The sequence below is a fragment of the Pseudoalteromonas sp. S1727 genome, from assembly GCF_005886375.1.
Taxonomy (GTDB): domain Bacteria; phylum Pseudomonadota; class Gammaproteobacteria; order Enterobacterales; family Alteromonadaceae; genus Pseudoalteromonas; species Pseudoalteromonas haloplanktis.
This window is the reverse complement of sequence record NZ_PNDT01000007.1, coordinates 57,672-115,342: the sequence shown is the minus strand read 5'-3', so window position 1 is coordinate 115,342 and position 57,671 is coordinate 57,672. Positions and strand designations below refer to the sequence as shown.

39 protein-coding genes (2 of these 39 cut by a window edge) are annotated in these 57,671 nt (G+C 39.4%); 32 read left to right on the top strand and 7 right to left on the bottom strand.

What is annotated here, in order from left to right; genetic code table 11:
* From CWB85_RS01910 to CWB85_RS01890, 5 genes are all read left to right on the top strand, one after another.
* Positions 1 to 1,288 carry the 3' portion of an endo-acting ulvan lysase-like protein gene (locus tag CWB85_RS01910; protein ID WP_249314759.1) on the top strand. Its footprint begins 1,244 nt before the window's first position, so 1,288 of the gene's 2,532 nt are visible here — the last part of the coding sequence; its start codon lies beyond the left edge, outside the window; its stop codon occupies positions 1,286 to 1,288.
* A 165-nt stretch (positions 1,289 to 1,453) separates the two neighbouring features.
* Positions 1,454 to 3,148, top strand: a complete 1,695-nt coding sequence (locus CWB85_RS01905) for a hypothetical protein (RefSeq protein ID WP_138553956.1) — start codon at positions 1,454 to 1,456, stop codon at positions 3,146 to 3,148.
* 104 nt (positions 3,149 to 3,252) lie between these two features.
* Positions 3,253 to 4,716: a sulfatase gene (locus tag CWB85_RS01900; RefSeq protein ID WP_138553955.1), complete on the top strand. Its 1,464-nt coding sequence runs from the start codon at positions 3,253 to 3,255 to the stop codon at positions 4,714 to 4,716.
* Positions 4,717 to 4,816: 100 nt separating this feature from the next.
* A complete protein-coding gene (locus CWB85_RS01895) occupies positions 4,817 to 6,307 on the top strand; it encodes a sulfatase family protein (RefSeq protein ID WP_138553954.1) in 1,491 nt (496 codons plus the stop codon).
* A 247-nt stretch (positions 6,308 to 6,554) separates the two neighbouring features.
* The gene (locus CWB85_RS01890; protein ID WP_171038976.1) at positions 6,555 to 6,971 is read left to right on the top strand and encodes a VOC family protein; all 417 of its coding nucleotides are present in this window, start codon (positions 6,555 to 6,557) and stop codon (positions 6,969 to 6,971) included.
* A 172-nt stretch (positions 6,972 to 7,143) separates the two neighbouring features.
* On the opposite strand, the gene CWB85_RS01885 is transcribed toward CWB85_RS01890, so the two are convergent.
* Positions 7,144 to 8,385, bottom strand: coding sequence for a type II toxin-antitoxin system HipA family toxin (locus CWB85_RS01885; protein WP_138553952.1), 1,242 nt, complete (start codon positions 8,383 to 8,385; stop codon positions 7,144 to 7,146).
* Positions 8,378 to 8,653, bottom strand: coding sequence for a helix-turn-helix domain-containing protein (locus tag CWB85_RS01880; RefSeq protein ID WP_016710358.1), 276 nt, complete (start codon positions 8,651 to 8,653; stop codon positions 8,378 to 8,380). The genes CWB85_RS01885 and CWB85_RS01880 overlap by 8 nt, the downstream gene beginning before the upstream one ends.
* Positions 8,654 to 9,263: 610 nt before the next feature.
* Here CWB85_RS01880 and CWB85_RS01875 point away from each other — a divergent pair.
* The 14 genes from CWB85_RS01875 (at position 9,264) to CWB85_RS01810 (ending at position 32,213) form a co-directional block, all read left to right on the top strand.
* Positions 9,264 to 9,902, top strand: a complete 639-nt coding sequence (locus CWB85_RS01875; protein WP_138553951.1) for an RpiB/LacA/LacB family sugar-phosphate isomerase — start codon at positions 9,264 to 9,266, stop codon at positions 9,900 to 9,902.
* A gap of 434 nt (positions 9,903 to 10,336) precedes the next feature.
* Positions 10,337 to 11,269 carry a hypothetical protein gene (locus CWB85_RS01870; RefSeq protein ID WP_138553950.1) on the top strand — a complete coding sequence of 311 codons (933 nt, stop codon included), beginning with the start codon at positions 10,337 to 10,339 and terminating at the stop codon, positions 11,267 to 11,269.
* 18 nt (positions 11,270 to 11,287) lie between these two features.
* Positions 11,288 to 12,466: a hypothetical protein gene (locus CWB85_RS01865; RefSeq protein WP_138553949.1), complete on the top strand. Its 1,179-nt coding sequence runs from the start codon at positions 11,288 to 11,290 to the stop codon at positions 12,464 to 12,466.
* A 393-nt stretch (positions 12,467 to 12,859) separates the two neighbouring features.
* Complete coding sequence (locus tag CWB85_RS01860) at positions 12,860 to 14,608, top strand: sulfatase-like hydrolase/transferase (RefSeq protein ID WP_138553948.1); 1,749 nt, start codon at positions 12,860 to 12,862, stop codon at positions 14,606 to 14,608.
* A gap of 605 nt (positions 14,609 to 15,213) precedes the next feature.
* Positions 15,214 to 18,387 (top strand): BNR-4 repeat-containing protein, encoded by a 3,174-nt coding sequence (locus tag CWB85_RS01855; protein WP_138553947.1) that lies wholly within the window; start codon positions 15,214 to 15,216, stop codon positions 18,385 to 18,387.
* Between the two features lie 213 nt (positions 18,388 to 18,600).
* Complete coding sequence (locus tag CWB85_RS01850) at positions 18,601 to 19,293, top strand: 3-keto-disaccharide hydrolase (protein ID WP_138553946.1); 693 nt, start codon at positions 18,601 to 18,603, stop codon at positions 19,291 to 19,293.
* Positions 19,294 to 19,338: 45 nt separating this feature from the next.
* The gene (locus CWB85_RS01845) at positions 19,339 to 21,045 is read left to right on the top strand and encodes a GMC oxidoreductase (RefSeq protein ID WP_138553945.1); all 1,707 of its coding nucleotides are present in this window, start codon (positions 19,339 to 19,341) and stop codon (positions 21,043 to 21,045) included.
* Between the two features lie 11 nt (positions 21,046 to 21,056).
* Positions 21,057 to 21,629 (top strand): gluconate 2-dehydrogenase subunit 3 family protein, encoded by a 573-nt coding sequence (locus CWB85_RS01840; RefSeq protein WP_138553944.1) that lies wholly within the window; start codon positions 21,057 to 21,059, stop codon positions 21,627 to 21,629.
* 404 nt (positions 21,630 to 22,033) lie between these two features.
* Positions 22,034 to 25,162: a TonB-dependent receptor gene (locus CWB85_RS01835; protein ID WP_138553943.1), complete on the top strand. Its 3,129-nt coding sequence runs from the start codon at positions 22,034 to 22,036 to the stop codon at positions 25,160 to 25,162.
* 262 nt (positions 25,163 to 25,424) lie between these two features.
* Positions 25,425 to 26,552 (top strand): helix-turn-helix transcriptional regulator, encoded by a 1,128-nt coding sequence (locus CWB85_RS01830; protein ID WP_138553942.1) that lies wholly within the window; start codon positions 25,425 to 25,427, stop codon positions 26,550 to 26,552.
* A gap of 308 nt (positions 26,553 to 26,860) precedes the next feature.
* Positions 26,861 to 28,084, top strand: a complete 1,224-nt coding sequence (locus CWB85_RS01825) for a family 16 glycosylhydrolase (RefSeq protein WP_138553941.1) — start codon at positions 26,861 to 26,863, stop codon at positions 28,082 to 28,084.
* Positions 28,085 to 28,176: 92 nt separating this feature from the next.
* Positions 28,177 to 29,160: a hypothetical protein gene (locus CWB85_RS01820; protein WP_138553940.1), complete on the top strand. Its 984-nt coding sequence runs from the start codon at positions 28,177 to 28,179 to the stop codon at positions 29,158 to 29,160.
* 105 nt (positions 29,161 to 29,265) lie between these two features.
* Entirely contained in the window at positions 29,266 to 30,315 is a 1,050-nt protein-coding gene (locus CWB85_RS01815) for a family 16 glycosylhydrolase (protein ID WP_138553939.1), read from the top strand.
* Positions 30,312 to 32,213, top strand: a complete 1,902-nt coding sequence (locus CWB85_RS01810; RefSeq protein WP_138553938.1) for a CRTAC1 family protein — start codon at positions 30,312 to 30,314, stop codon at positions 32,211 to 32,213. Before CWB85_RS01815 ends, CWB85_RS01810 begins: the two co-directional genes overlap by 4 nt.
* A gap of 357 nt (positions 32,214 to 32,570) precedes the next feature.
* Here CWB85_RS01810 and CWB85_RS01805 read toward each other — a convergent pair whose 3' ends face one another.
* Positions 32,571 to 35,117 (bottom strand): TonB-dependent receptor, encoded by a 2,547-nt coding sequence (locus CWB85_RS01805; protein WP_138553937.1) that lies wholly within the window; start codon positions 35,115 to 35,117, stop codon positions 32,571 to 32,573.
* Between the two features lie 410 nt (positions 35,118 to 35,527).
* On the opposite strand from CWB85_RS01805, the gene CWB85_RS01800 reads away from it, so the two are divergent.
* The 10 genes from CWB85_RS01800 (at position 35,528) to CWB85_RS01755 (ending at position 47,175) form a co-directional block, all read left to right on the top strand.
* Positions 35,528 to 36,955 carry a sulfatase gene (locus CWB85_RS01800; protein WP_138553936.1) on the top strand — a complete coding sequence of 476 codons (1,428 nt, stop codon included), beginning with the start codon at positions 35,528 to 35,530 and terminating at the stop codon, positions 36,953 to 36,955.
* Between the two features lie 16 nt (positions 36,956 to 36,971).
* Complete coding sequence (locus CWB85_RS01795) at positions 36,972 to 38,135, top strand: mandelate racemase/muconate lactonizing enzyme family protein (RefSeq protein ID WP_138553935.1); 1,164 nt, start codon at positions 36,972 to 36,974, stop codon at positions 38,133 to 38,135.
* 10 nt (positions 38,136 to 38,145) lie between these two features.
* Positions 38,146 to 39,018, top strand: coding sequence for an SMP-30/gluconolactonase/LRE family protein (locus CWB85_RS01790; RefSeq protein ID WP_171038974.1), 873 nt, complete (start codon positions 38,146 to 38,148; stop codon positions 39,016 to 39,018).
* A gap of 240 nt (positions 39,019 to 39,258) precedes the next feature.
* Positions 39,259 to 40,824 (top strand): sugar porter family MFS transporter, encoded by a 1,566-nt coding sequence (locus CWB85_RS01785; RefSeq protein WP_138553933.1) that lies wholly within the window; start codon positions 39,259 to 39,261, stop codon positions 40,822 to 40,824.
* A 12-nt stretch (positions 40,825 to 40,836) separates the two neighbouring features.
* Positions 40,837 to 41,616: a glucose 1-dehydrogenase gene (locus tag CWB85_RS01780; RefSeq protein ID WP_138553932.1), complete on the top strand. Its 780-nt coding sequence runs from the start codon at positions 40,837 to 40,839 to the stop codon at positions 41,614 to 41,616.
* Positions 41,617 to 41,623: 7 nt separating this feature from the next.
* A complete protein-coding gene (locus tag CWB85_RS01775; RefSeq protein ID WP_138553931.1) occupies positions 41,624 to 42,610 on the top strand; it encodes an aldose epimerase family protein in 987 nt (328 codons plus the stop codon).
* A gap of 313 nt (positions 42,611 to 42,923) precedes the next feature.
* On the top strand, positions 42,924 to 44,354 hold the full coding sequence (locus CWB85_RS01770; protein WP_138553930.1) for an NAD-dependent succinate-semialdehyde dehydrogenase: 1,431 nt from the start codon (positions 42,924 to 42,926) through the stop codon (positions 44,352 to 44,354).
* A gap of 11 nt (positions 44,355 to 44,365) precedes the next feature.
* Entirely contained in the window at positions 44,366 to 45,526 is a 1,161-nt protein-coding gene (locus CWB85_RS01765; protein ID WP_138553929.1) for a mandelate racemase/muconate lactonizing enzyme family protein, read from the top strand.
* Positions 45,527 to 45,559: 33 nt separating this feature from the next.
* Positions 45,560 to 46,564 carry a 2-dehydro-3-deoxygalactonokinase gene (locus CWB85_RS01760; protein ID WP_171038973.1) on the top strand — a complete coding sequence of 335 codons (1,005 nt, stop codon included), beginning with the start codon at positions 45,560 to 45,562 and terminating at the stop codon, positions 46,562 to 46,564.
* A complete protein-coding gene (locus CWB85_RS01755) occupies positions 46,561 to 47,175 on the top strand; it encodes a 2-dehydro-3-deoxy-6-phosphogalactonate aldolase (protein WP_138553927.1) in 615 nt (204 codons plus the stop codon). The genes CWB85_RS01760 and CWB85_RS01755 overlap by 4 nt, the downstream gene beginning before the upstream one ends.
* Positions 47,176 to 47,309: 134 nt before the next feature.
* On the opposite strand, the gene CWB85_RS01750 is transcribed toward CWB85_RS01755, so the two are convergent.
* The 4 genes from CWB85_RS01750 to CWB85_RS01735 all read right to left on the bottom strand — a co-directional run bounded on the left by CWB85_RS01750 (position 47,310) and on the right by CWB85_RS01735 (position 53,328).
* Positions 47,310 to 48,047, bottom strand: a complete 738-nt coding sequence (locus CWB85_RS01750) for a FadR/GntR family transcriptional regulator (RefSeq protein ID WP_171038972.1) — start codon at positions 48,045 to 48,047, stop codon at positions 47,310 to 47,312.
* Between the two features lie 69 nt (positions 48,048 to 48,116).
* A complete protein-coding gene (locus tag CWB85_RS01745; RefSeq protein ID WP_138553926.1) occupies positions 48,117 to 48,857 on the bottom strand; it encodes a FadR/GntR family transcriptional regulator in 741 nt (246 codons plus the stop codon).
* 52 nt (positions 48,858 to 48,909) lie between these two features.
* Entirely contained in the window at positions 48,910 to 50,430 is a 1,521-nt protein-coding gene (locus CWB85_RS01740) for a tryptophan halogenase family protein (protein WP_138553925.1), read from the bottom strand.
* A 60-nt stretch (positions 50,431 to 50,490) separates the two neighbouring features.
* Positions 50,491 to 53,328 (bottom strand): TonB-dependent receptor, encoded by a 2,838-nt coding sequence (locus CWB85_RS01735; RefSeq protein WP_138553924.1) that lies wholly within the window; start codon positions 53,326 to 53,328, stop codon positions 50,491 to 50,493.
* A gap of 339 nt (positions 53,329 to 53,667) precedes the next feature.
* Between CWB85_RS01735 and CWB85_RS01730 the strand changes: the two genes are divergently transcribed.
* From CWB85_RS01730 to CWB85_RS01720, 3 genes are all read left to right on the top strand, one after another.
* On the top strand, positions 53,668 to 54,432 hold the full coding sequence (locus CWB85_RS01730; RefSeq protein ID WP_138553923.1) for a 2-keto-4-pentenoate hydratase: 765 nt from the start codon (positions 53,668 to 53,670) through the stop codon (positions 54,430 to 54,432).
* A 381-nt stretch (positions 54,433 to 54,813) separates the two neighbouring features.
* Positions 54,814 to 56,331, top strand: coding sequence for a sulfatase-like hydrolase/transferase (locus tag CWB85_RS01725; RefSeq protein WP_138553922.1), 1,518 nt, complete (start codon positions 54,814 to 54,816; stop codon positions 56,329 to 56,331).
* A gap of 80 nt (positions 56,332 to 56,411) precedes the next feature.
* Positions 56,412 to 57,671, top strand: partial view of a sulfatase family protein gene (locus tag CWB85_RS01720; protein WP_171038971.1) — the 5' portion only. 189 nt of this gene lie beyond the right edge of the window; the window shows 1,260 of its 1,449 coding nt (coding positions 1-1,260); its start codon is at positions 56,412 to 56,414; its stop codon lies beyond the right edge, outside the window.

The following is a 57,671-nucleotide window of genomic DNA, read 5'->3' as shown; positions in this document are numbered from 1 at the left end:
ACAGTTATTATGGTTTACCAAAGAAATACAAAGCAGCCAAGAAGTAGACGTAGCACCACCACGCCCTAGAACTAAGCGTCTAGAATATGCTGGTATGAATATTCAACGTAATATTAGTAAAATTGACCCCGTTAAAAATAGCTTGATGGCATTTGTTGCTGGTGGGTCTTATATTCATGGTCATGCCTCTGGCATGGATATGGAGCTATATGGTCAAGGTCACGTACTTGGTGTCGATGGTGGTAAAGGTACTTATAGAACACCAATTCATGAAAACTATTATAGATTGTTTGCAGCGCATAACTCTGTAATTAGTAATGGTGCATCAGCCTCTAGTGGTGATTGGATCAACTTAGGTATTAACCGTGTGACATCTATTGCTATGGAGCCTGCAGCAGGTGAAAAAGGAGTCTCAGATAAGTACTCATTTAATACTTCTTCTTTCTATGATGAGTTTAATAAAGTATCACCAGCAGACCACCAGCGTACTTTAGCTTTAATTAAGCTCTCTGACACGAAAGGGTACTACCTTGATATTTTTAGAGCTAAAAGCAGTCATCATCAAGAATTTCATGACTATGTATACCACAACATTGGTGATCACGTTTCTATCACCTCACATGCCAAAGAAGTAGGTTTACGACCAGATGCTGAGAGATATCAAGCTGCGAGTAAAACTCCTTGGGTTAAACATAAAGACTATCAACACCCAGGCTGGCATTACTTTGAAGATGTTAAAACAGCTAAAAAATCTTCACAGCAATATGAGGCAACGTTTACAGCGAGTAAATTAGGGGATAAATCAATTGCGATGCGTGCGTTGATCCCTGCAGGGCTTGATGTAGAACTTACTACTGTAAACGCACCGCAAGCTTATGGCGCGTCTGCACCATATAATAAAAAGCCATTACCAACGTTTGTAATGCGTCATCAAGGTCAAACGTGGAGTAACCCATTTACTGTTGCGTATGAATCTATCACTGAAGGGGAAGACTATGCGGTTAAGTCTGTTGAGCGTATCTTTTCTAATGGTGAATTCAAAGGTGTGAAAGTAAGTGCTCACGTCGATGGCAGATCTTTAATCCAATATATTGTTCTTCAAGAGAATAATGATGACGTGTATGAAGATGCATCATTAGGGATTCATTTTCAGGGGCAGTTTGCTGTTGTTACTTTAAATGACCAAAGTGAACTTGTTGATATGTATATTGGCAAAGGCAAAAGTTTACGATTCAAAGATCACTCACTTAGCTCGTATTTTAAAAACTCGGGTTATCTGAAAATTTAATTTTTAACGCGTGAACTTTGAAAGCGGTGGGGTGTGGTTTTTATTAATTTTAATAAAATCACGCCCGACTCAAGTGAATCAGGGCCAAGTACTACTCTTTGTTAATCACTTTTAAATCATTTCTTAGTTGATGCATCAATAAACTCAATTTTTAAGTGTCTCATTATGCAATTATCAACACGACGCCAATCGTTTACCTTTGATAGCTTTAAAAAGGTAATAGCGATAAATATCATTTTTACATCGGGAATTTTAATTTCTGCATGCTCTTCAACAACTCATACTGACGACGAGCAAGCTTTTTTAAACCAAAGAGCGGCTTTGATTGAGAAATACTCAGCAACAGATAATGTTTTTGCTGCTTTAAAAGCACAAGTTGATCCTAGCCAGCAAGAAAGTAAAGAGTATTGGCGTTGGCGGGTAGATCAGTATCTATATGGCCAATACCCAGAGTACCAGCCAATTTATGATACATATTCACAGAATAAAACTTTCCATCAAATTTACGATTTACCACCGGAGAATTTAGGACCTAAAAATACTTTACCCACATCTGTACCTGATTTGCCTGAAGGATTTTTTACCGACAACTTACAAGGAAATCCACATACTGGCTGGCATGATGTAATTGGTGACAAAGTATATATTACTTATCAAGGGCATTTAACAGACCCTTATATTGCTAGTTATGATCTTAAAACACAGCAATGGGATGGACCTTATAAAGCAGCTGAAAGTACCCTTTCAAAAGGCGATAGAAAAATTGACAGTCATGGTCGGCCAATTATTGAACAGGATAGCAAGGGGCACTTTCATATTATTTATGGGGGACATGGCGGTGAAAGGGAGGACGGGTTAAATCCGTTGTCAATTGATACGCCTCATGCTGGCGGTAGGATGCTGCATGTAATGTCAGAAAAACCAAATGATATCAGTAAGTTTGTATACGTGAATGACATCACACCGTTCGCTTCATATACCGCGAGCGAAAAAATGGCTAATGGTGATATTTATCTATTTACTCGAGCGGGCACGCATAAATCGCCATGGGTATATTACAAAATGAAAAATGGGGAGCAAACTTTTGAGCCTCCCGTCGTTATCACTATACCAACCCCGCAGGTAGAAAACCCTATTAATGTAGACACCTTTTATATTAATCCCATGAAAGTGTCGGATACGGAAATAGTGATCAGTTCTTTATGGCATGAATGCAACTTCTTAGAGGTGCATGACAAGTCAACGTATAGTCGTATTAACGCTTATTATATGAAGCTGGATACTACAACTGACACATTCTATAACGCCGAAAACGAAAAGTTAACGTTACCAATTACGTTAGAAGTCGCAAATCAAAAAACACTTGCCTTTGATTCTACGCAAAGAGAAGAAACTCCCTTTACTACAGCCCCTCTTATTCTGTCTGACAAAGCTCCAGCTGTTGCTTATCAAGCGCGAACTAAAGACTACAGAGAATGGCGAATGACAGTCTTTAAAGATGGTCAATGGGAGCATAGTAAACCCATGCCTGGCACTGCTAACAGAACCTTAGTTGACAGTGAAAACAACACGATATCAAACATAGGAAAGCTAGAAATATTAACTAAAGAACCTAATCGCTATACAGCGGCTGTCACTTATAAAGACCGGCAAGGTAAAGCAGTTTTTGCTATTGCAAAAAGTGATGATGCTCAACGTTGGCGCATTGACCAAACTTACTTAAATCTAGCTAAATCAAGAATCGAAATGGAAACTGTAAAAGCCAGCAATGGTCAAGGAGTGGCTGTTTTACTCAACGTTAAAAAAGGCAGTGCACAGCGTCTGTATCTATGGCGTGATGGTCAGTTTCGTCCACGCTAATTAATACATACTCTTTATTTGCAGAGGACGTATGAGTTGTATTCATCCCCTTTGCTTATATAAGACGACAGTGTTGCAGATTAAAATATTAAAGGATAATTACTATGAAAATTATTTTTAAAAATAGCAAGCTAGTTTACAGCTTTATACTGCTTATGAGCTCGTTGTGTATAAGTTCTAAAGGCGCAGCAGCTGAGGAAGTCAAAACAACCAAAATTACAGAAAAACAAAATATTGTGATGATAGTGATTGACGACCTTAGACCGGTGCTTGGCGCATATGGAGATGAAAAAGCGTATACCCCCAATATTGATGCCTTAGCGAAAGAGGGGGTTACGTTTGACTATGCATATAGCAATGTACCGGTGTGTGGAGCATCTCGAGCAAGTATGTTGACTGGCTTAAGACCCACAAAAAACCGTTTCATCGACTATAAAGCGATGGCAGAGAAAGATGCGCCTAATGCAAAATCACTGCCGCAAGTTTTAAGAGAGTCTGGCTACCATACAATTGGTTTGGGTAAGATTTTTCATAATGCTAAAGATTTAGCAACAGTGAGCTGGAGTGAAAAAATACAGGTATCTGGTATGCCTCATGCAACAATGTTAAACCCAGATTCGAAAAACTATATTAAAGAAAATACTCACGTTGAATGGCTAAAAAATGGTCCTTGGTACGAAACCGCTGATGTGCCTGATGAAGCATACCCAGATGGCAAAGTTAAGCAAAAAGCATTACAAGCTCTAACGCGGTTATCAGCAGAACAACAACCGTTTTTTATGAGTGTGGGTTTTATCAGACCACATTTACCTTTTTATGCACCGAAAAAGTATTACGATTTGCACCCAAAAGAAAAATTCACTCCCTTTTTCTTTCGTGAGCGTCCTCATTTAGCGCCTAGTTCTTTACGTGGCTCAGGTGAGATTCACACCTATCACTTTAAAGATTATGAGTATAATAGTGATGCATTCCACCTTTCTTCAATTCAAGGCTATTATGCTTCAGTCAGTTACATTGATGCATTAGTGGGTGACATTGTTGATAAAATAGATGATCTTGGTTTACGTGATAACACAACAATCATGTTGATCAGTGATCATGGTTTTCAGCTTGGCGAGCATAATTTTTGGACTAAGCACACTTTGTTGGACACTTCATTACGTATACCTATGATTGTTTCTTCGCCACATGCAGTGAAAAATCAAAAAACTAATGCATTAGTTGAGCTCATTGATATTTTCCCTACTATCACAGAAATAGCTAATATCAATCCATCAATAAAAATTGATGGGGAAAGCTTTGTTGATGTCCTAAAACAGCCAGATCGTGTACATAAAAAACAAGTATATAGCCGCTTTAAAACAGGGGACTCTATCATCACAGATAATTATATTTTCTCGTCTTACATCACAGAAGATAACAAGATTGAGGAAATGCTATACGATCACTCAGAAGATCCTCACGAAATAAATAACGTCGTTAATGACCCGCGTTATCAAAAACAAGCTGCTGCGTTAAGAGAGCAGTTAACAGCTTGTATAACGCTACGTAATTGCAAAACTAACTAATGGCTTGATGCTACCGTTGTCTAGTGAATCTCCTAGGCAACGGTAATATAAGAGTTAAATCAAATTTTATTTCTATACCATAAAATAACTAGAGTTGAACATGAAACAATCATCAACAGTAATAAGTTTGGTTAGTTTATTAGTATTAATGCTAATAAATACAACTAAAGTACATGCGAACACTACAGTTGCTCAAAGCACTAATATCGAGAACAACAGCAAGCCAAATATCATTTTTTACTTGGCTGATGACCAAGACATTACAGATTACGGTGTATATGGTAACGAGAAAGTTCATACACCAGCCATTGATAAGTTGGCACAAGAGGGGATGCTTTTTAATCGAGCATTTACAGCACAAGCTATATGTGCGCCAAGTAGAACGCAACTTTTTACTGGTAAATATCCTTTAAAAAATGGTGCATTTGCAAACCATACTCCAACTAAGCCAGATATTTCCTCTGTTACTAAGCAAATGAGAGAGTTAGGTTACCAAGTTGTATTAGCGGGTAAAAGCCACGTAAAGCCAGCCAGTGTGTATGATTGGGACCAAGAGTGGGAACCAGTACCAAAAGAAGGTGTTCCGCGAGACTATATTCCACTTGAAAATATTGAACGCTACTTTAAATCTGCTACAAAACCATTTGTTATGTTTATTACCTCTAAGTATCCGCATGGCAAGTACTTTGATGTAAAGAACCCAGAAGTAGAAGATATTAAGTTTCATCCATTTGATAGTCACCTTAAATCAGATAAAGCCTATATTAAGAAAAGAGCAGGCTATTATCGCAGTATTGCTGAGGATAATACGCAAATCGAACACGTCTTAAAAATGGTTGATAAATACTTAACAGACAACACCTTATTTATATACAGCGCAGATCATGGGGTATCTGGTAAATTTACAGTTAAAGACATCGGTTTAAATGTACCATTTGTAGCACGATGGCCGCGGGTTATTAAACCTGGGTCTACTTCAGGGCAATTGATCCACTATACAGATGTATTGCCTACCTTTATGGATATTGCTGGTGGCAAGCAAGACTCAAGTATGGATGGGAAAAGCTTCTTACCTATTCTTGAAGGTAATGATGCTCCAATTCATCAGTATGTATACGGCATACGAACTAATCAAAATATTATCAACGCGCATATTTTTCCATCTCGTATGATCCGTGATAAACGCTATAAGTACATTCGTAATTTTAACGCACTTGAAGTTTTGGATAAAAACTTAACCGATAACCCTAATATTAATGTGTTTATTCGCCAAGGTGCTATGAAGCATAAAGATGAACCTTTTGAAGAGTTATATGATTTAGACAACGATCCATTTGAGCAAATAAACTTAATTAATGACCCTCAATTACAAAACGTAAAACAACGGCTAAAAACACAATTATTCAGCTGGATGGCAGAGCAGGGTGATATCTTGGATGAGCGACTTGGAAACCTGCCTATCATAAGTGCACCATTATTTAAGTTAGATCAAAATAGACCGCCACTGAGAACCAGTGTGAGTAAAGAGCATCAAAATATATTAAAGCCAGAGGATTACTATGTAATCGAGCATTGGGAAAATAAAAAATAAAAACAACCGAAGGGGCAAGTTGATATAGTGCTTTTATATCCTCTTTGTTGCTTGGCCCAGATTATTGGTTACTAGCGAGGCTCCTTTTGATACGGTATAAGCTAGGGTATATGGGCACCAAGCGGTAAAGTTGCGCAGTAACAACCAGCTGTTTGTGTTTCTCAACATTTAGATAAACAATTCTTAACCCTCGAATAGGGTTGCTGAAACCTGAAAAACTTAAAATTAGAATATAAGGTGAATTAAAGTGAGTAACTGCTTTCATTATGCTTTTAAAGTTAAAGATATTGCTAGTACAAAAGACTTCTACATAAAAGTATTAGGGTGTCCAGAGGGAAGGTCGACTGATAGTTGGGTTGATTTTGATTTGTATGGAAATCAATTATCTGCACATGTGGGGGTTGTAGATAAAGAGCTCGACTATTGTGGAAAAGTGGACGGAGTATCGGTGCCAATACCACATTTTGGTTGCATACTTACTTCAGCTCAATTTGATGAGCTGGCAGAAAGGCTGGAGAAAGCAAAGGTGAAATTCATTATAAAACCTCAAATTAGATATGAGGGCAAAAGCGGTCAGCAAAAAACAATGTTTGTGCTCGATTATAGTGGAAACCCTTTAGAGTTTAAGTCATTTGAGAATGATGACGAGCTATTTAAATCCTAATATCTGAGTGGTATTTTCGGACAGTTTTGTCGTGATAGTTGTTTGGAATACATATAATCACCTATATCGATGATTATAATTTTAAAGTTATTGAAGTGTAGAGATAAAATTAATCATTCCACACTGTGGAATGATTAAATGCGACTGACTCAGTTGCATAGGTCAGACAAAATTAAACTTGCAGCGCTTTATATTTTTTTACCATATCCTGATCAATCTCCTTGATTAGATTAGGTGACAAGCCTAGATGTTTGGCCTCATGACTAAACAAGCGTGTTGTTTCAAATATTTCTTCAGCCATAAGAAAAATCGCTTTTTTTGAAGATAACCCCGACTGAGCAGCTAACTGGTCAAGTGCGCTCTTGGGTGTTTGGCCATTACCACCAAATGCCGTCATATGCTCTTTGTAAGAGTTAGGGCTGTATACAATGTCGTAGAAAGGCGATAACGTCCAGTTATCGGCGTCACTGGCAAGAAAACTGAAGTTCTTGGAGTGATCATCTTGGTTAACAGTCAGGTAATTAAACAAGCAGCGCTTAATGAGCTTCTGAGACTCAGTGATACTGCACATGATGCGCGTAGCTTTAACTAAATCAATATAATCCAAAGAAGGCTGTCGAAACGGTGCATCTAACAACCCACACGCAGAAATCATATGGACTCGACCGCCTTGCTCGGTGCAATCGAATCGTTCCTGCTCTAGCCAAAATCGTCCATTACCCGTATCAATCAAATTAAAATCAGGAACCTCAATGCCGACATTACGGGCCATCTGCATGTAGCAATATTCGACTAATGATTCAGAATGCTTCAAGTCAAACTTTTCAGACGTCAGCTTAACGATAAGCTTTGTACCTGGCGCGTCATCTAATGTTGAATATTCCCCATTTGATAAACGTGTTATGTTCATTTTGGGCCTAGCACCACCCGAACCACCAGTATTCATTAAGTGCTCAAGCAGAGCTGACTCGGTGCCTTCAAACTCTTCAATCGCAGCGCGGCCAAGGGTAATGATATCAATTGACTCTTTGGACTCATCAAGTAAATCTAATTCTGGCTCATAGCTCAACGCACCCATGCATCTGTCACCTAGGTAAGCCAAACGCTCTAACGCGGTAATTTCCTTTGGGTTATGGTTGTTCTGTCTAAATACACGATCCATGAGATAAAGACCCCAACCATCGGGGAGACTATCCCCAAAAACCCCATGAATGCCGTAATGCGGCTCTCTAGGCGCAGCTTGCAGGCTTGTATCTGCCTTTAAATTAAATGGAGCTAGAGAGGTTGGGTGAGCACCTAAATAATCCTCATCAAATTGAAAAAAGCTTTGCTTTCTATTTTCAACGAGCTTGCCAACAAGTACTTTTTCACCTGTGCTAAGCGTTCGTTTTACGGTTAGTGCTGATTCAAGCATGTTTGAGCACATCCTCTATTGATTTAAATTCAGGCTCAGACGACTTTGTCAGGTTTTTCACTTTTTTCAAGTCACCGACTGTTTCATAAAGCATGAGGAACTGACGCAATGAGATGTTGCCAGATGATTCAAACTTGCGGATTGTCGCGTAAGGTACGCCAGAGAGATCAGCCAGCTTTTGAACACTGAGTTTATCCTTTTTTCGAGCTGATTTGATAAACTCTTTGAGATCCATCTGTAAGTCATAAGCGGTATAAAGGGATAACATACAGTCCTCTAAAAATTGCTATTATCTTATCGATTATAGCACAAATATTGATTTTATTGCTATCACTGTAGCAGATTGGTTTGTGGCTGGTGTTGTTTTATAGCATAAATGATAGTGCTAGCGCTATCATTTATGCTACAATGGTAGCATTTTGGAGGTATTTTCATTTTTATTTACTATCATGGTAACAGATCTAAAGGCTGATGCCTTTCTGGTATACAAGCTAGGAATCTAACATTGGGCTAAGTTGAAATGTCGGCTTAAAAAGTTCGCGGGTGTTCCTCACTTGTTATTCAATATCCGGAATTAGTTGACCACAATATTTGCATGCAACCTGAATAACAAAGTTGGTATCTTTTGGTTTGTTGAAAACACATTATTTAGATAAAAAACTATTTAAGAAGCATATTTTGAATGACATAAAAGCAAATCCTTCTTAAGTAACAAAGGCTAAGTTTTACAGACCCTCATTAATTATTGCTTAATCAGGTTTAATTAATATGGTTTAAAACAAGCTTAATGACCTTTTCTTAGGCTTTTACGTGTTAATTTTTACCTAAACAAATGATACACTGAGGTCAAATTCACTCAATAAGGTGTAAAACAAATCATGAAAATAGCGTTAATGATGGAAAATAGCCAAGCGGCTAAGAACCCAGTAATTTTAAATGAGCTTGAAGCTGTGGCTTTGCCATTAGATCACAGCGTGTTTAACGTTGGTATGAACGGTGAAAACGATCATCACTTAACTTATATTCATTTAGGTATTATGGCGGGTATTTTACTTAACGCTAAAGCGGTCGATTTTGTTTTTACTGGTTGTGGCACTGGGCAAGGGGCGATGATGTCTTCAAATGCCCATGACGGAGTGTTTTGTGGTTATTGTATCGACCCTTCTGATGCCTTTTTGTTTAATCAGGTAAATAACGGTAACGCATTAGCGCTTCCTTTTGCGAAGGGGTTCGGTTGGGGCGCTGAATTAAATGCGCGTTATATCTTTGAAAAAGCACTTACTGGTGAGCGCGGTGCTGGTTACCCTGTTGAGCGCAGAGAGCCGCAGGTTCAAAATGCCTCAATTCTAACGCAAGTGAAGTCAGCTTTAGTTAATCGCAGTTACGTTGAATCATTGAAAAATCTTGATCAAGAACTAGTTAAAACTGCTGTATCAGGTGAACGTTTCCAAGCGTGTTTATTTGACCATGGCCAAGATCAAGACATTATTGATTATGTTAAGTCTTTATTAGCTTAATAACCGGTTGGCATTTTATTGCAGACGGTAAATAATGGCCCTTAAGTTAGTACTAACTTAAGGGCCATTTTTATTTATAACATTTTTGATCACTTACCCAGTCTTTATTGATTTCAGCTGGTGGTGTGTCTAACGATGTCTTTGCTTCATTGACAATTACTTTCCTTATCGAATCACTTAATAACACCCACCTTTTTGCTGTTAAATTACTTGCCTCAAGTTTCTTAGTCAGAATTAAAACTGCGTTACGCAGTTATTTTCATTGCTGCAACTTGGGCTTAAGGGAGTTGTCTAGTTAAGATTGTGCTCAAAATACAAGCAATTAACAGTTTGTTAATTTGCTGATATTCAATTACAATCATATTTACTCAATTTAGGTCAATAAAAATAGCTATTACAAATTACCGACTTTTATCAAAATAGAGAAATAAACAATGAGAAAACTATTAATCCCTTGCATTATTTTAAGCACTTTTTTAAGCGTAGCTTGCAGTAAGACCACTGCACATTTGGAGGGGGAAACAAAAGAATATTCTTCAGAGCAAATGATAAAAGGCGAATTTGAACCCCTGAATCCTCCTAAAGGTCGTTTGGCTGTAGTTATAGATGGTAACTCTCCTGATCCCGATGATATTGGCGCAACACCTGTAATGCTGGCGCTTTTACAAAATACCGGTTTATCTAGTCGCCTTGTTCATTTATCTCATTCCTGCGATTTAGATCCTTTTAGAAACAAAGCGCGATATCAAATAGATGCCGAAAATGAGATGCGCCGACAAAATAAACTAGATGAGCTAAGTCGCAGAGGTATTGATTTATTTGGGCCATTTAATAATTTACGCAGTTTTTATAATTGCAGGGCCGACCAAGTAGGGGCAACACAAGATTTAGTTGATGCAATTAACACATCATCTATTGATAATCCGCTGTGGATAATTGAAGCTGGCGAACCTGATCTTATAGGTTATGCACTGGAAGCTGCAGAAAAAAGTAAAATACAGCATGTTCATGTTGTTTCTCATCACCCTGCAAATGATAACAGTGGTGATTTTTTTACTTGGCAGCAAATTTTAGATTTTGGTGTAAAAGAACACCAAATAGGAGATCAAAATGTTGCTCTACAAGGGCCTATAGCTGATTGGGATTGGGCCAAAAACCATTCAGATAGCGGCATTGCATTTATTTGGGAAATGATGGCTTACGCTGAGAAAGATGGTGTTGTTCCTTTTCAAACTAATAAATTTGATTGCTCTGATGCAGGGATGATTTATTGGTGGATAACGGGTGCTGATAATGGTGGTAATAAACACTCCACACCAAAAGAAATAAAAGACGTATTACTGTTAAATACCGTTAATAAAAGCTAAAAGTTTGAGACCCAAAATATGAAATTAAAGCTTTTCCACTTACCGCTCATTATAGCGAGTATTGCAGCTACAACGACAAACATTTATGCGGAGCAGGTTTATCACGAGGATGCAGGCTTCGTGGTCATAGAAGCAGAAAACTTTTCAACCCAACATCTAGATGATAAGAGGCGATGGCTGGTGTTTTCAAAAAATACGCCAGCTCATAATTTCGCTGATGCAGATCAAGCTCATTATCATGACGCTAGTAACGGTTCCTATATTGAAATACTTCCCGATACCCGCAGTAATCATCACGAAGCGCTAGTTAGAAATGAGAACTTCACAAATGATGCCGGCACAATGGCAGTGCTAAGTTATCCCGTTTATTTTGAAACACCCGGAAGATATTACGCTTGGGCAAGAGCATACAGTACCGGCAGTGAGGATAATGGGGTGCATTTAGGTATAAATGGGCAGTGGCCAGAATCAGCGAAGCGCTTGCAACTATGCGAGGGAAAACATGCTTGGACATGGTCTTCTGCACAGCGAATTGAAACAAATCATTGCGGTACACCCAATACCATTTATGTTGATATACCCCATAAAGGCGTTCATACCATTATGATATCAATGCGCGAAGATGGCTTTGAGCTTGATAAATTACTCTTAACTAAAGACAAGGACTACATACCTGTAGGCAAAGATAAATCAGAAACCCTAAGTAGCCCGAAGCCATTACAAGAGAAAACACAACTATTAGAAATAACTGATTACACGCGGGTTTTATACGCTATAGACGACTTTAAGATAGAAAATACGGGTGAAATTCCCTATTACCAACATAAAGCAGAGAATGCTTTGGCTATAAATGCGGTGAAAACTGCTTACAGAAATAAATTTGCGCGTGCAGAATATATTGTACAGGCCAAAGAAGCCGGAAGCTATATTCTTAACTTAGTAACATTGGCAGAAATAGACGGCGAGTCGACATATCTTGTTTCAATAAACGACAAAGTGATTGGCGAGTTTACTAACCCTGAAACGAGTAATGATTACCAAGAAATATACTTTAGCATGCAAAGGGTTGAACTAACTTCAGGCGATATAATAAGCGTTTCTTCTAAAGCCGTCACCAATGGTAAAGTTCCTGAAAACGGAGGGACCGCATATGCCAGAGGCAGATGGCGTGCGCTAGTACTTAGCAGAATTAATTAATGACGTATTTATTGTTGCCGTGATTTGTTGTGCGCGGCGCAAATCGAAATACCATTTACTCCAATCAGGTAATGCTTGCGCTTGTTTTTGCAACATTACCACCGATTCGCCTTGATCAAGCATAATAATAGTCTGGTTTTGCGAGGAGTTTTGGCACAAAAAAGGGCTAAAACGATTCTTAAGCATAAATAGAGACAATACTTATTTAAGGTGGCGATATTTACTGTTACGCCATAGTTTCAATTGAATTTGATTGAAAATGATATATTGTGACTGTTGTGAGAGCGAATTGTTACATATTTAATATAAATATGGAGTAATTTATCGAAAGTGCATAGCCATTTTATTAATCCAATGGTTTTGCTTTTTTAAACATTAGGAGGTAGTTCGCCTGTGAGTCGCATTCAGTTTAGTTATAAAGTTATTATGGCTGGGGTACTTTTATTTTGTGCAAATACTGTATTTGCAGAGGCAAAAAAAGAGAACGACAGTAAGAAAAGCAGCGCTACTAAGCCAAATATCTTATGGCTAGTGTTAGAAGATATGAGCCCTATTATTGAGCCGTATGGTGATAAAACTATAAAGACGCCAACAATCACTGAACTTGCCAATCAAGGGGTAACTTATACGAATGTTTACTCAACCTCGGGTGTATGCGCTCCGAGTAGAGCTGCAATAGCCCTTGGTATGTATCCTTCATCTGTTGGCGCTAATAATATGCGTACAACGTCAAATACAGAAGAAACTGGTTTACCAAAGTATGAAGCGGTGCCACCAGCCAGTGCAAAGATGTTAAGTCAATATCTGCGTGAACATGGTTATTACACGACGAATAACTTAAAAACAGATTATCAATTTCAGGCACCAAAAGGCGCATGGGATGAAAGCGGTCCTTACGCCCACTGGCGTAATCGCAAAGCTGGACAACCATTTTATGCAGTGGTCAACTTTACAACGACTCATGAGTCTGGGTTATTTGAACCTTATGGCTTTAGAAAAATAGAATCACGTCATTATTTTTCTGATGATAGGAAAAAGATTGCCCAATTGCCTCAACACCATGCGGTAAAATCATCTGAAGCAGACACACCGGTTCTAGTGGCCAAAGATCTTGATTTTCCTATCCCACCTTATTTACCAGATACGCCAATCGTCAGACGTGATTTATGGAAAATGTACAATAACTTAGCAGAGACAGATAATCAGATTGCAGCCGTATTACAGCAGTTAAAAGACGATGGTTTGTACGATAATACAATTATTATGTTTTATTCAGATCACGGTGGCCCTTTACCACGCCAAAAGCGTTTGGTGTACGACAGTGGCCTACAGGTACCGTTTATTATCAGATATCCTAACGCTGAAAATGCAGGCGAGAAAGAGGATCAACTTGTTAGCTTTGTTGATTTTGCACCGACATTATTAAGCTTGGCTGGTATTGATATACCAGCTCATATGCAAGGACGAGACTTTTTAGGAGCGCAGCAAACTGCAGAGCGTAAATATATTCATGCGGCAGCTGATCGGTTCGATGGTTTTACTGATGTTATTAGAGCCGTAAGAAATAAGCGATTTAAATACATACGAAATTATAGACCAGAGCAGGGGTATTATTTACCTGTGGCGTATCGTGAAAAAATTCCAACCATGCAAGAGTTACTGCGCTTGAAAGGTGAAAATAAATTAACAGCAGAGCAGTCTTTATGGTTTAGAGAGAAAAAAGATCCTGAAGAGTTATTTGATTTAGCTAATGACCCACATGAAATCAATAACATCATTGACGACCCTAAATATGCTAAAGTAGTCGGTGAATTGCGTGCTGAGATGGACCGTTGGTTAGTTGATATTAATGATGATCCACGTGTCTCGGAGTCACAACTAATAAAAGATTTATGGTCAGAGAGTAATACGCAACCAGTAACTCAAGCACCTAAGCTTATTGTTAAAAATGGTAAGTTGTATATTAGTAGCTCAACACCTGGTGCGGTAATATCTTATCAATCATCAGATGCAGATGAATCTTCTGCATGGCAGCTGTACCAGCACCCTGTGCCAGTAACTGCTCAAACATCACTAAAAGTTGTTGCACATCGAATCGGTTATAGAGAAAGTGCGCCTGTTGTTTATAACCCTATTCACTAAGAGATACACTTTGGTGTGTGGTGAGCAACCCACCTTTTGAAGTACCGTATATATTGGTGGGGTACTTGAGTTTCACCTTATGACTGTTTTTAAGTTTCTTAAAAACAGTCTGTTACTTTATCGTCTTAAGGTGTCTAACTAGTTTTGATCGAATTGGAAATAAACACCTTGCCGATTGTGAGTAAGCACACCAACCTTTAACTCTGATGAATCTGATAGTGTATGTTTTACTTCTAGCTTATCTATTGGTTTAAAGGTCATCGTTTAATACCTGCTCGATAGAAGTTGGTGCATTGTAATAACTGACTTTTCACTTTAACCCAACATTTAAAAGCTATTTCAAACCTCCAAGCAGCAATGCAGCTAAGGTAGGCGCATTATTATCTTTGCTACTAACAAAGAAGCATTAGCCTAATTTTGGCCTTTATTTGTTAACAATATTTGAATCTATTTGGTTTGTTTTGATTTAATTTGATCGTTTATGTGTTTTATTGTAGTGTTGTTAACCTCTAATTAACATTAGGGGTGAAGTTTTATTTTTATGACATTACACACAATTAAAACAAGGGGTCTTTAGATGACACCGACTATAAATAGAGATAATTATGAAAAACTACACAATAAAATCTTTGCCTAAACTGGCAACATCACTGTTTCTCTTTAGTTCTTCAATACATATAGCGACTGCGCAAGCGGATGTGGTATTAGAGCAGCAAGTTAAAATCTCAGATATTGGGCTACATTTTGACGGTCAAGATCTCGATTTTGGCAATGTTGGTGATCCCGATACAGGTCAATCATATGATTTCTTTTTTGGCCGAAATATATCAGCCCATGGTGATGCGGTAAAAACGTATAAACATTATGTATTTATGACATGGTATAAGGGTGGTAAGTATGACCGTAATGTGATGCTAAGTCGTTACAATACGCTAACAGGGACTTTGGCGACGATTGAATTTCCTCATCGTCATACTGGTTTTAGAGGTGATCCATTAGTGGGGGAGTCGCACAATACGATTGGGTTGGCTGTTAGTCCTGTGAATGGCACTATTCACATGGTTTACGATATGCACGCTTATGATGATAACAATCATGGTGGAAAGTTTAAAAATGACTTTTTCCGTTATTCATTCAGTCAAAATGGTGCGGCGGATTTGCCTGATGAGCAATTTACATTAGATAAATTTGTGAAAGACACCAGTAGTGTGAGTCAAGGAGCCGATGATTATAAGCACTTGACCATGACTGGAGATTTAGCCGACAAAGGAAACTTTGCACGTTTAACATACCCGAAGTTCTTTACTAATACTGATGGCACATTACTGCTTTATATGCGTTTAGGAGGAAACAATAACGGTGCCTATGTATTTAACCGTTATGATGCGGAAACTGGAAAGTGGTCAAGTTTCACTAAATTTAATAATAATAATCAAAAAAGCTTTGGTAATGAGTACAACTGGGGCCTTTACGGCAACATGAAGTACGTTAATGGTAAGTTGCGAGTTGGCTTTCAGCAACGTAGTGGTGATAACGACGATAGGTATACATATCAAAACGGTATTTATTACGCTTATTCAGATCACCCCGATGGAGCTGGTCAGTGGAAAAATCATCAGGGTGAGCCAATGACATGGCCGCTTGTCAATTCCGATGAGATTAAAGTTTTAGAGCCAGGTGACTATATTAGTCATCAAGAAGCAAACTCTGTTTATATTGTTGATAGCTTTGACTGGACTGTGACTCAAAAGGGTGATGTTCACTTTATTAGTAAAGCACGTTCAAGTGATAAAAACCGTCCTGATTATGAGGAAGTTTACTTACATTCTTATAAACCGGCTGGTGCGACTGATTTTATTACTACAACAGATTTTGTCGGAGCTAGTGAGGTTTATACCGCGGGTGATAATATTTACATTATCGGTTTGAAAAATGGTCGCCCGTATATTGAAAAAGCTAAAGGCGGAACCAATGATTTTACAAGAGTGTATGAAGCGACTGATGGTCCTGTATTCGATCACGGCACCATTTATATTAAAGATGGCAAAGTCTATTACTATTTGATGGAACGAGGTGCGGGTAATGCCTTACCACTTCACTTGCAAATCATTGATTTAGATATTGAAGCTGATGCAAACGCACCTGTTGTGAATTTTCCGTCCACATCACTAACTGTAGAGGAAGGTTATAATGAGTTATCTTTCAGCGTCTCTGCGACAAGTCCTGTTGCACAACGCACGATAAGTAAAGTTGATTTATATGTCGATGATACGTTTATTCGCTCAGATTCTGCCGCGCCCTTTGTTTGGGGCCATCAAAATAAACCAGCAGAACTGTTAGGGCTATTACCAGGGACTCACACTTTTAAGGCAGTTGCTACTGATAGTGAGGGCAATGTTGGCTCGTCTACCATGCAGTTAATTGTGCAATCGAATGGTCCTAAATTGAGCTTTCCTGAACCTAACTTAACGCTACAAGAAGGCTATGAGCAGCTTTCATTTACCTTGCAAGCGACAAGTCCAGTTACTGGTCGCAGTATAGACTCGGTGACTTTATATATTAATGGCGAACTAGTTCGTAAAGATAGCGCAGCGCCTTTTAATTTTGGCCATCAGTTAAGCCCTCATGAAACTGGTGCAATGGGCTGGTTAGACACTCATGAACCAAACCCATCACCTCTGGCGGTTGGCACCCATACTTTCACAGCTGTGGCTATCGACAGCGAAGGAGATGAAGGCACTGCAACGATGACCTTAAAGGTACAAGGCGAACCAAAACCTCCTATTGTAATGTTCCCTGAAGAATCGATAACTGTTTTTGCCGGTTATGAAAAATTGGGGGTGACAATTGCGGCAGAATCTCCTGAGGATGATCGAACCATTCAGTCCGTTACGCTTTATGTAAACGGTGAGTTGGTGCGAACAGACACTAAACCTATATGGAACTTTGGTCACTCCTTTGCGCCTTATGAGCTTGGCGCTATGGGGTGGTTAGAGCAACATGAGCCTAACCCTAACCCGCTTGGTGTTGGCCACCATACTATTACCGCTGTGGCTGTGGATAGTGAAGGTCTTGAAGGAGAAGGTTCGATGACGCTGATCGTCGAAGAAGTCCCTGCACCGAGTGTTAATTTTGTTGAATCAGAGGTTAGTTTAAATGTTGGTTATGAGTCCTTATCGCTCTCAGTGCATAGTGAGTCTGTGGTAAATGGGGTTGATATAGAGCGTGTTGAGCTTTATGTTGATGATACGCTGGTTCGCGATCTTTGGCAGCCACCATTTACATGGGGTGGGGAAGAATACCCAGCTGAGTTACAAGGGCTACCTGCTGGCGTTCATGCTCTAAAAGCTGTAGCTACTGACAGTAATGGTAAATCATCACGCGTTGAAATGCCTCTTGTGGTTAAACCTTCGATCGTATCGGTAACTTCAGAACATGGTGATTATTTGGCATCAAACCTATTAGATGGTGATATAGCGGATGCTTCAAACTGGCGTGCGGCTAAAAATGGCACTCAGTTTGTTGTGTTTGATTTGGGAGAGTCGAAGACGATTACAGGCACACAGCTTTGGACGCAGGCAGGTAAAGAAATAAAATACCAAATCTATGTGGCTGACGATATTGATAGCGAATACTCAAAGGTCGCCAAACATCAAAACAGAGATAGTTATCATCAGCCAAGTACTACTTCATTTTATGCTGAAGGCAGGTACGTTAAATTAAAAGTGATTGGTAACTGGCCAAGTATCAATGAGTTTAAAGTGTTATTTCAACACTAGCACTCACTTCTTCTAAAAAATACAGTCGCTCGTTATTAGGTGATACCTTGCGGGCGACTGACGCTTACAGTAATAGAACTCCTCGGTAGAATAAAGCTGATTTGATTTCAACATTAGGCTCATCTTTTATTTTTAAGTTGCGTAAAACCGACTTTATATGCCAATATCAATCAGAATTAATCACGCACAATCATATCTATGGAGGCTATTTTGATGCGCTTAAAACTATTCTTGTTTGTTTTATTCTCGTTTTGTATCGGTGTTTGTAAGGCTGAACAACGCGTTAATCTTCTTGATCCGCAGTTGAGTCAATTTGTTAATGTCTATGCAGATGGTGATGCAAAATTCGTAGATGGCGAGTTGCATTTATTATCAACCCAGAATTGGTTTTTAACGACGAAACAACGGTATGACAACTTTATCCTTACGGTGGATATTAAAATGCCGCAAGTGAAAGAATATAGCAATTCCGGCGTTATTTTCAGAGGTCAAATTGAAGAAAATGACAAAGGTAAATTTGTTGTTGGCTATCAGGCGGAAATTGATCCGAGTGAGCGACGTTGGAGCGGCGGATTATTCGATCAAGGTCGCAGAAAGTGGCTTTATCCTTTACACCCTAAACGCAGTCATCGGGATGAAGATTTCATAAAAAGCTATTTACCGCAGTGGTCAGAGCAACAAGCGAGCGCTTATAAACAGGGTGAGTGGAATCATCTACGGATTGAGTGTAATGGTTCTACGTTAAAAATATTCCTCAATGGCGTACTTACTACCCATGTTGAAGATACTAAAGATAAGGAAGGTGTGATTGGGCTGCAACACCACGGTAGCAAATTATATAAAGAAACAGGTCATAGCGATAACGTTGTTAGGTTTAGAAACATCTTTATCGAAAAATTAATTTAACAAACCAACTAAAAATAACAACTATAAAACAAGAGGATGAGCAAGATGTATGACGTAATTGTTGTTGGCTCTGGTATAACCGGTGGTTGGGCTGCTAAAGAGTTTTGTGAAAAAGGCTTTAAAACATTAGTCATTGAGCGTGGTAGGCACATCGATCATCGCGGGGCTGAATATACAGATATGCAGGCACCTTGGCAGATAGAGAACCGTAATAAGGTTCCAGAACTTTTTGATGAAGAAGGCCGCTATGCGATGATTGAGCGTAAAGGCTATTTTAAAAACGCAACAAAACAGTTTTTCATTGATGATAAAGAACACCCAATCTCTTATCCAAAAGAGAGTCCTTTTAAATGGATTCGTGGTTATCAATTGGGCGGCCGCTCACTCACATGGGGTAGGCAGTCACTACGCTGGGGAGTTAAAGATTTTCAGGCAAATGCGAAAGATGGTAACGGAGTTCCTTGGCCTATTGGTTATGAAGATTTAGCTCCTTGGTATGATTATGTTGAGTCTTTTATTGGTGTTTCAGCAAACAAAGATGGTTTGGATACGCTACCTGATGGTGTGTTTCAGAAACCGTGGGAAATGAGTTGTGCTGAGAAATTTATCTCAGAAAATTTGAAGAAAGCGTATTCCGATAGACGGTTAATTATTGGCCGTTCAGCTAACTTAACTGAGCCGACGAAAGAACAGATTGAACTAGGGCGAGGGCAATGCCAAGCGCGTGCTTACTGTAACCGTGGGTGTACTTTTGGTGGTTATTTCAGCTCATTATCAGCGACATTACCCGCAGCTGAGCGTACCGGTAACTTAACAGTCGTTACCGATTCAATTGTTGAGTCTGTTAATTACGATGACAAACTTGGCAAGGCAACTGGTGTAACTGTTATTGATGCGCACACGAAAGAGAAACGTCAATATCGTGCAAAAGTCATATTTTTATGTGCCTCTGCGTTGGGGACGGTTCAAATTTTGCTCAATTCTACATCAAAGTCATTTCCAAATGGTATTGCTAACTCAAGCGGAGTTGTAGGTCATTACATTATGGATCATTTTTCCGGTGTATTAGCAAATGCTGAAGTTCCTGGATTTGATGATAAGTTCTCGATAGGACGCAGGCCAATTGCAACTTATATTCCTAATTATCGTCATGAGCAAAAAGATGGCGTCGATTTTGTCCGAGGGTTTGGTTTTCAAGGAACAGCTCAAAACCGCAGTAATACCGGTACAACAGCAAAAAAAGTTGGGATTGGAGCAGCAGTGAAAGAGCAAAGTAATCAAACAGGTCCTTGGCGGTTTAGAGCGATTATGTACGGTGAAATGCTACCAAACTATGATAATCATGCGCGGTTACATTCAACTGATAAAGATCAATGGGGTATTCCAATATTGCATATTGATGCTCGTATCAGAGATAACGAGCGCAAAATGATTAAACAAGCAGCAAAAGACATTAAAGAAATTTTAACTGTTGGTGGGTGCGTTGATATTCAAGTGAATGAGTTCCCTGAAAGCAAACCTATTTTTGTCGGCGATCGTGTACATGAAATGGGAGGAGCGTGTATGGGCGAAGATCCAAAGAGCTCTGTATTGAACAAGTGGGCTCAAAGCCATGATGTAAAAAACTTATTTGTTACCGATGGTGCCTGTATGTCTTCATGCGCTACTCAAAATCCATCTTTGACATATATGGCAATTACAGCTCGCGCTGCAGACTATGCAGCTAAACAAATGAAACAGGGCAAACTGTAGGGGGAATTGGCATGTCTAACATTAATATAAGTCGACGTGTTTTTATTGGGGCGTCAATGTATTTAGTGGCAACACCTATATGGGCTTCTGTTTTTAATAGCGCTAATGCGTTAGCTGTATTTACTGAAAGTGGTCAGTTTTTTACTGCAGATGAGTTAACTATTCTCACTGATATCGCAGAAATCATGATCCCAAGAACCAACCAGCCCGGCGCTACAGATGCTCATGTAATTAATGTGCTAGATGGCTTGATGTTGAGTTGGGCTGGTGTAGAGACAAAGTTTAGATATAAATCGATTATCAAACAGGTTGAACAAATTGCACTAGCAAGTTTTAAGAGTGATTATAAAAGTGTCTCACAGTCTGATAGAGAAAGCCTTATCACTGAGTTGGATAAGCGCGCATTTGCAGATCGAACATCAGAATTATCGATAAGCTATCGAAAGTTAAAAGAAATGATATTTCATATTTTTTATACTTCTGAAGAGGCTAATCCAAACTTTATGTTAGTTCCTGGTACATATAAAGGGTGTATTAGCCAAGATCAACTAGATTTGTACCACGCTAATGGCAGAGTGACTTAAGCGCTTTATATTGCTCTGGTATCAAAGCAACAATGGCCATCATGTTGATGGCCATTTTTTATGACACAACGACTCCCCCTTTATTTTGTCATATAAAATAATCATTTCTGGTCATAGTTGTTCATTTGCATGTTTTTTATTGATTTTTCCTATCTGTTATCTCTATAAATTATATTTTAAAGAGTAAAAAAAATGGTTTAACTATAATTTAATTTTTCATATCCTTTTGTTTATTAAGGTTTTCAATAAAAAAAAGACTGAAAGTGATTAAATTTGATTTAAAATTGTTTTTTGTTGTGTTACGGTGTTGTTAATTAGCGGTTTCGATTGTTAATTGGGGGATGTATACAACCAACTCATATAAAATAAATAGTAACCAACACACACAATTTATGGGGAATACAATGTTTAATAAAGAGAGAAAAAAACTCAACTCAACGGCACTAATTGGTGGTTCGTTAGGTCTAGCTTTAACATTATTTGCACCTTCAATTTTGGCTCAAGAAGTTAAACAAGTACTGGATAATAATCAAGAAACTTCAAAAGCAAGAATTGCAGAAGCCGAAGCAAGAGAACAAGAAGCCGAGTTTGAAATTATCCAAGTACAAGGTGTTCGAGGCGCTTTAGAAAGTGCATTAAATACTAAGCGAGACGCACCTTCTATTGTTGATGCTATTTCTGCATCAGATATTAATGCTTTACCAGCGTTAGACTTAGGTGAGGCACTGCAAGCCATTCCTGGTATTCAGCTAGAGCGATCTGAAGAAGGGCGCCAGTCAGAAATCAGTCTGCGTGGTTTAGGTGGTGGATTTGTAAAAACTACTGCTGCAGGTCAAAGCTTTGCAACACCGAGCCGCAGTTTTAGTGATGTTGGTGAAAGTAACCCATTTGCTGCGTTTGAAGCTAGTGTATTTGATGGTGTTACGGTAGTTAAAACCCCTACAGCAGATATGCAAGCTGGTGGAATTGCAGGTATTGTTGATCAAAAATTGCAACGTGCATTATCAAAACCAGATGGCAAGTACAATGTTAGTGTCGGTGGCCGTTACGAAGACTTAACTCAAAATTGGGACCAATCTATTAAGTTCCAAATGAGTAAACACTTAATTAAAGATGAGCTTGCCGTAGCATTTAAAGTTGCACAGTCAGATCAAACTTTCCGTCGTGATACTGCTAACTTTACCAATTATGCGCCGTTGATTGGTGATGCGCATGGTGAATTAGACAGTAACCTTCGTGTGAACTCAGAAACAATTGATGCTTATCGTGCGAAGTATGGCATCCCAGATGGTGCAGCGGTGCGTAGCCCATCTTCAGTACGAAATGTAACAGAATTCAGTGATGGTGATCGTATTTCTTTTACAGGTAACATTGAGTGGCGTCCTATTAATGATTTAACTTTAGGTGCTAATTTAATGTATACCAAGCGCGACTTAGACAGTGGTACTAAGCAGGATGCGCAATTTAGTGCGGGTTATAACGAAAATAAGCCTGAAAACAGCGACAGGTTTTACATGATCGAACCTGATATGAATACTGCACCATTTTTGTACGATACAACAGCTGATGGTTCTCCAGTTTATGCTGTTAGTAAAACATCGATCACTGATGGTGAATATATTTTTACAAACCGTGAAACGACCTTTTTTGAAGAAGCGAAAGGTTTATTCTTATACGGTGATTATGTTACAGATAACTGGGTTTTTAATACCGTACTTACACATTCTGAGTCAGAAAATGAATTTCAAAATGTTGGCTTAGACTTCAGAGCAACAGGGCACCATAAAGCACAAACACGCGTTAATGGTGTGTTGGTGGATACTGTTCCTACAGGGATTGGTATTCAACTAGATTCTGGCCAGGGAGACTTAGGACAGGCATCCGTGAGCGCACAAGGTTGGGATGATTACAACTATGATATACCTTGGGTAAGCAGTGATGATCTAGCATCACTTTCGTTAACTACAGCGGATCCTCTAAATGGCAATAAACGTTTAAGCCATTATGTCACTGGTCGTATTGATAATCCAAAACGTAAAATGTCTAGTGGTGAATTTGATGCAAAACGTTATGTCGACTTTGAACTTAGTGAATTTTTCAATGTAGGCTCAGTAAAGTTTGGCGTAAGATACAGCCGTGAAGTACTTGATAATCTTGATCAAGGTATCGGTGCAGCAGGTATTAACGCTGATGCGGTAAGTAGCCAAAGTATAAGTCATAACTTGGTCTCTGATGGTCAGACAGAGTTCTTTAATGGTAATTTCCCAGGTACGTTTGGTGCTGATAGTGGTTGGCAAACAATTGATAACTTACCGCATATTGCCGCACTGCAAAATGGTATGTCAGACATTGAAGGTGGGAATATGACATCTAGCGGGTTCTATGAGCGCTTTGTTGGCCCGCATCCACAACGCTATGCAACAAACTTCAGTGTAGAGCAAACAATTTCAGCCGCATATGCGATGGCAAATTTATACGGTGATATTGGCAATGTACCTTGGTCTGGTAATATTGGTTTACGTTATGTATACACCAATAATGACTTTGATGGCATAAAGCGTGATCGCTCTAATGGTGATATTTTAGTGCCTACAGTTATTGGTGATGATTACGATCATTGGTTACCGTCTTTAAATTTATCATTTGATCTATTGGATGATTTAGTGCTGCGTACTGCATATAGTGAAGGTTTTGTGCGTCCTAATCTACGTGTTATGACGCCCACTACAGATGTACAAGGTGGCAACGCAAACGCAAACGTAACCCTACCGGCAAGCTTTGTAAAACCATATGACGCGAATAACTATGATTTATCACTTGAGTGGTATAACCGTGAAGGTAGTGCGGTGTCTGTGGGGGTTTTCTATAAAGAGCTGACTGGGTTCTTTGAAGAGAGAGAATCGTGTCCTGAAGGTGATCAGTTAGTTATTGACGCGCTAGGTAGTGATATTGAGCGCGAAGATAACCCTGCGACAGGCGGCTTTACTTGTACGCAAGTTGAACCGTATATTGGTGATGATGGAGATGAGTATTACCGTTCAGTTGTTGTTAAAGAAATAGTGAATGACAATGACACGATTAAGTTAACAGGTGTTGAATTCGCAGTTCAACAGAAGTTAGACTTTTTACCTTATCCGTGGAATGGTTTCGGTGGTGTATTTAACTACACCTATATCGACCAAGATGGAACTGAAGATAGCCAGCTATACAAAGTTGCACCAGAATCATTCAACTTAATTGGTTATTATGAAAATGATGGCTTTAGTGCTCGCCTAGCCTATAACTGGAAAGATGACTCATATATTAAAGGTGATAACTCTTACCTCGGCGTTCAGCCTCGCGTTCAGCAAGCGAATGGTCGTTTAGATTTAGTGACATCTTATGCGTTTACTAAAAACTTTAGAGGTTATTTAAGAGGTTACAACTTAACTGATGAACAACGTTATGAGTACTGGGGCAATAATGAAAAAGCAGTTTCTCGCGTTGACTACACTGGTCGTATTTATGAAGTGAGCTTTAGCTATAGCTTCTAAATAAAGAGTTTCATTTCTTATTTAAAGCCCAGCAATATCTTTATTGCTGGGCTTTTTATTTTTAGGTTCCTATAGCAGTCCTTAATTACAGTAACTTACTCTGTCATAATTAGATGTTGTCACTTTTTAACGACTTCTTGATGTTATTATATTAAACATAGTATGTTTCATCCTGTGCTGAATTATATTATGTGGGATCAACTTTACTGTGATTGAAAACTTAATTTCATGGGATTTTTTTGCGCGCTGTATAGTTCCATTTATGGCTGCAAATATGTTTATCTGCTCTTTTGGGGTGTTGGTTTTAAAAGGCATTAAAGTGGAGCGTGTGCATAGTTACTATGCTGTTTTTTTCTTAACCGTTATTTTTTACTTGTACGGTCCTTTGTTAAATGCGTTGCCCATTGAAGGTGCTAGGCCTTATATTCACTTAGGTCGCACGGTCTTACTATTTTCGCTGGGGATCCCGTCCTTATTCGTTGCGCTATTTATGCGAACAGGTTGCTTTTTGGCTAAACCAATTCCTTGTTTAGTGTATTTGTTCGGCATAGTTTGGTCTGTAATTTATTTTGTTTTATCAGATCTAACGCATCCAAAAACACAAGTGTTGGCTGATTTCGGTATGACTGTAATACCTTTTGAGTGGTTAGTGCGCAACCATGTGTATTACTTACAAATTATCGCGATTTTGATACTGATGATACTGCCGTGTGTTTATTTACTTCTATGTAAAAAAACCAACGTCAGCGTGCTCGAAATTAAAACGGTACTAGGTTTGGCGTGTGTGATGATTGCAGGAAATGCATACCAAAACTGGGTGCTTTATTACTTAGGTACAAGTGTCTTTGCTGCTATTTTGGGGTGGTCAATACTTAAAGATATACAAATATCTAAAGCAGATGTTGAAGACCCTGCTGTTACCAAACAGCACCTTGATGATCATGTCGATGTAGAAGATAAAACGTATCCATTTATACCACAGGCAACGTTGCAAAATAGTTTAGTATCATCAGCAAGCACATTAAATAGTGCACATTGCCCCTCCTCAATACAGTCTAATTTGAATTCGGAAATGGTTGAAAATGCTAAGCAGTATGTGCTGCTGCATTTTAGTAAAAATATAAACATCGATATTATTGCGGTTGAGATAGGTGTGAGTCGTTCGAATTTAATTAAGCACTTTAAGCAACTTACAGGCAATACGATTAATAACTACATTACAGATGTACGAATAGAGAGAGCAAAGCAGCTGTTAATCACTCAGTCAATTACGGCGACTGCTTACGAGGTGGGTTTTAATAATTCAAATTACTTTACGACAGTATTTAAAAAGAAAACAAATATTACTCCTAAACAATTTCAAAAAAATCATACTCAAGCATTATTTTAGCTTGTTTTTTATACAAAAAAGCCAATTTTATAGTTTTTAAAGTCAATTATTGAGGTCTCAAGACTAAATTGGGCGTCAAATAATGCCACTCACCAGTGTTAATTTAATGTGAATTTGTGTTTTTGTTTTCGTTAATTTTGCTGGTGAGAATGGCGTTTATGAATAAAAAGTGGATGAGTTCAGGTTGTACTGTGATTGTTAAAACAACGATCTCTATGCTTAGCATATTCATAAATATACCACCCTAAACATCTATGTGCCGTTTTAATGAAAATGGAGCATAAACTAATTCAATAGTTGGACACACAATGAAAATAAATAAACAGGTTACCTTATTATCGGCAGTTGCTGGTCTTGCCCTTACCAGTGTTGCAGCACAAGCGAACCCTCAGCCTCATATTGCCAAACCCGGTGAAACTTGGATTCTGCAAGAAAAACGTTCAGATGAGTTTGATGTAAAGGATGCGACAAAATGGAATTTCCAAACTGAAAACTATGGTGTTTGGTCTTGGCGTAATGAAAATGCCACCGTATCGAATGGTAAGTTGAAGTTAACAACTAAGCGTGAAACACATAATCGTACATTTTGGGATGGCTGTAATCAGCAGCAGGTAGCAAATTATCCTCTGTACTATACATCAGGTGTTGCGAAGTCAAGAGCGACAGGTAATTACGGTTATTATGAAGCACGTATTAAAGGCGCAAATACCTTTCCAGGTGTTTCTCCTGCATTTTGGATGTATAGCACAATAGATCGCACATTAACTGAAAATGGTGATGTACAGTACAGTGAAATTGATGTGGTCGAGCTAACTCAAAAAGGCAATGTACGTGAGTCAGACCATGATTTACATAACATTGTCGTTAAAAATGGCTCTCCTACTTGGATGCGACCGGGTAGTGCGCCAGAAACAAATCATAATGGCTATCACTTACCGTTTGATCCACGTAATGACTTTCATACTTATGGTGTTAATGTCACTAAAGATGACATTACTTGGTATGTTGATGGTGTTCAGGTAGGTTATAAAAAGAATTTGTACTGGCACCGTCAAATGAACCTGACGCTGTCTCAAGGCCTACGAGCGCCTCATACTGAGTGGCGCTGCAATCAGTTTTACCCATCTGCTAATAAATCAGCAGAGGGCTTTCCTACCTCAATGGAAGTCGACTATGTAAGAACCTGGGTGAAAGTAGGCGGAAATACGGGAGGCGATACTGGGGGTGACACAGGAGGCAACACAGGTGGAGATAACTCTAATTCATGTCCTGACACTTGGGTAGCTGTTACAGGCGTTAATGTAACACCGCAAACAAAAACACTCAGTAAAGGTCAAAGCGTTACTTTAAATACCAATGTACTTCCTGCCTGTGCAACTAACAAGAATGTTGTTTACTCTACGAGCAACAAAAATGTTGCTACTGTGACGAATGAAGGGGTTGTTAAAGCTAAAAATAAGGGCAGTGCAACGATTACTGTTAAAACCAAAAATAAGGGAAAGACTGACACGGTTATGATCACGGTAAATTAAAAAATGATTCAATAGAAATAACCTCAATTTTGAGGTTATTTCTTTAATTTACTTCGCTTATGGTAATTTTTATAAATATTAAAGGTAATCATATGACTAAAAAAAATTTATTATTGATTATGGCCGTGTTAGCTGGTTTGAGTATCTATTATGTTAATATACAAAAAAATCTCCCCTCGGTATCTGACTTACCTACGCCGAAAAATAAGGGGGAGCAAGCAAGTACTGCCTCAATCATAAACTCAGCTGACTTAGACAACTTAGAGTTAAAACAGGTAACTATTTCGCAAGATGAAGTACAGGCAAATTATCTTTTTTCTATTGAAAAATCGTTAAGGCTTAAAAATGAACAAGAGCGGATCAATCAAGTTAGCCATTATATAGTTAAGTGGATTGAACAAGACCCTTATTTTTGTTTAAGTTGGCTGCTTTCTCAACCGCAAAATACTGAAATTTCTTTATATACAAACAAGGCTATACAAGCATTAATTGTGTTTGATCTAGATAGATCAGGGCAAGTGATATTGGATTTTGAACAACTTAGAACTAATCAAAGTTTAGTGAATGAATATATAACCGCCGCAGTTAAAATTGACCCATATGCTACATTAGAGTGGCTCCATTATATTGATAATAGGCAGGTTTATAAGGATGCTGAGCTTGTTTTGTTACAAACATGGGCTAATCATTCACCCCTTAATATGCTTGATTACGTCATTGCTACAGATGAGATTAGCGCGTCTAGCCGTCAACAAGCATTAACGCATGCAGCCTTACAATTGAGTAAAAATAAACCTCAAAATCTAGTTGATGACTTTTACAGTTACCCTCAAGAGGTTCAACCGAACTTGGCTTATTCTATAGTTAGTCAATGGCCTGCGCAGAATTTAGATGAGCTACTTGAATGGTTATATTTACTAGACGAAGGTGACGTAAAAGATCAGGCCATCCGCAGCTATATTGATTACGTTGGGGTAGAAAACCCATCTTCGCAGATGCGTTATTTGATAGATAAAGTAAAGAACAGCAGTGAGCGAAAAGCATTAAAAGCACGATTCATAGCGTTTAATGTTTGAGGTAGAGGCACTTTACTTTAGGAATATGTAAATTAATGTAAAATCACAAACATCATATGTTTTATTATGTACTATCTTTTTAAGTTAACTTTACATGAGAACATTATGAAACTAGTTAAAGGAAAAATTAAAAAAGTACTTATACATGTTATAACCCAAGTTATTTTTATAACGCATATAGCGGCATGCGGTAATACAGTTGCCACTTCTTCAGAACAACCGATTAATAAGCTCTTACCATTTTCTGATCCTGACAATAGGGGCGACTGGCAACTCAATACGCAAGTCAGTGATGAGTTTGATGCCCCGATATTAGATGAGCAACGCTGGTATGTAGTGGGTAAATTTGAAGATGGCAAACCAGTCTATAAACACCCTGATAAGCCAGATAAAAAAGTATGGAAAGGGCGCGCGCCATCGCAATTTTCGGGGCGAAACTACCGTTTAGAAGATGGCAAGCTTATTTTAGAAACCCGTTGGGAGCCTGACTTTCCATTCGAGACTAATATTCATATCCCCGTGTTTGGTGAGGCTTTAAAATATGAAAATATCACCACTGCATGTTTGATTGGTCGCAAGTCATTTCAATATGGGTATATAGAAATTAAAAGTAAAGCGGCCGATGCTCAAGTGAGCAGTGCTTTTTGGGCAATGGGAGAGCAGTTAGAATTTGATTTTTATGAACAGTTTGGTGATGCCCGTGATCCTAAAAAAGAACATATAAGCAGAGAGTTATGGTGGTCAATTCGTGACTGGAGCAAAGAAGTAAAAGGAAAACCCACCTATACCGAACACAAAGATTTAGGGTTTAGAGTGGCTGATGACTTTCATATCTATGGTATTGAGTGGGATGCAACCGGGGTAAAGTATTTTATTGATGGGAAGCTATTCAGCGAAGTGAGCGTTGCACAGGTTGATGCTTGGGCAAAAGAAAATCGCGGAGTTGATAAAGGGTATGTGGCAACAAAGCCATTATTTTTATGGCTTGATCAAGAAACTTTCCCATGGCATGGGGTACCACAAAGTAAGGAAGATTTAGAGCTTAATAGCGCCGTAGATGAAAAAGATGACGGGATCGTGGATTTTGAAATTGAATATATTCGTGTTTGGCAAAAATCAGCTGATTTGGTAACCGATGAAGGAGAGATCCTATGACCGAAAAATGGACTCCTAACTTACTCTTGTTGATGGGTATTGCATGTTTTAGCACTTTAACTGGTTGTCAAAGTAATACAGTGAAAATGCACAACAGTGGCCCAGCGATGTTTAGTGAAGTAAATGATGTTATTCCATTTGAGTCTTTATCACGACGAAAATGGGATAACGCATTGCTCAATGACTTTGATAAAGATGGTTTTTTAGATGTTTTAATCACTGAGCATACACATGCAGTAAAGATTTTTTGGAATAATGGGGAGGGGAGCTTTTCTTCACCTCAAGTGGTTATCAGAGGTGATACACATGGTGTTGCTGCTGCCGATTATGATTTAGATGGCCGTGTTGATTTAATAATAGCTCAAGGCGGCGGAGGGGGCACAAAGCCTCGTTTGCCAGTGTCGTTCCAAATAAATCATGATCGTACTATTGAAGGGGGTAGCACGTTCTCTGGGTTTGAGCGCACTCGGGGTAGGGCTGTTAAACTCATCGACAGTAACAGTAACAATAACGGTACACTGGACTTAGTACTATCAGCTTTTCCCTTGAGTCGTCAGAAGCAGGGGGCTAATCACCTTTATCAAAATTTAAATGGCAATCAATTTAAGTTCATCGATTATTTACCCAATGCTAAATGGCTTGGTTATAAAACCCTTGTCACTGATTTTAACAACGATAATAAGGATGATATTGTTTTCTACGGCGGTGCGAACATGGTAGCCGTGTTGGCTCAACCTGGCTTGAATTATCGTAATGCAACTAACCAAGTATTTGGTGAACTAAAAAACACTAGTCATGTGAGTAGCATAACTGAAATAGATTATGACAATGATGGGGATAATGACTTATTGTTGACTCGTGCTAAACATCAATTTGAGCGGCAAACTTTCTATAGCCATGATGATAAGCAATTTGCTTTTTTTGCAAGAAATGAACAGTTTGTGCTGGAGGATTTAAATATTTCTGGTGATTTTGAAATTGAGAATCTACAAATGGCTTACCCGCATTTTGATGTATTTGTTGGTGAGAATAAACAACCTCTGATGTTAACGGGGCATGGTGGCAGTGAGCGTAAGATTAAATTAACACCAGAACAAGCACGCGGTTGGCCAACTAAACTAGATAAAAAAGGCTTGTACATTGGCTACCTTGGCGAAGGTATTTGGCGCCTTGGTGGAGATATCAATTCGCCGGCAGCAGGCGTAATAAAACGTGTGACGAAAGCGCCTAAGGTTACAGATATTGAGCCTTTGCCTGTGATGTTATTAGAAAATCAGCATGGACACTTTATTGATGCGACAGCTAAGCTGGGCATTGATGTAACTGAACCAACCACCAGCGCCGTTGCTGGGGATTTTAATAATGATGGTTGGATTGACTTATTTTTACTGCGCTATGGCAATCCTGCAATGCAAAATGAGCAATTATTATTTTTAAATAAACAAGGTCAATCATTTGTCGCACAGGCTAATCATGGTGTTATATCCCGCGAGCTGGGCGCGACTGGGGGCAGCGTTGAAAAATTTGATTATGATAATGATGGTGATTTAGATCTTATTTATTCAAATGAGCGAGGTCGGTGGCATTTATTTAAAAACCAACTGAAGCATGATGCACAACATAATTTTGTGGTTTTTAATATTGGTTACTCTTTGAACAAGCAGGCTGCTTCGTTAGGCGCAGTATTAAAAGTTAACGCATGTGGACAAACCTATCAGCAAAAAGTGGGTGGATCATCTTCACCGTTTTCTATCAGTGAAAATAACCGCCTGCATATAGGACTGGGTAATTGCACTGATATTAGCAGTGCTTCGGTTCGCTGGTCGAATGCAGAGCAGTTAAACATAGTTGTTAAAGAATTAAATAACCCTGAGGGCCTTTGGGTCGGAAGCAAATAATGCCAGACTTAAAATAAAGACAATGTACGATATAAAAATAGCGTCTTAATGGCGCTATTTTTATTGTATATAAGTAAATCGATAAGCAAATAGACAGCCATCTACACTACAAGAGAGTGTAGATAATATCTTCGTATCCAAGGTGTGGATTATTATAGTATTTCGATTCTCGGCCCAGTAAGTGTGCTAGTTTATTATAAATGGTTGTTCTCTAGGTAAAGCAACGCTGTAATACATAGTTCAAAAATATGATAACGTGGTGAGGATAGGAATATGGGGAGCTATGTACACGCTTTAATGAGCATGGATAGCAAAGGGGTTACGCTCCTTGCAAGGGGCAAGGAGCGTAGGCAGAGTTTAGAATGTATACTGAATACTGGCTCCTACATAGCGAGACCAGTCGCGTGGATAAAAGCCTTCGCCAAAACCATCTTGATTAATACGTTGACGGCTGGTGTATGTTTTATCAAATAAATTCTTCACATAGAAATTAACATGTACAGGGCCTTTGGTGACATTAAAGTAAAGGTCCCAAATGCTTGATGATGGATTTGCTGACTCGCCAAATGCTAATTCGTTGATTGACTGAGTATGACTGCCATTGTAGCGCCAAATACCTTGTACATTGCTGTTCCAACCAGTATTACCTAATGGAATATCGTACTTAATAGTGCTCAATAATTGCTGTTCAGCATTATTTTCAAAAGATAAACCGGTTTGGTTAAAGCTTTGACGGCCATTTTCATCCGTTGTACAGCGATCAGCTAGTAAACCACCATCACCCGCCGGACAGTTGATTGGGGTATCATCAAAATCTTCGTAGCGCGCGTCAAAATAAGCGTAGCTAACAGACCATTTAAGTTCATCAGTAATATTCATCACAACATCCGCCTCAATACCTGTTGAGCGTGCTTCAGCTGCATTTACATAACCGGCAAATACAATGTTGTTGTCTTCATCAATGACGCGTGTTGCTCTTACTTGATAATCCTCAACCGACATATCAAAGTAAGTTATATTAAATAATAAATCGTTGTCGAAGAAGCCTGAGCGTAAACCTACTTCAAAGTTTGATGATTGTTCAGGCGCAGTTGGGAAATTATCAGCTTCAGCTGGATCGGTATTCGTCGTAACAAAGTACGAAGCACCTTTATAACCAGTAGAGTAATTTACATAGCCACGAACACTGCGTGCAAAATCATAGCCTAATACTGCTTTATAAATAAATGCGGAATCAGAATCAGAGAATTTAGTCGGATCTGTTTCTCTAATAATAAGTGAAGGATCGGTTTGCGCCATTTGATAAACCTCATCAAATGATTCTAAACCAACGCCAGTTTGCGGAGTACGTAGATCTGTACGAGCAAATGTTGCTTCACCTTTTTCATGCAGATAACGGAAGCCGAAAGTTGCATCAAAACGCTCAGTAATTTGATAATCAAGTTGGCCGAAAATCGCGATATTCTCAAAGTTGGTAGTAAACTCACCGCCACCTAATAAGCGTTGTGGTACTAATAAAGAGCGATCATCTATACCTGTACTATTATAGTTTGCAAGAAATTGGTTAGTCGATGGACCAGAGTAACAGCCAGCAAGTACGCCATTTTCAATTAAACCACGATTACCGGCAATACATCCGTCACGGGTTTCTGAGCGCTGGCCTTTAGTATCATGGTAAAATAAGCCAACAACCCAATCAAAGCGTTCATTATCAAATGAACTTAAACGAAACTCTTGTTGTTGCACTTCAACTGATTCATTACCGCCAAATGCTGAGCGTTCTACAGGGTAGTTTACGGTAAAAAACGATGAACTGTTGTATAAGTCAAAATCACGATAACTGCCGTTATACGAAAATGTGATTTCATCATTTAAGTAGTAGTCAGCAGCAATTGAAAAGCCGAAGTTCTCTGTGGAGCCATAATTTGCTTCTGCGTTACGTGCAGTCACTGGGCCGCCATTTTCCTCAAAAGTTGATGAAGGGTTGATGCTGTTATAAGTGGTGCCTTCGATTGTGCCATCATCTTTAACATGAATGATTGGGTTAGGTCCAAAGTTCACATTAATGCCGCCTAAGCTACTCATTGAACAACAGTTATTATCAGTTTCAGAGTACTCTAAACGAAATAATACATCGAGGCCTTCACCTGCGTCATAAAGTAATTGCGCGCGACCTGCTTTAGTCGTTTTAGCACCAACTTTATTATCTTCTTCGCCGGGCATGGTGTTATCAATCCAGCCGTCAATATCGCTGTATTGCGCATTAAAACGTAGAGCCCAATCTTCAGCGATAGGAAGGTTAATAGTACCGCTGACATCGCGCCCATTAAACTCGCTAACACCTGCACGGATTTTACCAGTGAGTTCACCTATTTCAGGTTTTTTAGTCACATAGTGAAGTAAGCCTGTTGAGGTATTTTGGCCAAATAAGGTACCTTGTGGACCGCGCATTGCCTCTACTCGTTCCACATCTGATACAGGTAAATTTAGCATAGACTGACGAGGGAGTACTTCGCCATCAATAACCACTAAGTTAGATGACTGTAAGCCAATTGAATTTGTAAAAGTACCGATACCGCGTGTTTTTAGTGTTGTTGTACGGATCTCTGTACTGTCATCTAAACCGAACCCTGGTAAATAAGTGACTAAATCAAAGCCGTCTTCAATACCCACTTCTTCGATTAGGCTATCATCTAAAACTTGAATAGAAGAAGGCACATCTTTTAGTGCTTGGTCGCGTTTTTGTGCGCTTACTAGAATTACTTCAAGCTCTTTACTGTCTTTGTTAGTTACTTCAGCTTGTTTTACGTTTATTTTTTCATTCGCATATACAGGGTTAGTTAATGCGGTGAAAGAACAACCCGCAAGCAATAGCCCAGTATGTAGCTTATTAAATTTTGGCATCTTATCACTCCGATTTATCAAAGTTATTATTTTAAGGTAGTTAGTCTCTCTGTTTTTACCCGTTTTAATCTAGAACCCGCTGTTATTTTAACTCTGATAACCAAGCGTGAAAGGCTGGCTGTATGGTATACATTGTGTGTTCAGATGTTAATAGCATGTGATTCATGGTAGTTATTTAAACATATGATGTTTGCATTGGCAATATGTTATGACGATGTTTATTTTTTGTTATTTGATAATTGACTGAAGTATGGGCAAGGTTAGGGTGGTTTGTTCTGCATATTAATAGCTTTAATTTCTTGCTCACAAACATACATCATATGTTTGCTATTTTATAATGTTTTGGTTTAAGCTTAGGCAAATGAGTATGTAAAGTGCTTTATTAATAAAAATGAAAAAAGGCGGATAAAATGAGAACATTAGTTTTAGTATGTTTAAGTTTCTTAACCTGTTTTGGTGCATTTAATGCTGCAGCAACGCAGGGAAATAAGAAGCAACCAAATATAGTTTTGATTTTTGCTGATGATGCAGGCTATGGCGATTTTGGCTTTCAAGGCAGTAATATCATGAAAACCCCTCAGCTAGATAAACTTGCGAACGGTGGGGTACGTTTTACGCAAGGCTATGTGAGTGACGCAACGTGCGGCCCATCACGAGCAGGATTGATGACAGGTAAATACCAGCAACGATTTGGTTATGAAGAAATTAATGTACCAGGTTTTATGAGCCCAAATTCAGCCCTTGATGGTGCTGAAATGGGACTGCCGCTTGATCAAACAACGATGGCTGATTATTTAAAAAAGCAAGGCTATAAAACGGCTGCGTTTGGTAAGTGGCATTTAGGTAGTGCTGATCGTTTTCATCCATTAAACCGTGGCTTTGATGAGTTTTTAGGGTTTCGTGGTGGAGACCGTAGTTATTATGCATACACAGCGAAAGATGAAAAGAATGCGAATGCCCAGTTTTTTGATAAAAAACTTGAACATGGGATGGGGGTTTTCAAAGAAGAGCCGGGTTATTTAACGGATGTCTTAGGTAAGGCAGCGGCACAATACATAGAAAAAAATAAAGATAACCCATTTTTTATCTACCTTGCATTTAATGCGGTTCACACGCCAATGGAAGCCGATCCAAAAGATTTAGCAAAGTTTCCTCATTTAACAGGAACACGTAAAGAGCTTGCCGCCATGACGTTATCGCTCGATCGCGCAAGTGGCTACGTGTTAGATAAACTTGAAGAGCTTGGCTTGGCTGACAATACCATTGTTGTATTTAGTAATGATAATGGGGGGCCTTCTGATAAAAACGCTTCTAACAATGCACCACTGGCAGGAACTAAATCAAATCAACTTGAAGGTGGTATCCGTGTACCATTCTTAATGCGTTGGCCTGCTAAAATTAAAGCTCAGCAAACATATGATTATCCAGTGAGTACGCTAGACTTATTACCTACTTTTTATGCTGCAGCTGGAGCCGATAAGCCGGCAGATGATGTTGATGGCGTTGATTTATTGCCGTATTTAACAGGTGAAAACACAGCACGTCCGCATCAAACTATGTTTTGGAAAAAAGAAAACCGTGCAGTGATCCGAGATGGTGACTGGAAACTAATTCGTTTCCCAGATCGCCCTGCTGAGCTTTATAACCTAGCGGATGATATTGGCGAACAAAATAACCTAGCTGCAAAATACCCTGAACGCGTGAAATCAATGTTTAAATCATTATTCTCTTGGGAATTAACACTTGAACGCCCACGTTGGTTATTGAAAAGACAATACGAAAAATACGATATTGATCGAATGGACAAATACCGTTTACCAGCAACTCAACCAGAATAATAGGTGTGTGTAAAAAATGAAAATAGAATCTGTAGAAGCAATCTTAGGCTGTGTTGGTAAGCGTAATCAGTTGTTAGTCAAAGTAGTAACCGAATGTGGCTATGTAGGTTGGGGTGAATCAGGTTTATCGAATCGAGAACAAGCTGTCATGGGCGCTGTTAGCCACTTTGCCAGCTTTCTACGAGGAAAAGATGCGCGCCAGATTGGCCGAATATGGCAAGAGCTTTATCGCAGCCATTATTTTGAAGGTGGCAGGGTGATCACCGCAGCTATCTCGGCAATAGACATCGCCTTGTACGATATACTGGGTAAATCGTTGCAAGTGCCGGTCTATCAATTACTCGGTGGTAAACAACGCGATACAATCCCATGTTTTGCCTGTTGTTATACTGAAGCAGATCCAGATCGTTTCGATGAGTTAGTAAAAGAGGCAAAAGCTTTGGTTGCTTTAGGCTGGACTACTATTCGCGTGATCCCAAGTCGCTTTGATGACCCTAAAATATTTGAGCCAACTGAGTCAATTACACGTACAGCGCGATGCTTAAATGAGCTACGTAAAGTGCTGGGTCCTGATATTATTTTAGGTATTGATTATCACCACCGTTTAAGTGTTGCAGAAACAGCTTCTTTTTGTCAGCGGTTAGAGCCGCAGACCTTAGACTTTCTGGAAGAACCTATTCGTAATGAATCACCAGAAGCGTATGCTGCACTGCGTAAAATGACTAATATTCCTTTTGCCATTGGTGAAGAGTTTAGCTCTAAATGGGCGGCAAAACCTTATATTGAACAAGGCTTAACGCAATACCTACGGGTTGACGTTTGCAATATTGGCGGCCTTACAGAAGCAATGAAAGTAGCTGGATGGGCTGAGAGTCACTACATTGATGTGATGCCTCATAATCCACTTGGCCCGGTATGTACTGCGGCTACTAATCACTTTGCTGCAGCATTGCCTAATTTTAGCTTGATGGAAACGCATCAAGGGCCATTTAGTGAATTTGGTGCCCATGATAAAAGTTTATTTCCAGAACAACATGAACTAGTCGGCAACGTATTTAGTATACCGGATGTACCGGGTTTAGGTGTTGAAGTTAATGAAGATGCGTTTCGAAAAGCAACACCGGTTGAGCTGGAAGCGCCTCACTTAAGTAAGCAAGATGGTTCGCATACCAACTGGTGATAAGGGCATAATGATGAAGAATATGGCTGTTCAGGTATTAGATGAAACGGTGAATTTTGTTGGTGAAAGTCCGCTGTGGCACCCACAAAGGAATACCCTTTATTGGCTTGATTTTCCAAATAATATTTTATTTAGTTACCAAAATGGTCACGCTAAAAAAGTGAAACTTAAGGTCATGGTGACAGCACTGGGCTGGATTGATCATGCTCACTTATTAATGGCAACGTCAGAAGGTTTATTTAAGTATCATATCGACTCACAGGTGATGACGTTAATTGTAAACATTGAGGATCAATTAACGACAAACCGCAGTAATGATGGTCGTGCGGATCCATGGGGTGGTTTTTGGGTTGGCACTATGAACGTTGATGCTAAAGCAAAATGCGGCGCATTTTATCGATGGCATAACGGGCAATTACGTAAACTTATTAGTGAGTTGTCTATTCCCAATGGAATGTGTTTTGATAAAGCGCGTGCAGTAGGTTATTTTGCTGACTCTTTAGAGCAAAAATTATATGTTGTGAAGCTTGATGTTGATACCGGTTGGCCAACCTCAGCGCCTACTATATTTTATGACTTTAGCGAGTTAGCGGTCTCACCAGATGGTGCTGTTGTTGATGTGCATGGAAATATCTGGATTGCACTTTGGGATGGGGGAGAAGTTATGTGTATATCCCCGCAAGGTAAACATCTACATAGTGTTGATACTGATACACCCAGACCAACATGTCCAGCTTTTGGCGGCTCAGATGCGACTACATTGTTTGTCACCAGTGCGGCGTGCGAATTAGATAAAACGCCAGTCAAAACTGTCCAACATGGCACCACACTTTTTTACCCTTCTTGCTGTAGTGGTGTATTTGAACCCGCCGTTACAGTGTAACTTGGTCTTTTATTTGTGAACAAAAAGGCAAACACTTTTGTGCTTGCCTTTTACTTTCTTACACCTGCAGAAACTGTTAATCCACTCATAACAAACATCTTGCATATATAAACATCATATGTTTATATGTTGGTATATTGTTTTATGGATTTCGCCGATTATATTTTATAAAAGCAGAAATCATGGTTTCAACATAGGCAATACACATTAGGGTATCGCTTATTATATAAGGCATTAACATTGGAAAATAATAACAAAAACCAGAATAGAGCCATTCGTTATTCATTAATCGCAGCATTTGGTGGATTTGTATTTGGCTTAGATGCAGCAAACATTTCTGGGGCACTGCGGTTTGTCAGCTCACAGTTTGAGCTGACGAGTTTGCAAACAGGTAATGTTGTTGGGTGTGCAATTGTTGGGGTCATTTTAGCGCTTTTTTTCACAGGCGGTTTATGCCAACGTTTTGGGCGAAAAAAAGTGCTTATTGCTATTGCATTAACGTATTCACTATCAACAATTATTTCAGCTTTTGCAGTTAGCTATCCGATGCTAATACTCGGCCGTTTTATTGGCGGGGTTGCTTTTGCATCCATTACCGTATCGGCCATGTATATAGGTGAAATTGCCCCCGCAGATAAACGTGGACAATTTGTATCAGTTAATCAATTACTAATAACCTTGGGCAGCTTATTTGCATTTGTGATTAATTATTTCTTAGTAAAAAGCATGCTTAATATTGACTGGTTAACTGAGGAAAATATTTGGCGTTATATGTTAGGTTTTGAAATCATTCCAAATATTATTTGGTTTTCACTATTGCTAACGATCCCTGAATCACCTCGATGGCTAATGAGTAAACACCGTGAACAAGACGCACGTGAAGTGTTTAATCACATAGCTACACCAGCCCAAACTGATACTTTACTTAATGAAATTAAACAAACGGTGAATGAGGACAAGCGTAATAATGCAATTGAGCAATTAAAAGTATTGTTCAGCAAACCAATGCGTTTTGTTGTTTTACTTGCTGTGTGCTATGCAGTAATACAAGGTGCAACAGGAATGAATGCAGTGCTTTTTTATGCGCCAACCGTGTTTGAACAAATAGGAATGAGCGTTGAAGATACATTTTTACAGACAATTGTGCTCGGTGGAGTGTCGGTATTGTTCACTTTAGTAGCGATTTTCTTTGTCGAAAAGCTTGGTCGTCGTACTTTAACTTTGAGTGGATTACTGCTGATAGCATTAGCGCATACGTCTATTTGGTATGGCTTTGATAATGCAAGCTATGTAATTGATAAGCAAGCTATTTCTGCTTTAAGCCAACAAATTGATGTGGATAAACTAGCAGCTCTCGAAAATCATGTGTATGAAACTGATGTAGCGCTTAAACAAGACTTGGCAAAAGTATTTTCAAAAAAAGAGCTTCCTTTAGTGACAGGTGCAGTAATTAATGAAGCTATTAATATTAACCCTGGATATGTGTTGTTTGGTTTGTTTGCTTTTCTAGCTGCTTTTAATATGTCTATCGGGCCAATCATGTGGGTTATTTTTTCAGAGATATTTTCAAGTCGAGTACGAAGTGTTGCCTTACCGTTTGCGGCATTAGTACAGAGTATTTCTAGTTGGAGTATTCAACAATTTTTCCCATGGCAATTGGAAACGTTGGGGGCTGCAAATACCTTCTTATATTACGGCGCAGTGGCTGTTGCCGGCTTTGCGATTATGGCGATAATTTTACCTGAGACAAAAGGTAAAACAATAGAGAATATTGAACGCGATTTAGTGCCTTCATTGGTTAAATAAGAGAAACAATTTATGTCACAAAGATTATTGAATGAAGTTGCAATTGTAACGGGTGCTGCCGATGGTATTGGTAAAACAATAGCTGAAGTTTTTTGCCAACAAGGTGCGAAAGTATGCGTTGCTGATATTAATGAAAGCATGGGGCAGGCAGTCGCTAATGAGTTAATTGCACAAGGATACGACGCTCACTTTTGTTATGTTGATATTGCCGATGAAGCTTCTGTGAATGCAATGGTCGGAGCCACGGTAAACATGCTCGGTAAACCGACTATCCTGGTTAATAATGCTGCATTGATCTCAACAGGAAAAGAAGTAACGGACGTTACCTCAGACATGTGGAGAAGAAACTTTGCCGTAAACGTTGATGGTATGTGGCATTGTAGTAAAGCCGTACTTACTCATATGAAAGAAAATGGGCAGGGTAGCATCATTAACTTAGGATCAGTACATTCATACAAAATAGTCCCCGGTTATTTCCCGTATGCCGTTACTAAACATGCGGTGATCGGTCTAACTAAGAATTTAGCTGTCGAGTTTGCTCAATATAATATTCGTGTTAATGCATTGTGCCCTGGCATGATTGAAACACCCATGGCATTTAAAACGTGGCAAGACATGGAAGATCCTGCCGCAGCTAGAAAAGCCATTGCCGATGTGCATCCACTAAAACGCAATGGCACTACTGAAGAAGTCGCTTATCCAGCTGTGTTTTTGGCGAGTAATGAATCAAGCTTTATGACTGGGCAAAGCCTTGTTGTAGATGGCGGCCGTTCAGTAATTTATCACGATTAAAAACGTCATGCTTGAATGTATAGAGCATACCGTACAAGGTTTTAACGCAATTACGATACGTAATGCGTATTTATCTTGTACGGTCGTTCCTGAGCTTGGCGGGAAAATTACCTCGTTGAAAGCGATGCAAACACAGCGTGAGTGGTTAGCACTCGATGAGCAAGTTGGGCTTAATAAAGCTAATTATGCGGATGACTTTACACGTTTTGATAGTGGCGGTTGGGATGAGTGTTTTCCAAGTATTGCTCCTGAAGTTGATTTTCCAATTGCTAAACGCAAAGTTAATATCCCTGATCACGGGCAACTGTGGTGTTTACCATGGCAAGTAGTTGAGTTAAAAACCAGCAAAAGCGCAATCATTGTGGTTCTACAATGTGAAGGTGTTGGCTTAGGTTATCGTTTTACGCGAAGTTTAAAGCTGGGTAAATCTGCCAAGGGATTAATCGTAAATTATCAGCTAGTCAATCACAGTGATGAGCCTATTCCGTATATTTGGTCAATGCACCCTATTTTTGCAGTGACACCAAATATGCACATTACCTTACCTACGCGTGCCATTGAGTTTGCGACAGATACAGGGTTTAAAACATTTTTTAATACTCAGGTTAAACATTTCAGTTGGCCATACCAATCACCACTAAACCATCACTTAAATCTGAGCCATGTTATGCCTTATTACAGTGGTTTTGCCAGTAAAATGTATAGCGATAGGTTAAGTACTTATTTTACTGAAACAGACTCTTTTGAGGTAGAACTCAGCTGTGGCGATGAATATTGTGGTTTTCGTTTTAGCCCTCACCAAGTGAGCCATTTAGGGTTATGGTTTAATTATCATGGTTGGTCTGGTAACGATTTACCAGCTCCCTTTGTACTCGGTATCGAACCCTGTATTGGTAATTCTGACTCTCTACGTCAATCTATTGAAAATAAAGAAGCTGCAATCTTGGTAGCTCATGAGCAAAGAAGCTGGCAAGTAGAGTTCTTTATTAGTTAAGTAGCGTTTGGTTAGTTCAAAAGTAAGCTTTGGCATCGAGTCAGTATTAGACTGAATGCCGATCTATAATTTCCCCCGCTATACTGCTTCTACGTTTTTTAACATTACCTGCGCAGTAATTATAGGTGTATCACTCGCTTGATAAGAGGGGGGCGCATAAAGAGTTAAGTAAATAAATGTGAATTTTATGTTGTCAGTGCAAACATCATATGTTTAAATACTTGCTATGTATAAGGTGATCGATACCTTTTAATTCTCCAGCCAATAAAGTGCCTTTATTCGGTTTGGTGTCAAAAATAATTGGAGCGGATAAATGCTGTCTAAACAACTTTATATTGGCGGAAAATTAATAACAACGGGCTCAACTACACAGGTATTAAACCCAGCGACCTTGGAAACTATTGGTGAAATTGCTGCAGCAGGAATTGATGAAGCAAACCTAGCACTGGAAGCCGCGCAAGCTGCTTTTCCTACCTGGTCAAAAACCCCAGTGACAGAGCGCGTTAAATGGATGCATAAATTACGTGATGCGGTTATCGAAAACGAGCAACATCTACGAGAGTGTTTGCATCTAGAGATGGCAAAACCTTGGCAATCAACTAAAGATGATTATCAAATGTTGGTTGATAGCCTTAATTTCTATGCCGATGCCATGCTCAACCTAGAGCAAGAGTCTTTGACTGATAAAGAGGGAACACATAGCCATTCTTTACGTCGTGAACCGCTTGGCGTAGCAGCTGCATTTTTAGCATGGAATTTCCCGTTACTTAACTTAGCTTACAAGCTGGGCCCAGCTATGGCAGCAGGCTGCCCTATTGTGATAAAGCCTTCAGTAAAGACACCTCTTTCTGCTTATGCTGTTGGCGAATTGTGTCAACAAATCGGTTTGCCAGCAGGTGTAGTCAATATTATTTCTGGGCCCGATCACAAAGTGGGTGACGCTATTTCCGCATCGACCATTCCCTCATTACTCACTTTAATCGGCTCCACCAATGTTGGTAAACATGTCATTGGTACTGGTGCGACATCGATTAAGCGCTATTCAATGGAGTTAGGAGGAAATGCCCCTGCCATTGTTTTAGCCGATGCGAATTTAGACAATGCTGCTGATGTGATATGCGGCGTTAAATATGCAAACGCAGGTCAAATTTGTGTGACGCCAAACCGTGTATTTATTGCTGAACAAGTTGCTGAACAGTTCATTGAGAAAGTCGTTGCACGTGCAAAAGCAGTTAAAGTTGGTTTTGATCGTGATGCAGACATTGATATGGGACCTGTTATGGATCTTGCGTCATGGAATCGTATTGATGAACTAGTTAAAGATGCACAAGCCAAAGGGGCGACAGTTTTAGTTGGCGGTGGCAAGCCTGAGCATTGTCAAACAGGTTATTTTTACAGTCCAACAGTGCTTGTTGGTGTAACCCCTGAAATGAGAATTTATCAAGAAGAAATTTTTGGTCCTGTGATCAGTATTATTACCTTTGATTCGCAGCAACAAGTGCTGATTGATGCCAACGATACTGATGCGGGCTTAAGCTCATTTATTTTCACACAAGATTTAGAACAGGCGGAACACTTTGCAAGCGAACTCCGTTTTGGTGAAGTACAAGTGAACGGTATTAAGTATGCGATTAACTTACCGCATTTAGGTATTAAACAATCAGGCGTTGGTGTGGATTGCTCAGTGTTAGCACTGGATGATTACCTTAGCTACAAACGTGTTTCACGTGCACTTAACGTTTAAGGATAACACTAATGAAAATAACAGAAATTATTAGCCATGTTCTGCAATATGACTTGGAAGAAGAGTTAGGTTACTCACAACAATACTATGCGAAGCGCACCGCTCATTTAGTGGAAGTGAGAACGGATATTGGTATTACAGGTTGGGGCGAGTGCTTTGGCGGTGGCGGTATTGCATTTGCTAATAAAACAATTGTGGAACGTGTAATACAGCCAATGATAGTTGGTATGGATCCCTTAGACCGAGAAGTAATTTGGCATAAAGTGTACAACCTAATGCGAGATCATGGACAAAAAGGCATGCCAATCCAGTCAATGTCTGGCGTTGATATTGCATTGTGGGACATCGCAGGAAAATTCTTAAATCAACCTGTTTACAAGTTGTTAGGCGGCGCCTTTAGAGAGCAGATCCCCGTATATGGTTACGGAATGATGTTACAGCGCAAAGCCAACCTTGCTGAAAGCTTTGAGCATGAAAGCGCACGTATTAAAGATGCTGGCTTTAATGCAATGAAAATGAAAATAGGCCTAAGTCCTGAAGAAGACATTAAGTTAGTAGAAGCTGTTCGCCGTGGTATTGGTGATGATATGCGCTTGATGGTTGATGCAAATCATGCATATACGGCACGTGAAGCAATTCCGTTGGGTCGTGCAATGCAAGATCTAGGTGTCTATTGGTTTGAAGAACCTGTTGCGCCAGAGGATAAACAAGGTTATCGCGATTTGTGCGAAGCTCTCGATATGACCATCGCTGGTGGTGAGGCTGAGTTTACGCGTTGGGGCTTTAGAGATCTCATTGAGAATCGTTGTGTTGACTTGTTGCAACCTGAGGTGTGCGCGTTAGGTGGAATAACTGAATATCAAAAAGTATTAGCGTTAGCGCATACACATTTTGTTCCAGTAATTAATCATGTATGGGGGTCGGCTTTAGCAGTAGGCACTAACTTACATTTACTGGCTGCATTACCTGACTTACCAGGCGCTGCGCATCCAGTACAGCCAATGCTTGAATACGATACGACTCCTAATTTATTCCGTGAAAACTTATTAAAAGAATCACTGCGTATCAATGAACAAGTAAAAGAAAATAATGGTTCAGTTGCATTGCCACAAGGGCCTGGATTAGGAATAGAGCCAGATCCTGACTTTATTAAGCATTATGAAGTTCAGTAAATCTGCTAACTCTATCCAATGGAGACTTCTGTGATGAGTGATCAACAAACAGTTGCGGGCGAATTAATCGTTGTAGACTGGGGAACGACTAATTTTAGAGCATTTTTACTTGATAAAAATGCTCAAATTATAAAGCAGGTAAGTGCCGCTAGTGGCGTACTTGCTGTATCAGAGGGGCAATTTGAAGCTGCGCTTAATAACTACATAAGTGATTGGTGCAGCGATAAGCACATTCCTGTCATTATGGCAGGAATGGTAGGCAGTAAAGTTGGCTGGCAAGATACCGGCTATTTGCATTGTCCGGTGAGTTTATCTAAAAGTGCTCAACATTTGGTGCATTTAGATGTTGCCAGCCCACAGCAAAAATTTATTGTCCCTGGTTTTAAATATCAGCCACAGCGCGGTGCAAGTGATGTGATGCGCGGCGAAGAAGTCCAAGTGTTTGGTGCGTTGTCGATAATTGAACAAGAGCAAGGTGTGATCAGTGAAGCTGAACTTGCACGCAGCATTTTTTGTTTGCCAGGCACTCATTCTAAATGGGCCTGTGTTAGCAAAGATTGTAACGGCGAATCAGTAATAACTCGTTTTAGTACACATATGACAGGGGAAGTGTTTGATTTAGTGACTAAGCACAGCATTTTAAGTGCGGGCTTAACACAACAACACAAAGAAGCAGACACCGACTTAAGCCAGTTTTTGCAAGGTGTTGCATGCAGTCAATTACAAGGTGGTTTGTTACACCATTTGTTTAGTGCACGCACTTTGCAGCTCGAGAATAAACTCCCTGCAGCTGCTGTATACAGTTATATATCAGGGCTAATAATTGGTGCTGAGTTACACAGTGTCATCGCGAATGAACCTGTACTTGAGCATATCTATTTAATTGGCAACAACCGGTTAAATAATTTGTATTCGGCAGCTCTACTATCACTTGGTTATTCGTCAACAATTTTAAACAGCTCTCAGGCTTCAATTAACGGCATGTTTGCAATTGCAAAACATGCAGGGCTGATTTTATCTACAGAGGTTACCTTATGATCACCCTACAACAGGCTATGCAACAATTGCCTTTAGTTGCAATTTTACGCGGTATTACTCCGAGTGAAGTTCTTGATTATGCACATGTGCTGGTTGATTTAGGCTACCGTGTTATCGAGGTGCCACTAAATTCTCCATCTCCCTATGAGAGTATTAAGCTACTGAGTGACAAATATGGTGAACAAGTAGTGATTGGTGCTGGAACTGTAGTTAACAAGCAGCAAGTTGATGAAGTTCAACAAGCAGGGGGACGTATAATTATATCGCCACATGCTGATGTAGAGGTGATCCGTTATAGCAAACAGCAAGGTTTATACAGTGTGCCAGGTTTTTATACGCCTACAGAGGGTTATGCAGCGATTCACGCGGGGGCAGATGCGCTGAAGCTGTTTCCTGCTGAAACAGCAGGCCCAGCTGGTTTAAAAGCAATGACAACGATACTCCCTAAAATTGATATTCTGCCTGTTGGTGGTGTTTCACCTGATAATATGCGCACTTATATGGATGCAGGTGCCAGCGGTTTTGGGTTAGGCAGTGGTTTGTATAAAGCGGGTATGTCGTTGGCTGACTTTACTGACAATGCAACACAGTATGTGGAATTTTATAGATAACGAGGGTTTGAGTGATGAGATCTAATTGACTCATTGATGGTTTTGTCACTTATACATGTGCGCTGTTAGCTTTTTATTCCTCTCACACTAAATAAAAAGTTAGCAGCGCCTTTCTAAATGATTTAAAAATAACGTTATTTATTGGCCATTAAGGCTTGAAGCTTTGACTTAGCATCATAGAGTAGATTTTCTGTTAATGATTGGGCTTTTTTGCTGTCTTTATTTGCAATTGCGTCTAAAACTTCAGCATGAAACGGGATCGACGCTAAATTACTTTCTGCAGTTTGGTTGGTTACTTTGATACTAACCAGTAAAGCAGAGAAAATAATGCATTCCATAGATATAAATAGTTCATTGTGTGATGCCTTTAAAATCGCACTATGAAAGTGTGCATCAGCAATAACAAACTTATCAATATCGCTCACGCTATTTTCCATTTCACATAATGCTTCTTTAATTTTTATAATGTCTTCGTCAGTAGCACGTTCAGCGGCAACACTGGCAGCTTTTGGTTCAAATGCTAACCTGAACTCCATTAACTGCGTTAAAAACTCAGGATTTAAAGGTGCACTTAAGTGCCAAGCAAGCACATCATCATCAAGTAATGACCAATTGTCACGACTTTTAACACGAGTACCAATACCACGTCTAACATCTAATAAGCCTTTACCTACCAGTATTTTAACTGCATCACGAATAACCACACGGCTAACTTGGAAACGCTCAGATAGTTTGTTTTCATCATCAATGAGTGTACCCGCAGTATAAGTACCTGCCACAATTCTACGACCTAATTCTTTGGCTACCTGTATTGGCAAACTTGGTGACATTGAATTGGCGCGTCTTAAATCGTAGTAGGTTAATTCACTCATTCTATACTGGTATCCATTTATAGTTAAAACTAGTTCTTATTTATATGATTTTTAGCAAAAAAACAATGGTTATTTATCTTCACCCGTGTTTGTTGCTAATCTAGATGTTGCATCATTAAGTAGTCTTTCGGTGAGCATTTCTGCTTTATCGGCATCACCTGCGGCGATTGCTTCGTATACTTCACGGTGAAACGGAATTGACGCTCCGTTCTCTCTAGGATCTTTATTCGTTACTTTAATGCTTACTAATAGTGCGGAATAAATAACCCCTTCCATCGAGGTTAAAAAGCTGTTTTGAGCAGCTTTAATAATAGCTTTATGAAATAGTGAGTCTGCGATGATAAATTCTTCAGCGGTATTTCCCGCAATCGCCATTTTATCACACGCGGCTAAAATCTCAGCAAGGTTATCAGGCGTAGCTCTTTGAGCAGCCCAACGAGCTGCTTTGGGTTCAAATGCTAAGCGAACATCCATAAGTTGGCGTAGAAACTTGGGGTTTGGTGGGGCGGATAAGTGCCATGCAAGTACATCATCATCGAGCATATTCCATTTATCACGAGATTGTACTCGTGTGCCAATGCCTCTACGTACTTCAAGTAATCCTTTGCTAACAAGGATCTTAATTGCATCGCGCATAACCACTCGGCTAACTTGATAGCGATTGGCAAGCGTGTCTTCATCATCCATTAAACTATTAACTTCAAATGAACCAGCCACAATACGTCGGCCCACTTCTTTGGCTACTTGAACCGAAAGGCTAGTCGACATACCAGGAGTGGATTTTAAATCATAATATATAAGTTCGCTCATAGTCTGTATATAAACATAATATGTTTGTTTGGTCAATTTAAATTGTTAGCAATCAACTATCTGCTTTTTGCGTATTATTATGAAGCGCGTTTACGAACGCTTCATGACGAGGCGCTTGTTTTATCATTTGTTCTAGTAAATAGATGTGCTTTTGTAAAATAGCATCGACTTGTTGATGATCGGAGTTGTTAACTAAAGGGTTTAAATTAGCTGGGCGCATTTTCATTCCCTCGAGTACGGCGTACCAACTGTCATCGGAAAATAAGTCTTGGGGATTTTTCATTAATATGCCATTACTTTTAAATACGGCTAACTTGTGCTCTAAGCTTTTAGGTAGAGGGCGAGTACGCCAATCTTGCCAAAATGCTGAATCATTGCGCTGTGTTAAAGAGTAATGAATAATTATAAAGTCACGGATGTTTTCAAATTCTAAGTCCATTTGTCGATTGTATTCATCACATCGCGCTTGCTGAAATTGGCTATCAGGTAACATGGCAACAAAATTCAGCATACCTTTCATGATTAGATATAGACCTGTTGATTCTAAGGGTTCTAAAAAACCCGCAGATAAACCAATACTAAGGCAGTTTTTGTGCCAGAAAACATCACGTTTACCAGTAGTAAACTTGATAACTCTAGGTGTATTTTCAAGAGGCTCGGTAATGTTATTGGTCAAAGTGGCGAGTGCTTCCTTATCACTGCAATACTTGCTGCAATACACATAACCATTACCTGTTCTATTATTGAGTGGTATTTGCCATTGCCAACCATATGGGTGAGCTATTGCATGCGTATAAGGCTGGCGTTGTGATGGATTTTTGGATTGTACGACAACAGCTGAATCCACGGGCAAATAGTGCTGCCAGTTTTGGTAGCTAACCTGTAAAGTTTTGCCTATTAGTAACGCTGATTGGCCACTGCAATCAATGTAAAAGTCCGCCGCTAGTTGTTCTTTATTATCTAAGATAACGCTTGTGATCTGCTGTTTTTCACAGACTGTGGCGTCATGAATATGAGCTGTGCGATGGATCACACCGCGGGTTAAGCAATATTTTTTTAAATAGTCAGCCATTAAAGTTGCATCTAAGTGCAATGCGTATGTTGAATGGCTAAGAATGTTTTTTTGATGTTGTTGAGCTTGAGCAAACTTGTTCTGCTCTGCAAGTACTACATTGGGTGAAAAATCACTGTATTGGTTTTTATTTCCACGTTGTTTTGCACCTAACCAATGTTGATAGAAACTCAAGCCATCAATGGCTTGACCGATATTTCCAAAAGGATGCCAATAACTGTGATCTTCCGTTAGCCAGTTAGTGAATTTTATACCTAATTTAAAAGTTGCTTGAGTAGCTTGGATGAATTCTGTTTGCGGGATATCTAAAAAACGGAGTAAATCAATGATGGAGGGAATAGTTGCTTCGCCAACACCGACGCTACTGATAGTAGGAGACTCTATAAGCGTAATTTTACATGGCAAATGAGCTGTTACTCGGGATAAAATGGCTGCACTTATCCATCCAGCACTGCCTCCGCCAACAATGATATAGTGCGTTATAGGGGCAATGTTGTTCATATTGAATTCTCAGATTATTGCTGATGATAAAAGGGCAGCAAAACTGCTGCCCGGGTTACTTTAGAACTTGGCTCGAACACCAACACGATAACGTGGTCCAGTGTACTGAACGTTAATAACACGCTCTTCTACATCTGCATATTGATAAACTCGTTCGTCTGTAATGTTTATCGCTTCACCTGTTACAGTAAAGTACTCATTTATTTCATAAGACATACTAAAGTCGAGCTGACCATATGCTGCTGTATGTTCAGGTAATCCGCCGCTTCTGACACCAGAGCGACTACTTAAAAAGTCATCTCGCCAGTTGTAAGCCAATCGTGCTTGAAATGCATCTTTGTCATAGTAGGCAACGACGTTGTATGAGTTTTCTGCAAATCCTTCTAGTTTATCTCCAGGGTCTTTTACCCCAGGTAAATCAATTTCCGGTGCATTTTTATTCTTTGTATCAGCCCATGTATAGTTGGCTTGTATACCTAAACCACTTAAAAAGCCTGGTAGGTAATCCATATTATGTTGCATAGCTAATTCAACACCACTGATTGTGCCACCTGCTTGATTTTGTTTTTGATTAATCGTTTCACTGACATTGCCGTAGCCATCAATCGAAACAGAGTTGTCAACATATTCAGAGCCATTCCAGACATCAGGCGTTGGATCAATAAAGGTAACTTGCGCGATAGATCTTGAAATATCTTTATTAAAGAAGTTAATTGCGTATGCGTCGCCGCCATCACTGTAATATTCAAAAGATAAGTCTAATTGATTTGCTTCATAAGGCTCTAGGTAGGGGTTACCCCCTGTTTGCGAAAAACTACCGGCTTGCATATCGTTATAGCTAACTTGAACGCCAATATCGTCTATTCCTGGGCGAGACATGACCTTTGCCGCTGCTGTTCTAATTAAAAAGTTATCACTTAAATTTATACTAAAATTGAGACTTGGCAGCCAATTGTCGTAACTATTTTCGGTTTCGATACGTCCAGGCTCGGTATACTCAACAACAAGTAAAGGTTGGCCATTATCAAGCTCACCAGTATAAGATAATCTGCGTTTACCATAACCACTTGAAGTAGCGTCGGTTTCGACATATCGTACACCTACATTACCTCGCCAATCGTAATCGGAGATAATACCGCTTAAGTTAAATTGTGTATAAGCACTTAGGGTGGTTTCAGTTACGCTAGATGAAGCTGTTTCATTATATTGTTCATTCGGCCAATTTGGATTCTTTGTCATCTCACTAATGGCTGCATGGTATTTATCAATGTCTGCAAAAATGAAATCACGTGGGAAATTACCTGATTCATTGCTTAAGAAATCACTGTATGGGCTAGCTGAAAAAATATCATCAGGCATATCGCGTAATTCACCGCAAATATCAGCACCCGGTACAACTAAACCACAGTTGTCTTCGTGGAAAGTTTCATACCGCTCGCGTACTTTTTCACGATCTGAGTAAGCTACGCCAAAATCCACTGAATCTAAGACTAAGCTTTCAAAAAACTCTAAATCGAGTAAATATTTACCTTTTGTTTGTACTTCTGTGATCGTGTCTTCTAACTCATAATGTGAAATTTGATTCCAATGAGCACGCACGCTTGAAGGCGAAGCATAATCAATAGTGGTATCTAAATTTACAGTGTCTGTATTACGAAAATCAAAATCGAGGCTATCGTTCATTTCAGGTGAAATGTAATTTGGTACAAGTAAGTCAGTACGTGGGGTTGATTTTGATGTTGAGTGACTGACATCTAACTCTAATGTCAAAACATCAAACTCTTTTACCGAGTTAAATCCAAATGCCTGAGTTTTAGATTTAGACTCAAGAACTTGAAAGAGCCCATCAATCCGAAAGTCCACATTTTCGCCAGTGCCCCCTAAGGTTGCTCCAGAAAATTTAGTCCCTGATAAAATTGTACCATGTTCTGATGCAACCACATTACGCCAATTAGGGTATTGTAAGCCTGCTTGTAAACCCTGAGTTTGGGTTTCAACACTTAAATCTGTATACATGTAGTCAAATGTATTGGTGAAACTAGAATCAGGAGACCATTGCAAACTTGTGTTAATTCCAAATCGTTCGCGATGTTCTTGGCCAAGTGCATATTCAATACGACCGGCGTGGCGAAGAATCGAAGGCGTTATTACATTACCTGCTTCATTATGAATATCTCCTTCAATGACACCAGGTTCATTGTTTAGTAATAACCAACGAGTTGTACCCATTGAATCATAACGATTATCACTTTCTTGATGAGAGATCGCAATGTTAAAACCAAGCGTATCGTCTGCAAAAGTATTACTAAATAAGCCTGAATATTCAGGGCTTAACTCACCTGATAAATCGCTATACTTCGCATTTATTGAACCTAAAACGTGTAATCCTGGGTTATCTAGAGGGCGTGCCGTTTTAACGTTTACATAGGCACCGATGCTGCCTTCCGGGGTGCTAGCTGTGGGGGATTTAATTACATCTGCACCCGAAATCAATTCTGCTGCTAATACTTGGAAATCAAATGAGCGGCCAATTTCAGAGGTAGCTAAAGTACGGCCATTTAACGTTACCACATTAAACTCAGGGCCAAAGCCACGCACCGTGACTTTAGAGCCTTCGCCATTAACGCGGTCGATTGATACACCTGGTATACGCTGTAATGATTCGGCTACATTTTGATCTGGAAATTTTCCGATATCCTCAGCAACGATACTGTCTTGAACGCTATCACTGTAGCGTTTTAATGAAGAAGCAGCTTCTAAGCTCGATCTAACCCCTGTAACAAGAATAATTTCTGGCTCATTGTCTTTTTTTATTTCGGCGGATTCTTGTTCTTGTGCCATAGATGGACTAGAAACTGCGGCAAGAATTGCTAGCGCTATCTTCGTTCTGCTACTCATGATTGTCTCCAAAGACTCTTAATATAATTATTGTGTGTAGAAAACCTAAATCACCGAAATCGATTAGTTTAGCTATTTAGGTTTAATGAATATAAACATCATATGTTTAGGTTGTCAACAGATGAAATGCGAAGAAACTTGATGAAGTTGGTGTTTTTTTAGGCTATCAATAGAGGGAGTTATCAATCATAAGGTATTGAATTAATTATCAACTGGTAATCTATAAAGTCATTATTCTAAGAATTTATTTTATTGTTATATCTATGTAAACATAGTATGTTTGTCGAGGTTTTATAGGTAGCGTTTAGTTATGCATAACAATGTTTTAAGAGGTTAAATGTGGAAAAATCGAATCAATTAAAAGAAATAGCAGCGCATTTATTCGCGCAGCGAGGCGCTCGGCCCCCAATATCTGATCTACCTAACAGCTTAAAATTAGCGAGCCAAGAAGAAAGTTTATTAGTACAACAGCAAATGATAGCGCTTAATCATCAACAGGTTTTTGGCTGGAAGTGTTTGCTGCCTCTAAAGGGTGGTGAAATTATACTTGCACCTATTTTAAGGCAACCGCAAGGACTGCAGCGACCATGCCAGCTTAAAGTGGAAAATAACACAGCACTAGTTGAACCTGAAATAGCTTTTGTACTTGGCCAAGATTTACCCGAAAACGTGGAATATAATCGAATTGAAATTGATAATGCGGTTAGTGCAACGTATATGGCGCTGGAACTTATTCAAGAGCGATTTTCTTGTCACTATCAGGCCAGCCATTTTGAAAAGCTAGCGGATGGATTAAGTAACCAAGGGCTTTTAATTGGTCCTGAAATCGCAAAGGAAAAGGCATATCAAGCTTCTGAAATAGCGATAGCGGTTACGCAAGGCACACAACAAATCACTAAACCAGGAAAACACCCTTGTCGTTACCCACAGGAGCCGCTTTATTGGGCGGTTAATTACTTATCAGCACTTGGAGTAAGGCTCAAAGCAGGCCAAGTGTTCATTACCGGGTCGTACTGTGGCGTACTAAACGTTGCCACGGATATTGACACTCATATTGAATATGCAGGGTTGGGTGATTATACAATTAAGTTCGCTTCATTATAATTTTTCAAACGCTCTTTATGGGCGTTTTCTTCCTCAGCTTGTTGGTTATTCGCCCACCTTTACAGTGCAAAGAAATGTAAATAAACGAATATGTATTGATTGTGTAAACATCATATGTTTATATATTTAACACTAATTGGTGGTGGGTATTTAGTTATAATAGCCATACCTACGTTGGAGTAATCCATACAAAGTCACCTTGGAATAGCACTACATACTGATATTCAAGTAATTTTACAAATTAGTACAGAGACCTCGTATCTGGTTTGTAGCAATGCTGCACAGGGGGAAGGTGACCAAAAGTGATGACTTTGTAATTCGCTAAGGCATAGCGGTTGAAGATAAGTTCTTCATACAACAGCAACTAAGGAACACACAATAATGATAAAAAAACTAATTCAGCTGGCCCTGTTGTCATGCGTTGCATTAAATGCACATGACATATTAGCAAGTGAGCTTAAAGAAGATAGCGTACATAAAAAACCGAATGTACTTATTTTGATGTTTGATGATATGCGCTTTGATACTTTTTCATACCGAAATGGCCCAGTTTCAACACCAAATATTGATGCGTTAGCACAACAAGGCACGCGTTTTGACCAAGCCATGACATCAACGGGTTTATGTTCACCCTCCCGTGCTGCAATGTTTACCGGACGTTGGGGCCACAAAACCGGTTTAGACGATAATGTGGAGCTATACCATTCTCGTTTATCTGAGTTGTCGTTATCAGAAGGTGGTTTAATTAAACGAGCTGCTGATGCCGGTTATAACGTTAGCTATGTGGGCAAGTGGCATTTAGGCGCTCAAGGTCCAGCATTACGAGGTGCTGATTTTATGTGGGGACATGACAAGGATACCAAGCGTCATGCCAGACAATGGGCCCCATACGAGACGCAAAATAATGTTGACCGTATGAATGCAGGCGAGCGAGATGCTAATGGAGAAAAGCATGATTACTATAAAACGTTACCAGGAAGCTATGAAGATACAGTTACAGCGAAGGAAGTAAACGAAGGTAAAAAGATGCTTCGTCAAGCGGCAGCGTCTAAGCAACCATTTTTTGGCATTGTCAGTTTTGAACAGCCTCATCCACCGTATCGTGTGCCAGAGCCATACGCAAGTATGTTTGATTATAAAAAAGTTAAGTTACCGAAAAACTTTGGCGTAAAACGAGTAAACAAACCGATGTCACAAGATGGTATTTGGTGGCCTTGGCATGATGTAAGCCATATGACTGAAGACGATTGGCGCAAAGCGCATAGCTTTTATTATGGTGCGATTGCGATGATAGATCATGCGGTGGGCGAGTTAATACAAACCGCAAAAGATGTTGGTTTATATGATGATTTACATATTGTGTTGGTAGGTGATCAAGGCAGTATGTTAGGCGAGCATGATTTATATGATAAAGGACCTTATGCATATGATGAATTGATGCGCATGCCGCTGATCATTCGTGACCCAGCTTTACAACCAAGAATTATTAATCGTCAAGTATCTATGCTCGATATAGCGCCAACATTATCGCAATGGATGGCATTGCCTACAGATGGTGATGTTGATGGCCGATCATTATTAGGGCTTATGGAAAAAGGTGATATTGCTGATGAGGGACGTGATGATACCGCGCTTTATGCCTATGAATGGTATAACGGCGGTTGGTTTGGCATTCGTGCAATACGCACTCCTACTATGAAATTCGTTTGGAACCCAGGTGATAGTCGCGATGAATTATATGACTTGGTAAATGATCCTTATGAAATAACCAATGAGATAAAAAATCCGAAATATAAAAAGCAGCTAGGCCTATTAGTTAAAAAAATGGCCAGTGAGTTAGCACGGGTAGAAGACCCATCACTCGAAAAATTCCAACAACATATGAACGCATTTTTGTAAGTAAAAGTACATGGTGCGAGACAAGTGATTTCTTATCGCACTGTGTGCAAGCTTATTATCAAGTACTTAAGAGAACGACAATGATAAAATTAAACAACATATTGGTTAGCTTATTAGCTGCCATAATATTGTGTGCTCCCGTAAGTTATACGCATGCAAATGACACGCAAAAGCCTAATATTTTACTCATAATGGCAGATGATTTAGGTTATGCCGACGTAGGATTTAACGGCTCAAAGGACATTATTACCCCTAACATAGATGATTTAGCTAATAAAGGAACGTCTTTTTCTGAGGCCTATGTAGCGCATCCTTTTTGCGGACCAAGTCGTGCAGGCCTACTTACGGGAAGATACCCGCATAAAATCGGTGCCCAGTTTAACTTACCAACTAGGGGCTCACACCTTGGTGTTCCAACATCTGAAATGTTTATGAGTAAATTTTTGCAAAATAATGGTTACTTTACAGGTGCAATCGGTAAATGGCATTTAGGTGATGCACCCCAGTATCACCCCAATCAACGTGGGTTTGACGAGTATTATGGATTTTTAGGTGGTGGCCATAATTATTTTCCTGAGCAATTTGCAGCAGCGTATAAGCGTCAAAAAGAGCAGGGCTTAAGTAATATTTTCGAATATATCACGCCGCTAGAGCACAATGGTAAAGAGGTCACTGAAACAGAATATATAACGGATGCGCTCTCTCGTGAAGCAGTCACCTTTGTTAATAAAGCCGTCAGTAAAACGCAACCATTCTTTTTGTATTTAGCTTATAACGCACCGCATGTACCACTTGAGGCAAAGCAAGAAGACATGGATATGTTTCCTAATATTAAAGATAAAAAACGTAAAACTTATGCCGGTATGGTGTATGCGTTAGACCGTGGTGTTGGTCGTGTGGTTGATGCTTTAAAGAAAAATGGCCAATTGGATAATACCCTGATTGTTTTTCTAAGCGATAACGGCGGTAAGCTGAGCCAAGGTGCCAATAATGACCCACTAAAGGCAGGGAAAGGTAGCGCACAGGAAGGCGGTTTTAGGGTGCCAATGTTTTTTCACTGGCCAAATCATGTTCCATCTGGGCAACGCTTTGAGCATCCTGTTTCCTCATTAGATTTTTATCCTACTTTTGCCGCGCTTGCAGGAGCTGAAGTTCCTGCGGATAAACAACTTGATGGTAAAAACATGTGGGAGGCTTTTAAAGCTAATAAAAACCCTCATCAAGACGACTTAATCTTCTTACTACGCCACCGTGGTGGTTACAGTGATGCTGCTGTGCGTCGTAATCAATATAAGGCGTTGAAAATCGCAGATAAACCTTGGCGATTGTTTGATATCGAT

Excerpts from the sequence above, each read along its gene's own strand:
- CWB85_RS01750 (WP_171038972.1), bottom strand. The coding sequence starts at position 48,047 with ATGAGTGAATTAACCTACTACGATTTAAGACGCGCCAATTCAATGTCA.
- CWB85_RS01790 (WP_171038974.1), top strand. The coding sequence starts at position 38,146 with ATGATGAAGAATATGGCTGTTCAGGTATTAGATGAAACGGTGAATTTT.
- CWB85_RS01855 (WP_138553947.1), top strand. The coding sequence starts at position 15,214 with ATGAAAAACTACACAATAAAATCTTTGCCTAAACTGGCAACATCACTG.
- CWB85_RS01875 (WP_138553951.1), top strand. The coding sequence starts at position 9,264 with ATGAAAATAGCGTTAATGATGGAAAATAGCCAAGCGGCTAAGAACCCA.
- CWB85_RS01780 (WP_138553932.1), top strand. The coding sequence starts at position 40,837 with ATGTCACAAAGATTATTGAATGAAGTTGCAATTGTAACGGGTGCTGCC.
- CWB85_RS01900 (WP_138553955.1), top strand. The coding sequence starts at position 3,253 with ATGAAAATTATTTTTAAAAATAGCAAGCTAGTTTACAGCTTTATACTG.
- CWB85_RS01755 (WP_138553927.1), top strand. The coding sequence starts at position 46,561 with ATGATCACCCTACAACAGGCTATGCAACAATTGCCTTTAGTTGCAATT.
- CWB85_RS01845 (WP_138553945.1), top strand. The coding sequence starts at position 19,339 with ATGTATGACGTAATTGTTGTTGGCTCTGGTATAACCGGTGGTTGGGCT.
- CWB85_RS01880 (WP_016710358.1), bottom strand. The coding sequence starts at position 8,653 with ATGTTATCCCTTTATACCGCTTATGACTTACAGATGGATCTCAAAGAG.
- CWB85_RS01835 (WP_138553943.1), top strand. The coding sequence starts at position 22,034 with ATGTTTAATAAAGAGAGAAAAAAACTCAACTCAACGGCACTAATTGGT.
- CWB85_RS01800 (WP_138553936.1), top strand. The coding sequence starts at position 35,528 with ATGAGAACATTAGTTTTAGTATGTTTAAGTTTCTTAACCTGTTTTGGT.
- CWB85_RS01830 (WP_138553942.1), top strand. The coding sequence starts at position 25,425 with ATGGCTGCAAATATGTTTATCTGCTCTTTTGGGGTGTTGGTTTTAAAA.
- CWB85_RS01885 (WP_138553952.1), bottom strand. The coding sequence starts at position 8,385 with ATGCTTGAATCAGCACTAACCGTAAAACGAACGCTTAGCACAGGTGAA.
- CWB85_RS01740 (WP_138553925.1), bottom strand. The coding sequence starts at position 50,430 with ATGAACAACATTGCCCCTATAACGCACTATATCATTGTTGGCGGAGGC.
- CWB85_RS01810 (WP_138553938.1), top strand. The coding sequence starts at position 30,312 with ATGACCGAAAAATGGACTCCTAACTTACTCTTGTTGATGGGTATTGCA.
- CWB85_RS01775 (WP_138553931.1), top strand. The coding sequence starts at position 41,624 with ATGCTTGAATGTATAGAGCATACCGTACAAGGTTTTAACGCAATTACG.
- CWB85_RS01765 (WP_138553929.1), top strand. The coding sequence starts at position 44,366 with ATGAAAATAACAGAAATTATTAGCCATGTTCTGCAATATGACTTGGAA.
- CWB85_RS01770 (WP_138553930.1), top strand. The coding sequence starts at position 42,924 with ATGCTGTCTAAACAACTTTATATTGGCGGAAAATTAATAACAACGGGC.
- CWB85_RS01850 (WP_138553946.1), top strand. The coding sequence starts at position 18,601 with ATGCGCTTAAAACTATTCTTGTTTGTTTTATTCTCGTTTTGTATCGGT.
- CWB85_RS01745 (WP_138553926.1), bottom strand. The coding sequence starts at position 48,857 with ATGAGCGAACTTATATATTATGATTTAAAATCCACTCCTGGTATGTCG.
- CWB85_RS01905 (WP_138553956.1), top strand. The coding sequence starts at position 1,454 with ATGCAATTATCAACACGACGCCAATCGTTTACCTTTGATAGCTTTAAA.
- CWB85_RS01805 (WP_138553937.1), bottom strand. The coding sequence starts at position 35,117 with ATGCCAAAATTTAATAAGCTACATACTGGGCTATTGCTTGCGGGTTGT.
- CWB85_RS01735 (WP_138553924.1), bottom strand. The coding sequence starts at position 53,328 with ATGAGTAGCAGAACGAAGATAGCGCTAGCAATTCTTGCCGCAGTTTCT.
- CWB85_RS01760 (WP_171038973.1), top strand. The coding sequence starts at position 45,560 with ATGAGTGATCAACAAACAGTTGCGGGCGAATTAATCGTTGTAGACTGG.
- CWB85_RS01795 (WP_138553935.1), top strand. The coding sequence starts at position 36,972 with ATGAAAATAGAATCTGTAGAAGCAATCTTAGGCTGTGTTGGTAAGCGT.
- CWB85_RS01870 (WP_138553950.1), top strand. The coding sequence starts at position 10,337 with ATGAGAAAACTATTAATCCCTTGCATTATTTTAAGCACTTTTTTAAGC.
- CWB85_RS01865 (WP_138553949.1), top strand. The coding sequence starts at position 11,288 with ATGAAATTAAAGCTTTTCCACTTACCGCTCATTATAGCGAGTATTGCA.
- CWB85_RS01725 (WP_138553922.1), top strand. The coding sequence starts at position 54,814 with ATGATAAAAAAACTAATTCAGCTGGCCCTGTTGTCATGCGTTGCATTA.
- CWB85_RS01820 (WP_138553940.1), top strand. The coding sequence starts at position 28,177 with ATGACTAAAAAAAATTTATTATTGATTATGGCCGTGTTAGCTGGTTTG.
- CWB85_RS01895 (WP_138553954.1), top strand. The coding sequence starts at position 4,817 with ATGAAACAATCATCAACAGTAATAAGTTTGGTTAGTTTATTAGTATTA.
- CWB85_RS01815 (WP_138553939.1), top strand. The coding sequence starts at position 29,266 with ATGAAACTAGTTAAAGGAAAAATTAAAAAAGTACTTATACATGTTATA.
- CWB85_RS01825 (WP_138553941.1), top strand. The coding sequence starts at position 26,861 with ATGAAAATAAATAAACAGGTTACCTTATTATCGGCAGTTGCTGGTCTT.
- CWB85_RS01840 (WP_138553944.1), top strand. The coding sequence starts at position 21,057 with ATGTCTAACATTAATATAAGTCGACGTGTTTTTATTGGGGCGTCAATG.